At 65.0% G+C, this 56777-nt stretch carries 52 protein-coding genes (1 of these 52 only partly in view); 38 read left to right on the top strand and 14 right to left on the bottom strand.

All coding sequences use genetic code 11. From position 1 onward, the window contains the following. The 4 genes from QQZ18_RS12260 to QQZ18_RS12275 all read left to right on the top strand — a co-directional run. Window positions 1–1773 carry the 3' portion of a methyl-accepting chemotaxis protein gene (locus tag QQZ18_RS12260; protein WP_284541208.1) on the top strand. Its footprint begins 195 nt before the window's first position, so only the last 1773 of its 1968 coding nucleotides appear in the window; its start codon lies beyond the left edge, outside the window; the stop codon is at window positions 1771–1773. Between the two features lie 385 nt (window positions 1774–2158). Continuing rightward, window positions 2159–5122, top strand: coding sequence for an isoleucine--tRNA ligase (gene ileS, locus QQZ18_RS12265; RefSeq protein WP_284541209.1), 2964 nt, complete (start codon window positions 2159–2161; stop codon window positions 5120–5122). Further along, a complete protein-coding gene (lspA, locus tag QQZ18_RS12270; RefSeq protein WP_284541210.1) occupies window positions 5119–5622 on the top strand; it encodes a signal peptidase II in 504 nt (167 codons plus the stop codon). Before ileS ends, lspA begins: the two co-directional genes overlap by 4 nt. 71 nt (window positions 5623–5693) lie before the next feature. Further along, window positions 5694–6356 (top strand): hypothetical protein, encoded by a 663-nt coding sequence (locus QQZ18_RS12275; protein WP_284541211.1) that lies wholly within the window; start codon window positions 5694–5696, stop codon window positions 6354–6356. 105 nt (window positions 6357–6461) lie between these two features. Here the strand turns inward: QQZ18_RS12275 and QQZ18_RS12280 are convergent, their stop codons facing one another. Next, window positions 6462–7868 carry an EAL domain-containing protein gene (locus QQZ18_RS12280; RefSeq protein ID WP_284541213.1) on the bottom strand — a complete coding sequence of 469 codons (1407 nt, stop codon included), beginning with the start codon at window positions 7866–7868 and terminating at the stop codon, window positions 6462–6464. 243 nt (window positions 7869–8111) lie between these two features. Between QQZ18_RS12280 and QQZ18_RS12285 the strand changes: the two genes are divergently transcribed. The 7 genes from QQZ18_RS12285 to groL all read left to right on the top strand — a co-directional run bounded on the left by QQZ18_RS12285 (window position 8112) and on the right by groL (window position 14305). After that, window positions 8112–8306: a heavy-metal-associated domain-containing protein gene (locus QQZ18_RS12285; RefSeq protein WP_284541214.1), complete on the top strand. Its 195-nt coding sequence runs from the start codon at window positions 8112–8114 to the stop codon at window positions 8304–8306. A gap of 208 nt (window positions 8307–8514) precedes the next feature. Then, window positions 8515–9843, top strand: coding sequence for a sigma-54-dependent transcriptional regulator (locus tag QQZ18_RS12290; protein WP_284541215.1), 1329 nt, complete (start codon window positions 8515–8517; stop codon window positions 9841–9843). Between the two features lie 223 nt (window positions 9844–10066). After that, complete coding sequence (locus QQZ18_RS12295; RefSeq protein WP_284541216.1) at window positions 10067–10651, top strand: hypothetical protein; 585 nt, start codon at window positions 10067–10069, stop codon at window positions 10649–10651. A gap of 6 nt (window positions 10652–10657) precedes the next feature. Next, window positions 10658–11146, top strand: a complete 489-nt coding sequence (locus QQZ18_RS12300; protein ID WP_284541217.1) for a GNAT family N-acetyltransferase — start codon at window positions 10658–10660, stop codon at window positions 11144–11146. 136 nt (window positions 11147–11282) lie between these two features. After that, window positions 11283–12176 (top strand): DMT family transporter, encoded by an 894-nt coding sequence (locus tag QQZ18_RS12305; protein WP_284541218.1) that lies wholly within the window; start codon window positions 11283–11285, stop codon window positions 12174–12176. 156 nt (window positions 12177–12332) lie between these two features. Then, window positions 12333–12620 (top strand): co-chaperone GroES, encoded by a 288-nt coding sequence (gene groES, locus QQZ18_RS12310; protein ID WP_026782155.1) that lies wholly within the window; start codon window positions 12333–12335, stop codon window positions 12618–12620. Between the two features lie 53 nt (window positions 12621–12673). Continuing rightward, window positions 12674–14305: a chaperonin GroEL gene (gene groL, locus QQZ18_RS12315; protein ID WP_284541219.1), complete on the top strand. Its 1632-nt coding sequence runs from the start codon at window positions 12674–12676 to the stop codon at window positions 14303–14305. 87 nt (window positions 14306–14392) lie between these two features. Here the strand turns inward: groL and QQZ18_RS12320 are convergent, their stop codons facing one another. Further along, window positions 14393–14554, bottom strand: coding sequence for a hypothetical protein (locus tag QQZ18_RS12320; protein WP_284541220.1), 162 nt, complete (start codon window positions 14552–14554; stop codon window positions 14393–14395). On the opposite strand from QQZ18_RS12320, the gene QQZ18_RS12325 reads away from it, so the two are divergent. From QQZ18_RS12325 to hisG, 5 genes are all read left to right on the top strand, one after another. Then, complete coding sequence (locus QQZ18_RS12325; protein ID WP_284541221.1) at window positions 14555–16363, top strand: ABC transporter ATP-binding protein/permease; 1809 nt, start codon at window positions 14555–14557, stop codon at window positions 16361–16363. It begins immediately after the preceding gene. A 170-nt stretch (window positions 16364–16533) separates the two neighbouring features. Then, window positions 16534–16950, top strand: a complete 417-nt coding sequence (locus tag QQZ18_RS12330) for a DoxX family protein (RefSeq protein ID WP_284541222.1) — start codon at window positions 16534–16536, stop codon at window positions 16948–16950. A gap of 158 nt (window positions 16951–17108) precedes the next feature. Next, window positions 17109–18602 carry a histidine--tRNA ligase gene (hisS, locus tag QQZ18_RS12335; RefSeq protein WP_284541223.1) on the top strand — a complete coding sequence of 498 codons (1494 nt, stop codon included), beginning with the start codon at window positions 17109–17111 and terminating at the stop codon, window positions 18600–18602. Then, window positions 18599–19735, top strand: a complete 1137-nt coding sequence (locus QQZ18_RS12340; protein WP_284541224.1) for an ATP phosphoribosyltransferase regulatory subunit — start codon at window positions 18599–18601, stop codon at window positions 19733–19735. Before hisS ends, QQZ18_RS12340 begins: the two co-directional genes overlap by 4 nt. Beyond that, window positions 19732–20724 (top strand): ATP phosphoribosyltransferase, encoded by a 993-nt coding sequence (hisG, locus tag QQZ18_RS12345; protein ID WP_284541225.1) that lies wholly within the window; start codon window positions 19732–19734, stop codon window positions 20722–20724. The genes QQZ18_RS12340 and hisG overlap by 4 nt, the downstream gene beginning before the upstream one ends. 41 nt (window positions 20725–20765) lie before the next feature. Here hisG and QQZ18_RS12350 read toward each other — a convergent pair whose 3' ends face one another. After that, window positions 20766–21386 carry a DNA-3-methyladenine glycosylase I gene (locus QQZ18_RS12350; protein ID WP_284541226.1) on the bottom strand — a complete coding sequence of 207 codons (621 nt, stop codon included), beginning with the start codon at window positions 21384–21386 and terminating at the stop codon, window positions 20766–20768. A gap of 124 nt (window positions 21387–21510) precedes the next feature. Further along, window positions 21511–22428, bottom strand: coding sequence for a protein phosphatase CheZ (locus tag QQZ18_RS12355; RefSeq protein WP_284541227.1), 918 nt, complete (start codon window positions 22426–22428; stop codon window positions 21511–21513). Between the two features lie 100 nt (window positions 22429–22528). Between QQZ18_RS12355 and QQZ18_RS12360 the strand changes: the two genes are divergently transcribed. Continuing rightward, complete coding sequence (locus QQZ18_RS12360) at window positions 22529–23236, top strand: L,D-transpeptidase (protein WP_284541228.1); 708 nt, start codon at window positions 22529–22531, stop codon at window positions 23234–23236. 160 nt (window positions 23237–23396) lie between these two features. Next, entirely contained in the window at window positions 23397–24068 is a 672-nt protein-coding gene (locus tag QQZ18_RS12365) for a L,D-transpeptidase (RefSeq protein WP_284541229.1), read from the top strand. A 9-nt stretch (window positions 24069–24077) separates the two neighbouring features. Here the strand turns inward: QQZ18_RS12365 and QQZ18_RS12370 are convergent, their stop codons facing one another. After that, window positions 24078–24410: a lysozyme inhibitor LprI family protein gene (locus QQZ18_RS12370; RefSeq protein ID WP_284541230.1), complete on the bottom strand. Its 333-nt coding sequence runs from the start codon at window positions 24408–24410 to the stop codon at window positions 24078–24080. Between the two features lie 311 nt (window positions 24411–24721). On the opposite strand from QQZ18_RS12370, the gene QQZ18_RS12375 reads away from it, so the two are divergent. The 4 genes from QQZ18_RS12375 to QQZ18_RS12390 are packed head-to-tail and all read left to right on the top strand — an operon-like array spanning window position 24722 to window position 28199. Beyond that, window positions 24722–25489 (top strand): (Fe-S)-binding protein, encoded by a 768-nt coding sequence (locus QQZ18_RS12375; RefSeq protein WP_284541231.1) that lies wholly within the window; start codon window positions 24722–24724, stop codon window positions 25487–25489. Continuing rightward, window positions 25486–26910 (top strand): LutB/LldF family L-lactate oxidation iron-sulfur protein, encoded by a 1425-nt coding sequence (locus QQZ18_RS12380; protein WP_284541232.1) that lies wholly within the window; start codon window positions 25486–25488, stop codon window positions 26908–26910. The genes QQZ18_RS12375 and QQZ18_RS12380 overlap by 4 nt, the downstream gene beginning before the upstream one ends. Next, a complete protein-coding gene (locus QQZ18_RS12385) occupies window positions 26910–27581 on the top strand; it encodes a LutC/YkgG family protein (protein ID WP_284541233.1) in 672 nt (223 codons plus the stop codon). Before QQZ18_RS12380 ends, QQZ18_RS12385 begins: the two co-directional genes overlap by 1 nt. A 3-nt stretch (window positions 27582–27584) precedes the next feature. After that, complete coding sequence (locus tag QQZ18_RS12390) at window positions 27585–28199, top strand: LysE family translocator (RefSeq protein WP_284541234.1); 615 nt, start codon at window positions 27585–27587, stop codon at window positions 28197–28199. A gap of 21 nt (window positions 28200–28220) precedes the next feature. Here the strand turns inward: QQZ18_RS12390 and QQZ18_RS12395 are convergent, their stop codons facing one another. Then, on the bottom strand, window positions 28221–29114 hold the full coding sequence (locus QQZ18_RS12395) for a LysR substrate-binding domain-containing protein (RefSeq protein ID WP_284541235.1): 894 nt from the start codon (window positions 29112–29114) through the stop codon (window positions 28221–28223). A 272-nt stretch (window positions 29115–29386) separates the two neighbouring features. Here QQZ18_RS12395 and QQZ18_RS12400 point away from each other — a divergent pair, with 272 nt between their 5' ends. The 6 genes from QQZ18_RS12400 to xseA all read left to right on the top strand — a co-directional run bounded on the left by QQZ18_RS12400 (window position 29387) and on the right by xseA (window position 34433). Beyond that, window positions 29387–29710, top strand: coding sequence for a DUF1127 domain-containing protein (locus tag QQZ18_RS12400; RefSeq protein WP_284541236.1), 324 nt, complete (start codon window positions 29387–29389; stop codon window positions 29708–29710). A gap of 182 nt (window positions 29711–29892) precedes the next feature. Further along, the gene (locus tag QQZ18_RS12405) at window positions 29893–30231 is read left to right on the top strand and encodes a DUF1127 domain-containing protein (protein WP_284541237.1); all 339 of its coding nucleotides are present in this window, start codon (window positions 29893–29895) and stop codon (window positions 30229–30231) included. After that, window positions 30228–30467 (top strand): glutathione S-transferase, encoded by a 240-nt coding sequence (locus tag QQZ18_RS12410; protein WP_251755280.1) that lies wholly within the window; start codon window positions 30228–30230, stop codon window positions 30465–30467. The genes QQZ18_RS12405 and QQZ18_RS12410 overlap by 4 nt, the downstream gene beginning before the upstream one ends. Before the next feature lie 165 nt (window positions 30468–30632). Further along, window positions 30633–31376, top strand: coding sequence for a 16S rRNA (uracil(1498)-N(3))-methyltransferase (locus QQZ18_RS12415; RefSeq protein WP_284541238.1), 744 nt, complete (start codon window positions 30633–30635; stop codon window positions 31374–31376). A 122-nt stretch (window positions 31377–31498) separates the two neighbouring features. Further along, the gene (locus QQZ18_RS12420; protein WP_284541239.1) at window positions 31499–32887 is read left to right on the top strand and encodes a glutamate--cysteine ligase; all 1389 of its coding nucleotides are present in this window, start codon (window positions 31499–31501) and stop codon (window positions 32885–32887) included. Between the two features lie 112 nt (window positions 32888–32999). Further along, window positions 33000–34433, top strand: coding sequence for an exodeoxyribonuclease VII large subunit (gene xseA / locus QQZ18_RS12425; RefSeq protein WP_284541240.1), 1434 nt, complete (start codon window positions 33000–33002; stop codon window positions 34431–34433). Window positions 34434–34442: 9 nt separating this feature from the next. Here the strand turns inward: xseA and QQZ18_RS12430 are convergent, their stop codons facing one another. Further along, window positions 34443–36071 (bottom strand): histidine kinase N-terminal 7TM domain-containing diguanylate cyclase, encoded by a 1629-nt coding sequence (locus tag QQZ18_RS12430; protein ID WP_284541241.1) that lies wholly within the window; start codon window positions 36069–36071, stop codon window positions 34443–34445. Between the two features lie 210 nt (window positions 36072–36281). Here QQZ18_RS12430 and QQZ18_RS12435 point away from each other — a divergent pair, with 210 nt between their 5' ends. The 3 genes from QQZ18_RS12435 (at window position 36282) to QQZ18_RS12445 (ending at window position 42191) form a co-directional block, all read left to right on the top strand. Further along, entirely contained in the window at window positions 36282–38450 is a 2169-nt protein-coding gene (locus QQZ18_RS12435; RefSeq protein ID WP_284541242.1) for a malate synthase G, read from the top strand. Between the two features lie 126 nt (window positions 38451–38576). Beyond that, window positions 38577–39407: a universal stress protein gene (locus tag QQZ18_RS12440; protein ID WP_284541243.1), complete on the top strand. Its 831-nt coding sequence runs from the start codon at window positions 38577–38579 to the stop codon at window positions 39405–39407. A 66-nt stretch (window positions 39408–39473) separates the two neighbouring features. Next, the gene (locus tag QQZ18_RS12445) at window positions 39474–42191 is read left to right on the top strand and encodes a bifunctional acetate--CoA ligase family protein/GNAT family N-acetyltransferase (RefSeq protein ID WP_284541244.1); all 2718 of its coding nucleotides are present in this window, start codon (window positions 39474–39476) and stop codon (window positions 42189–42191) included. A gap of 75 nt (window positions 42192–42266) precedes the next feature. Here QQZ18_RS12445 and QQZ18_RS12450 read toward each other — a convergent pair whose 3' ends face one another. Further along, window positions 42267–42479, bottom strand: a complete 213-nt coding sequence (locus QQZ18_RS12450; RefSeq protein ID WP_284541245.1) for a hypothetical protein — start codon at window positions 42477–42479, stop codon at window positions 42267–42269. On the opposite strand from QQZ18_RS12450, the gene QQZ18_RS12455 reads away from it, so the two are divergent. The 5 genes from QQZ18_RS12455 (at window position 42469) to QQZ18_RS12475 (ending at window position 48112) form a co-directional block, all read left to right on the top strand. Further along, a complete protein-coding gene (locus QQZ18_RS12455; protein WP_284541246.1) occupies window positions 42469–44856 on the top strand; it encodes a methyl-accepting chemotaxis protein in 2388 nt (795 codons plus the stop codon). The genes QQZ18_RS12450 and QQZ18_RS12455 overlap by 11 nt on opposite strands. 188 nt (window positions 44857–45044) lie before the next feature. Next, the gene (gene tal, locus QQZ18_RS12460) at window positions 45045–46004 is read left to right on the top strand and encodes a transaldolase (RefSeq protein WP_284541247.1); all 960 of its coding nucleotides are present in this window, start codon (window positions 45045–45047) and stop codon (window positions 46002–46004) included. Window positions 46005–46129: 125 nt separating this feature from the next. Next, a complete protein-coding gene (locus QQZ18_RS12465; RefSeq protein WP_284541248.1) occupies window positions 46130–47083 on the top strand; it encodes a sugar-binding transcriptional regulator in 954 nt (317 codons plus the stop codon). A gap of 54 nt (window positions 47084–47137) precedes the next feature. Further along, the gene (locus QQZ18_RS12470) at window positions 47138–47527 is read left to right on the top strand and encodes a YybH family protein (RefSeq protein WP_284541249.1); all 390 of its coding nucleotides are present in this window, start codon (window positions 47138–47140) and stop codon (window positions 47525–47527) included. A gap of 186 nt (window positions 47528–47713) precedes the next feature. Then, the gene (locus tag QQZ18_RS12475) at window positions 47714–48112 is read left to right on the top strand and encodes a diacylglycerol kinase (protein ID WP_284541250.1); all 399 of its coding nucleotides are present in this window, start codon (window positions 47714–47716) and stop codon (window positions 48110–48112) included. 112 nt (window positions 48113–48224) lie between these two features. Here QQZ18_RS12475 and QQZ18_RS12480 read toward each other — a convergent pair whose 3' ends face one another. Both QQZ18_RS12480 and QQZ18_RS12485 read right to left on the bottom strand, forming a co-directional pair. Beyond that, complete coding sequence (locus QQZ18_RS12480; RefSeq protein ID WP_284541251.1) at window positions 48225–48923, bottom strand: D-allulose-6-phosphate 3-epimerase; 699 nt, start codon at window positions 48921–48923, stop codon at window positions 48225–48227. 382 nt (window positions 48924–49305) lie between these two features. Continuing rightward, entirely contained in the window at window positions 49306–49851 is a 546-nt protein-coding gene (locus QQZ18_RS12485; RefSeq protein ID WP_284541252.1) for a hypothetical protein, read from the bottom strand. A 200-nt stretch (window positions 49852–50051) separates the two neighbouring features. Here QQZ18_RS12485 and QQZ18_RS12490 point away from each other — a divergent pair, with 200 nt between their 5' ends. Both QQZ18_RS12490 and QQZ18_RS12495 read left to right on the top strand, forming a co-directional pair. Further along, complete coding sequence (locus QQZ18_RS12490) at window positions 50052–50765, top strand: response regulator (protein ID WP_284541253.1); 714 nt, start codon at window positions 50052–50054, stop codon at window positions 50763–50765. Next, window positions 50762–52075: an ATP-binding protein gene (locus QQZ18_RS12495; RefSeq protein WP_284541254.1), complete on the top strand. Its 1314-nt coding sequence runs from the start codon at window positions 50762–50764 to the stop codon at window positions 52073–52075. Before QQZ18_RS12490 ends, QQZ18_RS12495 begins: the two co-directional genes overlap by 4 nt. 71 nt (window positions 52076–52146) lie before the next feature. Here the strand turns inward: QQZ18_RS12495 and QQZ18_RS12500 are convergent, their stop codons facing one another. Genes QQZ18_RS12500 through QQZ18_RS12515 form a run of 4 tightly spaced genes read right to left on the bottom strand, consistent with a single transcriptional unit; the run spans window position 52147 to window position 56577 of the window. Next, window positions 52147–53154 carry a DUF4340 domain-containing protein gene (locus tag QQZ18_RS12500; RefSeq protein ID WP_284541255.1) on the bottom strand — a complete coding sequence of 336 codons (1008 nt, stop codon included), beginning with the start codon at window positions 53152–53154 and terminating at the stop codon, window positions 52147–52149. Window positions 53155–53176: 22 nt separating this feature from the next. Continuing rightward, on the bottom strand, window positions 53177–55051 hold the full coding sequence (locus QQZ18_RS12505; protein WP_284541256.1) for a Gldg family protein: 1875 nt from the start codon (window positions 55049–55051) through the stop codon (window positions 53177–53179). A gap of 9 nt (window positions 55052–55060) precedes the next feature. After that, window positions 55061–55807, bottom strand: a complete 747-nt coding sequence (locus QQZ18_RS12510) for an ABC transporter permease subunit (protein WP_284541257.1) — start codon at window positions 55805–55807, stop codon at window positions 55061–55063. Window positions 55808–55836: 29 nt separating this feature from the next. Further along, entirely contained in the window at window positions 55837–56577 is a 741-nt protein-coding gene (locus QQZ18_RS12515) for an ABC transporter ATP-binding protein (protein ID WP_284541258.1), read from the bottom strand. Window positions 56578–56777: the final 200 nt, after the last annotated feature.

Consider the following 56777-nt stretch of genomic DNA (forward strand, 5'->3'; position numbering starts at 1 on the left):
ACGGAGAAGGATTTCCTGCTCCGGTCGGACAAGACTTATTCCGACCGGACGCTGGCACAGGTCGGCGAAGCGGGAAGCGCGCTTGCGGAACTGCGCGACAAGGCGGAACACCTTGGCGATCAACGGATCATGGCGACGATCGCCGACATCGAGCAACCGCTCTCCGCTTATCGGGCCGCTTTTGCCAAGATGGCCGAGACGCGCATCGCCATGGGCCTCACGCCCGATGACGGCCTTGAAGGCGACCTTCGTCAGAAGGTGCATAGCCTCGAGAAGGCTTTCAGCGCACTGAACGACAAGGATCAGACGATCCGCATGCTGCTGCTGCGCCGCCACGAGAAGGACTTCATGCTGCGGCGGGATGATGCCTCGCTCGAAAAGCATGCGCAAGTGATGGCCGAGTTCTCGGCTGCGATCGCCGCATCGTCCCTCGACGACGCCCAGAAGGCTCAACTCGCCGGACTTGCCGATGGCTACAATGCCTCCTTCAAGGCTTGGTCGGCCTCCGCGCATACGGTTCAGGCCGATCAGAACGTCGTATCCGATGCCTACGCCGCCCTTGAGCCGAAGGTGGAAGCCATCGACACGGAAGCGGCGAACCTCAGCGGCAGCCTCGATGCCACGGCCGAGGCAGCCCGGAGCACCTCGAACCGTCTCGCCTACCTGACCATTGTCCTGGCGATGGTCACCGCTGTCGGCTTCGCCTTGGTCGTCTGGCGCTATGTGTCGAAGTCTCTCGGGCGGATCGAGGGGTGGATGGGTCGGCTTTCGGCGGGCAAGTACGACAGCCGCTCATCCGACACGACGGCCCGCAACGAGATCGGATCCATGGCGCGCGCCCTCGCCGACTTCGCGGGCAAGCTCGCCGAGGCCGAACGGCTCCGCCAGGAGGCGGCCGAAGCAGAGGCCCGCCAGAGGCACGAACGTGCCGAGGAAATGCGGGCGCTGATGGCCGCCTTCGATTCTAACGTCGGCGAAATCGTCGCCACTGTATCGTCGGCGGCGCAAGAGCTGCAGGCGGCGGCCGGCACCCTGACCGACACGGCGACCAATACCTCGACCAAGTCGACAGGCGTCGCCAAGGCGACGGAAGTGATCGCCGGGCAGGTGCAGGCGGTGGCTGCCGCCTCGGAAGAGCTCTCGGCGTCGATCGGTGAAATCGGCCGGGGTATCAGCCAGTCGCACCAGATATCGGCGCAGGCGGTCGGGGAGGCGCGCGAGGCGGCTTCCACCGTCGGCGATCTCGCCACGACGGCCGAGAAGATCGGCGAGGTGATCCAGCTCATCGACAGCATCGCCTCACAGACCAATCTCCTCGCCCTCAACGCCACCATCGAGGCGGCGCGCGCCGGCGAAGCGGGGCGCGGCTTTGCCATCGTTGCAGCCGAGGTGAAGAACCTCGCCGGCCAGACCTCAGAGGCCACGTCGCAGATCAGCGATCAGGTCACCCGCATTCAGGCCGCGACGGGCAACACCGTCGAAGCCATCCGGCGGGTGTCGGAGATCATCGGCAGGGTCAACGAGATCGGCGCTTCCATCGCTTCGGCCATCGAGGAGCAAGCCGTGACGACCTGCGAGATATCGAACCGCATCCACGACGTCGCCGCTGAAACCGGCCGCACCTCGGCCAGCATCGGCGATGTTCTGATGGCGGCGGAAGAAACGTCCGGCGCCGCAACACAGGTGCTCGCCTCGTCCGGCGATCTGTCGCAACAGGCGGCGAACCTCTCCCTGCGGGTGCGCCATTTCATCTCGAACGTCACCGCAGCCTGAGGGGCTGGTTCGGCGGCGATCGACGGACTGAACGGTTCGCCGGACAGAGAAATCTGCCGGCGAACTCTTTATTTCGCCGCGCTTTGTCGCTAGAGCTTCTCGGTGAATTCAAAGGGCTTGGGCCGGCCGTTCCGGTTGGCTTCGACCCCGGCACGCCATGGCGACATGCGTCGCGCCGTCTCTCAGCCATTTCTGTCGGAACAGCCCATGTGGATCCGAGCCTTCGGCACCATAGCGTGCCGGATCAGAGAGCGAATTATCGGCCCGGCCCCGATGGACCGCCGCTGAGGCGGCGAAATCGAGGGACCGGGAGCCGAACTCTGGCCGATCGCCGACGTTACCGGGCCGGCCAGCCCTTCATCCAGCTGCACCGACGAGATACCCCATGACCGACACGCCCGCCCCGACGTCCGAAGCGACGCCGACCCGCGACTATTCTTCAACCCTCAATCTCCCGGCCACCGACTTCCCCATGCGGGCCGGCCTACCGGAGAAAGAGCCGAAGCTGATCGCGCGCTGGGATGAGATGAAGCTTTACGAAAAGCTGCGCGAGACCGCCAAGGGCCGCGAGAAGTTCGTCCTGCACGATGGCCCTCCCTATGCCAACGGCCACCTGCACATCGGCCACGCGCTCAACAAGATCCTGAAGGACATCATCACCCGTTCGCGCCAGATGATGGGCTTCGATGCGAACTACGTCCCCGGCTGGGACTGCCACGGCCTGCCGATCGAATGGAAGGTCGAGGAGGAGTATCGCGCCAAGGGCAAGAACAAGGACGAGGTGCCGATCAACGACTTCCGTGCCGAGTGCCGCCAGTATGCCGAAGGCTGGATCAGGGTGCAGGCCGAGGAGTTCCGTCGCCTCGGCGTCGAGGGCGACTTCAAGAACCCCTACACCACCATGGCCTTCGCCTCGGAAGCCGTGATCGCCACCGAGCTGTTGAAGTTCGCCGTTTCCGGCCAACTCTATCGCGGCTCCAAGCCGGTCATGTGGTCGGTCGTCGAGCGCACCGCCCTTGCCGAGGCAGAGGTCGAGTATCAGGACTACCAGTCGGACACCATCTGGGTGAAGTTCCCGGTGACGTCGGACGTTGCCGAGCTCGCGGACGCCTTCGTCGTCATCTGGACCACCACGCCCTGGACCATCCCCGGCAACCGCGCCATCAGCTTCTCGCCGAAGATCGCCTACGGCCTCTATGAGGTGACCGAGGCGCCCGAGGGCAACTGGGCCAAGACCGGCGAAAAATACGTCCTCTCCGACGCGCTCGCCGACGCCGTGTTCAAGCAGGCGAAGGTCACGAACTACCGGAAGGTCTCGGCAGTCGATGCAAAGGTTCTGACGAAGCTCGTTTGCGCCCATCCCCTCAACGGCTTCGGCGGCGGCTACCGGTTTGCCGTTCCCTTGCTACCGGGCGATCACGTGACGGACGATACCGGTACCGGCTTCGTCCATACCGCGCCGAGCCATGGCCGCGAGGACTTCGAGGCCTGGATGGAGCACAGCCGGTCGCTGTCTGAACGCGGCATCGACCCGGCCATCCCCTTCCCGGTCGATGACGGCGGCTACTACACCACCGATGCGCCCGGCTTCGAAGGTCGGCGCGTCCTCACCGACAAGGGTGAGAAGGGCGACGCCAACCAGGCGGTAATCGATGCCCTGGCGGCGGCCGGCATGATGGTGGCGCGCGGCCGCCTCAAGCACACCTATCCGCACAGCTGGCGCTCGAAGAAGCCGGTGATCTTCCGCAATACGCCGCAGTGGTTCGTCTACATGGACCGCCCCATCGGTGGCGAAGAGGCGGCCGGCTCGAACGCCACGACGCTGCGTGCCCGGGCACTGGCCGCCATCGACGAGACCGCCTTCTACCCGCCGGCCGGCCAGACGCGCCTGCGCTCGATGATCGAGAACCGGCCGGACTGGGTGCTGTCGCGCCAGCGCGCCTGGGGCGTGCCGATCGCCGTGTTCCGCAACCCTGAGAGCGGCAAGCTCATCCCCGGTCCCGACTTCGAGCATAACGATGCCTACGCCGCCCGTCTTCGCGAGGCCTTCCTTACCGAGGGCGCCGATGCCTGGTTCGCCGACGGCGCGAAGGAGCGTTTCCTCAAGGGCTTCGTCGAAGACATCTCCGCTTGGGAGCAGGTGCGCGACATCCTCGACGTCTGGTTCGACTCGGGATCGACGCACGAGTTCGTGCTGAAGGGCCGCCCCGACCTCAAATGGCCGGCGGACGTCTACCTGGAGGGGTCCGACCAGCACCGTGGGTGGTTCCACTCGTCGCTGCTGGAGTCGTGTGGCGTCAATGGCGTCGCGCCCTACAAGACGGTGGTGACGCACGGCTTCATCATGGCCGAGGACGGCCGCAAGATGTCGAAGTCGCTCGGCAACCAGGTGCTGCCGCAGGACGTCATCAAGCAGTCGGGCGCCGACATCCTCCGCCTTTGGGTCGCCTCAAGCGATTACTGGGAGGATCTCCGGATCGGAAAGACGGTCCTCAACACCAATTCCGACGCCTACCGCAAGATCCGCAACACCCTGCGCTGGATGCTCGGCACGCTTGCCCATTACGATGGGAAGGCGGTGGCCTATGCCGATCTGCCGGAGCTCGAAAGGGTGATGCTGCACAAGCTGGCCGAAGTCGGCGCCGGGGTGCAGGAAGGCTATCGCGAGTATGACTTCAAGGCGGTGTTCTCGTCGGTGCTCAACTTCATGAACATCGAGCTCAGCGCCTTCTACTTCGACGTCCGCAAGGATGCGCTCTACTGCGATCCGAAATCGAGCCTCAAGCGTCGCGCCGCGCTGCACGTGGTGGCGCTGCTCTACGACCACCTCGTCAAGTGGCTGGCGCCGCTGATCCCCTTCACGGCGGAGGAAGCCTGGCTCGAGCGTCATCCGGGCGAGACCTCCTCGATTCACCTTGAGCTGTTCCCGGCGGTGCCTGAAGAATGGACCGACGCCGCGCTCGATGCGAAGTGGGAGAAGGTGAAGCGGGTGCGGCGCGCCGTCACCGGCGCTCTAGAGATCGAGCGGCGGGAAAAGCGCATCGGCTCGTCCCTTGAGGCGGCACCGATGGTCCATGTCGAGGACAAGGACCTTCTCGCGGCCCTCGATGGCCTCGACTTCGCCGAGATCTGCATCACGTCGCAGATCGCCGTCACCGACGCCGCGGCGCCCGAAGGCGCCTTCAGGCTCGACGACGGCACGCCGGTGGCCGTGGTGCCGAAACTCGCTGAGGGGCGGAAGTGCGCCCGCTCGTGGAAGATCCTTCCCGAGGTGGGCAGCGATCCCGACTATCCCGACGTGACGCTTCGCGACGCCTGGGCGCTGCGAGAGCTGGCGGGCGGCGCATGACGGCGACGTCGAGCGATCTTCGGACACGGCGGACGCGGCTTGCCGCGCTCGCCGTCATTCTGTTGACGTTCATCGCCGACCAGACGAGCAAATACTGGGTGCTCAACCATACGGGCCTGCCGAATGGCGACCGCATCTCCATATTGCCGGTGTTCGACTTCGTGCTGACCTGGAACATGGGGATTTCCTATGGGCTGTTTCAGCAGCACGAAGCCTTGGGGCGGTGGCTGCTGATCGGCCTCACGGCCTTGGCGACAGTGCTGCTCGCAGTCTGGCTGTGGCGTTCAAGCGACCGACTGATCGCCAGCCTGGCGCTGGCGCTGATCATCGGCGGAGCGCTCGGCAATCTTGTCGACCGCGTCGTGTTCGGCGGCGTCGTCGACTTTCTCTACCTGCACTACGGCTCGTTTTCCTGGTATGTTTTCAACTTGGCCGACTGCGCCATCGTTGCAGGGGTGGGCGCACTCCTGTATGAGTCTCTGCGCCCGAGGCCACAGTGATGCCCCAAAAGTCGGCTAGTCGCTGACCGGAACAAAGGTCGGGCCATGATTGATCCGGCACGAGAGCGAGAGTGACGATATCGATGACCAATCTGCTGACCGGCAAGCGTTACGCTCTTCTCGCCGTCGCCGCCCTGAGCTTGTCCGCCTGTTCGGCGCTCGGTACCTCGGTGGCTGAGGACGATTCCGAGACGGAAGTTCCCAACGTGTCGATGGGCCGTGCCGTCATGGAAGGCCTCGGCGCCGTGCCGTCGCGCAACACCGCCATCAACTATACGCCGCGCGCCCCGCTGGTCGTGCCGCCCAACCGCATGGCCTTGGTGGCGCCCGAGGATCCCAAGCGGCTCGAAGCAAGTGGCACCTGGCCGGAAGACAACGACCTGAAGACGCGCCAGATGCTGGCGGAAGCTTCAGCTCGCGAAGCTGCGCGCGGCGAAGACAACCATCAGCTTTCGCCTTCGGAGTTGACCGCCGTCCGGCTGCCGAACAACTCCAGCCGTCCGATGACATCGCCCAACAGCATCGAAGAGGCTTCCCACCCGCTGCTTCCGAGCCAGCTCGGCAGCATGCCGCGCGAAAATGCGAGTCGCCTCTACGACAACAATGGCAAGCCGGTGCGCAAGGCGCTGGTCGAGCCGCCGGTTGCCTATCTGGAACCGGCCCCCGGCGTACCGGTGACGACCGACGATGGCTCCCCGCCCACGGCCAAGAAGTCGTGGTGGAAGCTCTGGTGACACGGCAGGGCGTGTCGCCTGCTGGATTCCTTACATATGCGAAAGCCGCGGACCATTTGGACCCCGCGGCTTTTTTTTATTGTCACGATCTTGACCGATCCACGTTCAGCGACGCGAGGCTCCTGCCCGCTCACCCCCGGCCGAAGCCGAACGCGTGGCTGGACCGGCGGCCGCCTGGGCTGCCCCAAGCACTTCCGGTCGCACCTGGCGGGGGCTTGAAAACAGGTTGCCCTGACCAAAGGCAAGGCCATAATCGAGGAGGTCGATGACCTGCGCCTCCTGCTCGACCCGATCGACGATCAGGGTCAATCCCTGGCGCTGGAGATGGCCGGCAATGTCCTCGACATGGATGTCGCCCGTCACGAGAGGTGCCCGACCGAGCAGCCGATCGGCGGCGACCTTGATGGAGCGGAAGCCGAGATCGGACCAGCGGCGGAAGTCGGTGCGCAGATCGGTGACATTGTCGATCGAGAAGTGGAAACCAAGATCCGACACGGCCCGGAGGCTCTCGATCTCAAGCGGCCCCATCTCGACAAGCGCCTCCTGACGGAACTCGAACTGCACGAGATCCGCCATGCTCCTGTTCTGGCTGAGAAAGCCCTGGAACTCGCGGAAGAAGGTGGAGGAGGCCAAGCTTTCCGCCGAAAGATTGATGTAGAGGCCGACGTCGCTGTTGCGCTGGGTGAGCCGCTTCAGGATCTGGAACGAGCGGATCACCTGATAGGTGTCGAGCTTGGCGATCAGCCGGTTCTTCTCGGCAACGGGAATGAACTCGGCGGCGGGAATCAGGCCGGAGCCCCCCTTCAACCGCGTCAGCACCTCATAGGAACGAACGAGCCGCTGCGGCAACGTCACCACGGGCTGAAGATGGAGCTCTATCTGCTCCTCGCGAATGAGGCGCTCCACCTCGCGCTCGAACACCGGATCGGTGTCGGGAACGAACAGGGCATCCTTCATGCTGGCGGAGACGCCGTCCCGCCCCTCGCTCGGTCTTCCGCGACGATCTTCACCGGGGTAGTCCTCAGCATGCCCCCTGCGCGACCGCCGTCCCGCGTCCTCGGTTTCGCGCATGTGGCGTTCAAGGGCACCAAAGCGTGCGTTGACGCCGTCGAGGCGACCATCGACGGTCGATTCCAGCTCGGCGAGCGTTTCTGTCACCTGACGGAGCAGTTCTCCCACCACCTCGACCTCGGCGGCCAGCTCTCCGGTTTGCTCTCGCACCCGGCCCGGCAGTGCCTGCTCCAATCGGTTGAGGCGCGCGGCGATTTTTTCGATCTCGGCCTCTCCGTCACCGGCAACGGCCGCGATCTCGGCAAGGCGGTTTTCGATCCAGGCCCGTTCCCGCCGTCGCTCCATCGGCTGTTGCATAGTGACCATGACGAGCATCAGGCCAATGCCGATCACCAATGCCGAACCTGCCGACAGGCCAAGCTGAAAAAACAGCACCACCGCAGCCGAGGCGGCGATCACGCCCATGGCGATCAGGATCATCGTCGATGACGACCGGTTCATTCGCCTGCCCACTCCAACACAAAACCCACGCAACGAATCACAAAGCATTGTTGCCGTTTTCGCGATCGGAAGCGAAGACGGACAATGGTTTTCCAAGGGTTTTCAGCCGATTTGGCCTTTTATGAAGCGCTTTCCGCGCTGATTGGCCCGCCTATCGCCGCCTTGACCCTTGCCGACCATCGTCCCATGTTCGACCCAGCTCGTCGGCGAACGATCGTCGACCGCAAGCAACGGAGAGGAAGCATGGTCGAACTCAACGTGAAAGGCATGATGTGCGGCGGCTGCGCCAGCTCGGTGGAGAAGGCGATCAAGCGCGTCGATGCCGACGCCGCGGTGAAGGTCGATCTGGCTTCCGGCAAGGTCAGCGTCGAGACCAAGGCCGACGCCAAGACCCTTGGCGACGCCATCGAGGCCGCCGGCTACGAAGTGGCGACGTGACGCCGATTCTCGGGAAGGCTCCTGATTCCCAGGTCTGTAGGCGGTTGGGAGCATCCGTGCCTCTTGTGAATTCTTCGCCAGAAAGCGGGCTTGAAGGACGGCTTTGACATCCTGTTAAGGGTTATCAACCGTTTGTTTACCATGATCGGGGCAGAGTTCCGCCGGTACGCAATGCAATTTGCAACTGTCTGGCAAGGAACGCTTTCCGATGTCGGTTGGCCCGCGCAGCACATCGACGGTACGTCTTCTGATCGTCGATGCCGACGTCTCGTCACGGAGAGCCGTGCGCAAGGCTCTTGAAGCGCGCATCGCCCGTCCGATGCTGATCCTGGAGACGGCCGAGCACGACGCTGCCCGCGTGATGGCGGGCAAGCAGACGTTCGACATCATCGCCATCGATCTTGAGACCATAGGCGGGTCAGCGGCCTTCCGATCCTTCTGCGAACAGCTCACGCCGACCACGATCTACGCCATGGGCGACCCCACCGACGTGCAGGCGGCCGTAGCCTGCGTGCGAGCGGGGGCTGCCGACTTCATCGAGAAGCCGGTCGACGGCAACGCCTTCGCTCGCCGCGTCGAGCGGCAGTTCGTCGAGAGCATCGCCAACACCGTCGAGGAGGCCGACGGCCTGATCGGCTCGTCGCCAGCGACCCGGGCGCTCGCCGAGCAGATCCTGCGCGTCGCGCCATCGCTCGGACCGGTGTTCATCTCCGGCGAGGCCGGCAGCGGCAAATCACTGGTGGCCCGCTCCGTCCACGCGCGTTCCCGCCGCAGGAACGGGCCGTTCGTCACGCTCGATTGCGCGCGGACCCCGGTCGATCGTCTGGTGGCGGATCTGTCGGAGTCCGATGGGGCTCTAGCAGCAGCCGACGGCGGCACGTTGTTCCTCGACGAGGTCGGACATCTTCCCGACCCCGCTCAGCTGGCGCTGATGCGCTTTCTCGACACCGGTGAAATCGCCGGCTTCGACGGCGGCCACCGCCTGTCGGTCCGCGTCATCGCCTCGTCGCGTCGCCCGCTTGACGACCTCAGCGGTCCCGCCGGTTTGCGGCAGGACCTCTACTTCCGGCTCAACGTGCTGACGCTGGCGGTACCGCCGCTGAGAGAGCGGATCGAGGACATCCCGCTGCTCGTCGACACCATGGTGCGGCAGATCAATCGCGACAACGGCTCGCGCTATACCCGCTTCACCGCAGCCGCCGTGCAATGCCTGTCAGGCCGAGCCTGGCCGGGCAACGTTGCCGAACTTCGTTCGGCGCTCGACAATCTGATGACCCTCTACCCCGGCGATCTCGTCACCGCCGACATGGTGGTGCCGGTCATCGTCGCACCGGCGGCCATTGCCGCGACGCCCAGAAAGAAGCTGCCGGCCGAGGTCAAGCCGCTCTGGGTGGAAGAGGCAAGGGTCATCGAGGAGGCGATCGCGGCGTTCGACGGCAACATCGCCAAAGCCGCGGCCGCTCTTGAAATCAGCCCCTCGACCATCTACCGAAAGCGTCGCGACATCGAAGAAGCGATGTCTGCCCGCAGTGCCTGAGTAGTTCTGCGAAGAAGCCGCCGTGACCTTGGAAAATGGTAGCGGATCAGTAAGATAGAAATGGGCCACAACTGCCTCGGTCCTGGCCGCACGGCCTCGCCTTGGAGGTCTCGGAAGAAGTCCGGCATTTGTGTATGGGTAAGAGCGTTCGCTTGAGCCGCCGTGTCTCGACGGGACCGGCTCTCGCTCGCCGGTGAATGCTCTGGGGGAAGGACAAGCGGTCATGCACGGGTTGCGTTTTCTTGCTGCTTTTTCCGCCTGCGTGATGGCGGCGTCGACGGCGATGGCAGGGCCGATTCTCGATGAGGCCAAGGCCGCCGAGGCGCTGCTCGCCGAAGGCAAACCCGTCGAGGCCCTGGCCTCGCTGGAAGCGGCCTTCAATGCCGCGTGGGATGCGGCGCCGCTCGGCTTTTCGGAAGCGACCTTCGTCACCGGCAAACCGGCTGGCTTCGGCATCTATTCCACCCGTCCCAATGCGGTTTTCCATCCCGACGAGCAGATGCTCGTCTATGCGGAGCCGTTTGGCTATGCCTTCGGCAAGGAAGGCGACCTGTTCAGGATCGACTTCTCCGCCGATTTCGAGCTTCGCACTCCGCGCGGCCAGATCCTGCACGCCCAGGAAGGCTTTGCTTCGCTCGACATGGTGTCGCGGCGGCGGAACAAGGAATTTCAGGTCTATATCGTGTATAACTTCAAGGGCCTGAAGCCCGGCGACTATGTGCTGGTGACCAAGCTCAGCGACCGCAACTCCGACAAGAAGGGCGAGTTCGAGCTGCCATTCACCATCGCCGAGACACCGGCCAACTGATCCTCGATGACGAAAGAGCCTCTCATCCGAAGCGCCGTCGATGCCGATGGCGACAGCATTGCGCGCCTGATCGCCAGCGTTTTCGACGAGTACGAAGGCTGCCCGTTCGTATTTGCCGATTTTCCCGAACTCGCGGCACCGGCAAGCCACTATGAAAAGCGAGGCGGCCGGCTGCTCGTCGCCGAGCATGACGGCATCGTCGTTGGCTCATTCGCCGTTTCCTCCCCCGATGGCGATGGCGTCTTCGAGATCAACAAGGTGTATCTTGCCCGGGATCAGCGTGGCTCGGGTCTCGCTCAACGGCTTTACGCCATGGCCCTCGACGAGGTGGCCCGGCGCGGCGGGCGGGCGCTGAAGCTCTGGAGCGACACCCGCTTTCTCTCCGGTCATCGATTTTACGAGAAACTCGGCTTCGTCCGACAGCCCGTCGTCCGGTTCGTACCGGATGCCACCGACTGCTGGGAGTACGCCTACCGGTTGGAGCTGGATCGCTGACGGACATGCATGTGTCCGAGCTCTGCTGCCATCTTTCGCCGGAGAGGTCCTCTAGGCTGGTCTGGTGACCTTGCGGACGGGACGGCTGCGGCGTAAGAGCCGCGTCCTGGCCGCCTTCCGCCCCTCCGGAGATGTCATGCAGTCGTCGATGCGCCTTTACGCAGCAGGCGCCGCCCTCCTCGCCGTCTTCCTGTTCTCGGGGCTGGACGCCTTGGTCAAGGCGACCACCTACGGCACGCCGCTCGCCATGGTCGTGTTCCTGCGCTACGCCGCCGGCCTGATCTTCTCTTCCGGATCGGCGGCCGCGCAAGGGCAACTGCGCCCCGGATGGCCGACCATTCGGCGTGCCTTCGGACGCTCGCTGGCAGGCCTTTCCTGCGCGGCCCTGTTCTTCGGCGCGCTCAAGCTGCTGCCCCTTGCCCAGACGGTCGCCCTCACCTTCACGTCACCCTTTTTCATGGTGCTGATTTCGGCGGCGATGATCGGTGACCCCGTCACCCGCCGCTCGCTGCTGGCGGCCGCCTTCGGCTTTCTGGGCGTCGTCGTCATGCTGGCGGAAAAGCTGAGCGCGGAGGCCGGAAGCCCTCTAGGCTTTGCCATGGCTCTGTCCTCGGCGGTCGCCTATGCACTGTCCATGATCATGTCGCGACGGGATACCGTTCATGACAGCGTGCCGCAGATGATCCTGGTTCAGAACTTCATCAGCGCGGTGGTGGCGCTTCCCTTCGCTGTTTACTGGTACCAGCCGATAGCGGGCGAGACGCTACTGATGTTCCTGGCCATCGGCGCGCTCGGCACGGGCGGAAACTACGCCATCACCTGGGCCTACAAGCACGCGCCTGCGACGCTGCTCGGCCCCTTCGAGTTCACGGCCCTGATCTGGGCCGTCACCTTCGGCATGGTGTTCTTTGGCGAGATTCCGAGCGTCTACACCCTCATTGGCGCCGCGATCATCATCTGCGCCTGCCTCGTGGTGGTCCAGCCGAACGCCACATCCGCCCGGCCCAAGCCGGACGATGCCTGTCCGTAAAACACCAGACCGACCCTTGACAGGCGGCTGGCATGCGCCTATTTCCGGGCGGCTTGGCACTCATGCTGAGTGAGTGCTAACAGCAAATGTTTTTCGCCGTGGTCTGCGAGGCAAAAGCGCGCAAGCCGCAGGCATTTCAAAATTGAGGAGCCGAACATGAAGTTCCGTCCCCTGCACGACCGTGTCGTCGTTCGTCGGCTGGAGTCTGAGGAGCGCACCGCTGGTGGCATCATCATCCCGGACACCGCCAAGGAAAAGCCCCAGCAGGGCGAAGTCGTCGCCGTTGGTCCGGGCGCCCGTAACGAGAAGGGCGAACTCGTCGCTCTCGACGTCAAGGCCGGCGACAAGGTGCTGTTCGGCAAGTGGTCGGGCACCGAGGTGAAGATCGACGGTCAGGACCTCCTGATCATGAAGGAATCCGACGTGATGGGCATCATCGGCTGATCCACTCAGCCTGTCTCGTCCTCCGTTAACCTCTCATTTCAAGGAAAAAATCCATGGCTGCCAAGGAAGTCAAATTCGGTTCCGACGCCCGCGAGAAGATGCTGCGCGGCGTGGACATCCTCGCCGATGCCGTCAAGGTCACGCTGGGTCCCAAGGGCCGCAACGTCGTGATCGAGAAGTCCTTCGGTGCCCCGCGCATCACCAAGGACGGCGTGTCGGTCGCCAAGGAAATCGAGCTTGCCGACAAGTTCGAGAACATGGGCGCCCAGATGGTCCGCGAAGTCGCTTCGAAGACCAACGACAAGGCTGGCGACGGCACCACCACCGCCACCGTTCTGGCCCAGGCCATCGTCCGTGAGGGCGCCAAGGCGGTTGCCGCCGGCATGAACCCGATGGATCTGAAGCGCGGCATCGACATGGCCGTCGCCGAGGCCGTCAAGGACCTGAACGCCCGTTCGAAGAAGATCTCCACCTCGGCCGAAGTCGCCCAGGTCGGCACGATCTCCGCCAACGGCGAGACCGAAATCGGCCAGATGATCGCTGACGCGATGCAGAAGGTCGGCAACGAGGGCGTCATCACCGTCGAGGAAGCCAAGACCGCCGAGACCGAACTCGAAGTCGTCGAAGGCATGCAGTTCGACCGCGGCTACCTCAGCCCCTACTTCGTGACCAACGCCGAGAAGATGGTCGCCGATCTCGACGATCCGTACATTCTCATCCACGAGAAGAAGCTGTCCAACCTGCAGGCCCTGCTGCCGGTGCTCGAGGCTGTCGTCCAGTCCTCGCGTCCGCTGCTGATCGTTGCCGAAGACGTCGAGGGCGAAGCCCTTGCCACGCTCGTCGTCAACAAGCTGCGTGGTGGCCTGAAGATCGCCGCCGTCAAGGCGCCGGGCTTCGGCGATCGCCGCAAGGCCATGCTTGAGGACATCGCCATCCTGACCGGTGGCCAGGTGATCTCGGAAGATCTCGGCATCAAGCTTGAGAACGTCACGCTCGCCATGCTCGGCCATGCCAAGCGCGTGTCGATCTCCAAGGAAAACACCACGATCGTCGACGGCGCTGGCGCCAAGGCCGACATCGAGGCTCGCGTTGCCCAGATCAAGGCGCAGATCGAGGAGACCACCTCGGACTACGACCGCGAGAAGCTGCAGGAGCGACTGGCCAAGCTCGCCGGTGGCGTTGCCGTCATCCGCGTCGGTGGCTCGACCGAAGTCGAAGTCAAGGAGAAGAAGGATCGCGTCGATGACGCGCTCAACGCCACCCGCGCCGCCGTCGAAGCCGGCATCGTCCCGGGCGGTGGTACGGCCCTTCTTCGCGCCAAGGCCGCCGTTGCCAAGCTCAAGTCGAGCAACCTCGACATCGAGCGTGGCATCAAGATCGTTCTCGCCGCCCTTGAGACGCCGATCCGTCAGATCGCCATCAACGCTGGCGTCGAAGGTTCGGTGGTTGTCTCCAAGGTGCTCGAGAAGGGTGAAACCTTCGGCTTCGACGCCCAGAACGAGACCTATGTCGACATGATCCAGGCCGGCATCATCGATCCGACCAAGGTCGTGCGCACTGCCCTGCAGGACGCCGCTTCGGTCGCCGGTCTGCTGGTCACCACCGAGGCCATGGTCGCCGAGCTTCCGAAGAAGGACTCTGCGCCTGCCATGCCCGGCGGCGGCATGGGCGGCATGGACTTCTGATCCAAAGGATCTGAACGTCCGTAAAGGACAAAGCCAAATTGGGCGTCGCGAAAGCGGCGCCCTTTCTTTTTGGAGTTATTGCTCGCCTTACGAAAGCTTCATCCGCGCCGCCGCAATGTTGCCGCGATCGGGCCGTGCTGTCGCATCGACAAAATCCAGAGATTTCATTTCGGTGGCGCCGAATTTGATTGTCACCGCGAAGGGATTCTGCGTCAGTTCGTCGACTATCCGCCGTTCCGGGGACACCACATGAAAGCACTCTTTGCGACGCTCGCGCTGGCCTGGCGCCTCGCCGTTCCGTACTTCAAGGAAAAGCGACAGGGCGAGCTGGTCTTCCGATGGTTCAAGATTCGGATGCAGGAGCGCTGGATCGGACTTGGCTTTCTGGGAACGATCCTCGCGCTCAACGTCGCCCAGGTCTATCTCAACGTCTGGTTCAACAGTTGGTACAACACCTTCTATACCGCGATGCAGGACCGGAACGGTACGGCTTTCTCGGCCCAACTGGTGTTATGGTGCGTGATCGTCGCTCCGCTCATCGCTTCGCTCGTCGTCGAGATCTACCTCACCAACTGGCTGCGCATTCGCTGGCGGGACTGGATGACGGACCACTTCGTCAATCGTTGGATGAGCAACGCCAACTATTACCGCCTGTCGCAGGTCGCCAGCGGCACCGACAACCCGGATCAGCGTATTGCCGAGGATATCCGCGATTTCATCAGCTACACGCTGACCATCTTCGTCCAGATCTTCAACACGGTACTGACGCTTTACGCCTTCACCATGGTGTTGTGGTCGATCTCGGCCGAGTTCCCCTATTCGATCGGCGGCTTCGACCTGTCCCTCATTCCGGGTTATCTCGTCTGGGCGGCGGTGATCTACTCGATCATCGGCACCTACTTCACCCATATGACGGGTCGCAAGCTCATCACCCTGCGCTTCCGCCAGCAGCACGTCGAAGCCGACTTCCGCTTTGCCATGATGCGCCTGCGCGAAAACGCCGAAGAGGTGGCCCTGCTGAAGGGCGAGGAGCCCGAGAAGCGAGTCTTCAAGGGGGCATTCGAACGCTTGAAGGTGAACTTCTACGAAATCATGGACGTGACGCGTAATCTCAACATCGTCACAGGGTTCTACGGCAACCTCTCCGTCATCTTTCCGCTTGTGATGTTGGCACCGGCCTATTTTGCGGCCGGTTCCACCATGCAGCTCGGCGTGATGATGCAAGCCTCTCAGGCCTTTGATAAAGTGCAGACCAACTTTTCCGTCTTCGTCTCCCTGTACGACACCATCGCCAACTGGAAGGCGGTCCTCGACCGTCTCACCACGTTCGAGCGGGCGATGTCGGCGGCCGAGGCAAGTGCGGCCAAGCCGGGCGTAGCGTTGAAGCCGACCGGTTGCGACACGATCAGCGCCGATGGAGCTGTCGTCTCCCTGCCCAACGGCTCGCCGCTGGTTCGCCTGGACGATGCCGCTTTCGAAAAGGGCAAGTCGGTGCTGATCTCCGGCCCTTCCGGAGCAGGCAAGACGTCGGTGTTCCGGGCGCTCGCCGGTATCTGGCCGTTTGGCAGCGGCGAGCTCGGCATCCCCGAGAACGCAAAGGTAATGGTGCTGCCCCAAACAGCTTATCTGCCGCTCGGTACGTTGCGAGAAGCGCTGGCCTATCCGAATCCGGCCGAAACGCAGGACGACGCCAAGGTTCGCGACGTGCTCGCCGCCGTTGGTCTGGGCGCATTCGCCGACCGGCTTGACGACCTCTCGGAAGGTCCGAATCTCGCGTCGCGTCTTTCCGGAGGGGAACAGCAACGTGTGGCCATCGCGCGGGCGATCCTCGCCGAGCCCGATTTCCTGCTGCTCGACGAGGCAACCGCCTCGCTGGACGAGATTTCGGAATCGACTCTCTATCACCTGCTTCGGGAGCGCCTTCCGAGAACAGCTATCGTTTCCATCGGTCATCGCACCTCGTTGAAGTCGCTGCACGACGAACTCGTCGAGTTGCGAAAGCCCGAGAACGACGGGCCTTACGTACTCGGAGCAGCGAAACCTATCACCGCCGCCTGATGGCTGAGTGACCACTCCACGACCAGAGAGCAACCGCATGGGGCGCATTGTTTCCTTGACGGGAACAATGCGTCGCTCTTTTCATGGCTATGCCGCCAGCGTCTCCGTAGCTATACGGATAGCAACGGCGTCAGGCGATGCCGCCCTCTCTCGAACGCGGAGTTTCCGACATGGACAGCATCAAGGCCCCGGCTCTGCTCGCCGGACGTATTCTTCTCTCGATCATCTTCATCACCTCCGGCTGGGGCAAGATCACCGGCTATGCCGGGACCGCTGGCTACATGGAAGCCATGGGCGTGCCGTCCATCCTGCTGCCGCTGGTCATCCTGACCGAGCTCGGCGGCGGTCTCGCCATTCTCGTCGGCTTCCAGACGCGTATCGCCGCCTTCCTGCTGGCCGGCTTCTGCGTCGTCTCCGGCTACCTGTTCCACTACAAGGGGATCACCGGAACTGCCGGCCAGGAAATGATGGACATGATGAACTGGCTGGCCTTCATGAAGAACGTCACCATCGCCGGTGGCTTCCTCGCGCTGCTGGGTGCCGGTGCTGGCGCGCTGTCGGTCGACGCCAAGCTCGGCAAGGCCTGACCCCCACAACACAACCCGAAGGGGCAGGCACACGTGCCGAACGGCCGGTTCGCCTTGCCCTTTCGCCGCTTATCGATTACTTGAAAACCCGCGCGCCCCGCTCGCGGGTTTTCGCGCGTTTTGGCCAGTTATGGCCGCTATTTCAGGGCACAGGACTGATGTCGGATTATCTGAAGGCGCGCCTGCCGCGCGGTCTCGTCGATCGTACCCCCGCCGAACTCAAGGCGACCGAGGCCATGATCGAGACCATCCGACATACGTACGAAATCTACGGCTTCGAGCCGGTGGAAACGCCGCTGATCGAGTATACCGACGCGCTCGGCAAGTTCCTGCCCGATCAGGACCGGCCGAACGAAGGCGTGTTTTCGTTCCAGGACGACGACGAACAGTGGCTGTCGCTGCGTTACGATCTCACCGCGCCGCTCGCCCGCTTCTATGCCGAGAACCATGAGAAGCTGCCCAAGCCCTATCGCAGCTATCGCAACGGTTGGGTGTTTCGCAACGAGAAGCCCGGCCCCGGCCGCTTCCGCCAGTTCATGCAGTTCGACGCCGACACGGTTGGTGCGCCGTCGGTCGCCGCCGACGCCGAAATCTGCATGATGATGGCCGACACGATGGAAGCCCTTGGCCTCAAGGGGCAGTTCATCGTCCGCGTCAACAATCGCAAGGTGCTTGATGGCGTGATGGAAGTGATCGGCCTTGCCGGAGACGACAAGGCGGGGACCCGCCTCACCGTGCTGCGCGCCATCGACAAGCTCGACAAGATCGGCCCGTCCGGCGTGCGCGACCTTCTGGGCGCCGGCCGCTGGGAGAACCCCGAGGAGAAATCTGGCGACTTCACCAAGGGAGCCGGTCTTTCGCCCGAGGCGGCCGATGTCGTGCTGGCCTTTGTGGCCAGTGGCGCCGACAGCGCGGCGGATACCGTCGCCAATCTCGGCAAGCTTGTCGCCGGCAGCCCGCGCGGCAGCGAGGGCGTCGAGGAGCTGAAGCTGATCGCCAGCCTAGTCGACGCCGCCGGCTACGCCGACAAGGTGAAAATCGACCCGTCGGTGGTGCGCGGCCTCGAGTACTACACCGGCCCGGTGTTCGAGGCGGAACTCACCTTCGAGGTGACCGGCGACGACGGTCGCCCGGTGCGTTTCGGCTCGGTGGGCGGCGGCGGCCGTTACGACGGCCTCGTCGGCCGCTTCCTGAAGGAACCGGTGCCGGCCACCGGCTTCTCTATCGGCGTTTCTCGCCTGATGGCGGCGCTTCGGACGCTCGGCAAGGTCGGCGTCGACAAGGTCAACGGTCCCGTCTGCGTCCTGGTGATGGACAAGACGACCGAGGCGCTCGCCGGCTATCAGAAGATGGTGGCCGAGTTGCGCGCCGCCGGCATCGCCGCCGAGATGTATCTCGGCGCCTCCGGCATGAAGGCGCAGATGAAATATGCCGACCGGCGCAACGCTCCCTGCGTCATCATCGAAGGCTCCAACGAGCGCGACGCCGGCATCGTTCAGATCAAGGATCTGGCGCTCGGCAAGGAACTGTCGGCGGGCATCACCGACAATGCCGAGTGGCGCGCCTCGCGTCCGGCCCAGAAGGAAGTCGCTCGTGCCGACCTGATTGCCGAAGTCAGATCGATCGTCGAGGCGGCGGGGGGCTCGGCATGACCGACGCCGTCCAGATCGCGCTCGACAGCTTCAAGGCGGGCGGCTTCACCGCCGTCGACGTGCCCGTTCTCCTGCCGATGGAGGACTTCGTCCGCATTTCCGGCGAGGAGTTCCGCCGGCGCATCTTCGTGACCTCGTCGAACAACGGCCACGACTGGTGTCTGCGTCCGGAGTTCACCATTCCCGTGGTGCGCACCATGCTGGCCGCCGAGCCGGCCGGCGGTCGCTTCTGCTATTCCGGTCGCGTCTTCCGGAACGGCCGTCCCGGCGAGGCCGACGAGGTTTGGCAGGTGGGCGGCGAGATTCTCGGCGACCATGACCCTGTGGCAACCGATGCGGCCGCCCTCGCCCACGCCGTGGCGATCACTGCGGCCTGTGGCGCCACCCGCCAGCGGATCATCGTCGGCGACGTGGCCCTGTTCTCGGCCCTGCTTGCCGCCCTCGACATCCCGCCGGCCTGGAGGGCGCGCCTCACAGCCCTGTTCGGGGAGCCCGAGAAGATCGCCGACACGTTGGCGCGTCTTGAACAGCGCCGCTTCGGCTTTCCGGGCTTTGCCGCCCACACCGAGATCATCGAGGCGCTCTCCGCCTTCCCGGCCGAGAAGGTCGGCCAGCTTTTCGCCGATATCCTGTCGATTGCCGGCGTGAAGACGGTCGGTGGGCGGACCACCGGCGAGATTGCCGAGCGGGTGCTCGAGCAGGCGATGCTTGCAGCCTCGGACGGGGTGCCGGCCGAGACCATCGCCGCGATCACCGAATTCATGTCGATGCAGGACGAGAACGGTGGCGATCTGGCGATTGCCGATGGCGTCATTCGTCTGGAGGCCCTGTCGGCCCGGATTGGCGACCGGGTGCCGTTCCGTGCCGCCGTCGATCGCTTCAAGGCGCGCGTCGCGGCTATTGCCGCGCTCGGCGTCGACCTTTCGACGCTGCATTACGCCGCCGGCTTCGGCCGCCGGCTCGGCTATTACGACGGCTTCGTGTTCGACATTCACGACGCCACCCGCATCGAGGTGGGACAAGTCAGCGGCGGCGGCCGCTACGATGGACTGGTGCGTCACTTCAAGGCCGCCGAGGCGGTCAAGGCGGTCGGCTTCGCCGTCTGGCCCGAGCGTTTCCGGAGGGCGTCATGACCGAGCCGCTGATCGTTGCCGTACCGTCCAAGGGGCGACTGCAGGAGCAGACCCTCGCCTTCTTCGAACGCGCGGGTTTGCCGATCCGGCAGGCACGCGGCGCCCGCGACTATTTCGGCACCATCGATGGGCTGAAAGGCGTCGAAGTGCAGTTCCGCTCGGCCTCCGAGATCGCCCGCGAGATCGGCGCCGGCAACGTGCATCTCGCCGTCACGGGAATCGACCTGTTGCACGAAACGCTGGGCGGCGACGACGGCGCCCGCGTGGTGGCCGAGGAAGCGCCCCATCCGGCCCACATCGTGACGCGGCTTGGCTTCGGCCGCGCCGACGTGGTGGTGGCCGTGCCGCAAGCCTGGCTCGACGTGCACAGCATGGCCGACCTTGCCGACGTGGCCGCCCGCTTCCGCCTGAAGCACTACAGGCCGATGCGAGTCGCCACCAAGTATGTCGCCCTGACGCGCCGCTTCCTGACCGCCCACGGCGTCCACGATTATCTGATCGTCGAAAGCCCGGGCGCCACCGAGGGAGCGCCGGCCGCCGGTACGGCCGAGCTGATCGTCGACATCACCTCCACCGGTCAGACGCTGGTCGAAAACGGCCTCAAGATCGTTGATGACGGCGTCATCATGCGCTCCGAGGCGGCTCTCGCCGCTTCGCTCGCCGCCCGCTGGACGGAAGCGGCCCGCACCGCCTGCCGGGGAATGCTCACCCGCATCGCCGCCGACGACCGGGCACGGTCGGTTCGACGCATCGATGCCGTCATGCAACCGTCGTCGGTGCTGCCCGAGGAACTCAGGGCGCGCACCGACCTGACCCTCCTGTCGATGCATGACGAGGGGCTCAGCCTCCTGGCGCCGAAGGCGCGCGCCCAGGCCGAAGCCGAGGCATTGATCGCGCGTGGCGCGACGACCACGATCGTCTCATCGGTGGAGTATGTCTTCGAGGCGAAGAACGCGCTCTACGAAAAGCTTGAAGCCAAGTTGGCCTGACACGCTGCCGGCGCGAGACCTTGTCTCGCGCCACCGACCGCTCATTTCGGCCGGATGAAAGCGGCCCGGTCCTTCTCGACGGCATCGCGGACGTCGCAGCCGGTGAGATGGTCGTTGACCAGCCCCATGGCCTGCATGAAGGCATAGACGGTGGTCGGGCCGACAAAGCTCCAGCCGCGCTTGCGAAGCTCCTTGGAAAGGGCGGTGGATTCCGCCGTTTTCGGCTGGATATCCTTCACGGTGAAGACGGCCGGCTGGCTCGCCGGATCCGGTTCGAAGCGCCAGATGAAGGCGGCCAGCGAGCCGGCCTCGGCCTGAAGGTCGAGGGCGCGCCTGGCGTTGTTGATCGTCGAGACGATCTTGCCCCGATGACGCACGATGCCGGCATCGCCGACCAACCTGTCGACATCCGCGTCGGTGAAGGCGGCAACCGTCGGAATGTCGAAGCCGGCGAAGGCGGCACGGAAGTTCTCGCGCTTCCTCAGGATGGTGATCCAGGCAAGGCCGGACTGAAAGCCCTCGAGGCAGAGCTTTTCGAACAGGCGGGTGTCGTCGGCAACCGGCCTGCCCCACTCCTCGTCGTGATAGCGACGATAAATCGGATCGGGCCCTGCCCAGAAGCAGCGGTTGACGCCGTCTTCGCTCGTGATGATGCCGTCCATGCCACCCGCCCTTCGTTCGATTGTGGAGTCCAGCGAACCCTAGTGGCGGCAATTGCCATGAACTGGCAGCAGCAAAAACGGCGGCCGTCGCCGGCCGCCGCGAAATAATCGCCTCAGGAGACGATCAGGCAAACAGCGCGTCGATGTCGTCCTGCGTGGCGCGATCGGCGGTCGGCAGGGCCGGCCCGTTGAGCAGCGCGGCGTCGCCGACACGGCGAAGCGACTCGTCGGCCTCGATCGAGTTGAAGGCCTCCATGCCGCCCCAGATCTCCATCATGCGGTTGACGCGATCTTCGATGAAACGAAGGACGTTGACCACCTTGGTGATGCGCTGTCCGGTAAGGTCCTGGAAGTTGCATGCCTCATAGATGGCCAGCACGCGCTCCTGGATATCTGCGGCCATCGCCTGCTTGTCGCCCTTGAGATGAGCCACGAGATTATTGGCGTCATCGTCGATCTTTTCGACGGCCGCCAGAATGCTCTCGGTGGCGTGCTCGGTGCCTTTCACTACGGCATCGAGTTCGTCGGTGACGCGGCTCATGTCCTCGCCCTTGAAGCCGGAAACGTGAAGGCTGGCGATTTCCTGCTTGGTGCGGGAAATGGCCTCCTGGATTGTTTCCATCTCGGACTTCAGCTTGTAGGCCTCGGTGAACTGCTTCTGATAATCGGCAATGATGTCCTTGCTGATTTCCTGATGCGGTTTGACCAGCTTTTTGATCTCATTGAGCTCTTGGAGGATAGTGTCGGCGCGGATGTCGCTTGTCGGCCCGGGCACCGCGCCGACGCCAAGCATAGCTTCGATACGATAAGCTTTGCGAGCCAACGCCATATTCCACTCCTCGCATCCGCGGTCGAAATGGCCGCCACCCACAGGCGGCACCGCCGAGTGAGCGAATTTTAGGGTCAGGCGGTTAACAACGTGTATGCCGGAAACAATACCCCGCAAAATTTCCGGCGGAGTTTCAGATAGTTGGGAGGGTAGGCGATACGATTCCTTAACCATGGCGACAATTCGGTCGATTTGAATGGAAAAGGGTCGCACTCCATTCACCATTCCTAGACCGCCCGCCCCTAGCCTCGGTTCCAGCGAATGGCCGGCGGACCGCCGGACACGCGGATGTTTTCCAATCGAGGTTCCAACGATGAGAACTGCCGCCTTGTTCCTCGCCGGGGTTGCTGCCGTCGTGGTCACGACGGGTTCGGCCGTCGCCCAGGCCGGTCGCTATCTCGCGCCACCGCCGGTCGTGCTGTCGCCCAATCTCACCGATCCCTGGGTGATGCAACTCCAGCCGGGCAACGTTCCGATCTACGCGGTGCCCGAGGCACGCACCCCACGTGCCTGGTCGGCACCAACGGGAGCGGAGGCGAAGGCGGCCCGCAAACCGGATCCGCGCAGCTTGCAGCTTGCGCCGGAACTGTTGCCGCAAGAGGTGACCTATGACGGCCCCGGCGTGCCCGGGTCCATCGTCATCGATACCGTCAATCGCTTCCTGTACCTCATCGACAACGGCGGCACGGCGCGCCGCTACGGCATTGGTGTCGGCCGGCCGGGATTTACCTGGGCGGGAGAACACCGGATTACTCGCAAGGCCGAATGGCCGGACTGGCATCCACCGGTCGAAATGCGGCGGCGGCAACCCGGACTGCCGGTCATGATGCCGGGCGGGCCGAAAAATCCCCTCGGCGCCCGCGCCATGTATCTCGGCTCGACGCTCTACCGCATCCACGGCACGGCCGAACCGTGGACCATCGGCCACGCCGTTTCCTCAGGCTGCATCCGCATGCGCAACGAAGACGTCACCGACCTTTACGAGCGGGTGAAGGTCGGAACGCGCGTGATCGTGTTGTAGTCGCCTCACCCTCGGTCTTTTTCGCCCAAGGCTCGGTCACGCGTACCGTTTTGGATGGCGGCGGTCTCGACAATCGAGACCGCTGCCGCCTAGTTTCCGGGAATTGTTGTGATTCGCCTTTGGCGCGCCGCTTCCCGGCGCCAGTCTTTCAGGTCTCTCCATGATGCAACTGTCCGCCGTTCCGGTGCGTCCGCTGATGCTGGCGCTTGCCGCCGGTCTCGTCCTTTCCGCGTGTGTCTCCTCCAAACCGGTGGAGCCACCCAAGCCGCCCGTCGTCGAGAAGCCCGTCAAGCCGCTGTCCTATCTGCCCGACGACACCGCCGATGACGCGCGCGACCTCAATCTTGTCGGCGACCAGTTGCCTCCCGAGCCGTTCCGCCGCGCCGAGATCGATTTTCCGACCGAAGAACCGGCGGGAACGGTCATCATCGACACCTCGGAAAAGCATCTCTATCTCGTGGAGGAGGGCGGCAAGGCGCTTCGCTACGGCGTCGGCGTGGGACGCCAAGGCTTTTCCTGGAAGGGCACCGTGGAGATCGGCAGCCGGCAGAAGTGGCCCCGCTGGTTCCCGCCCAAGGAAATGATCGCCCGCGAGGCAGCGCGCGGCCACAACATTCCCGACATGATGGAAGGCCAGATCGGCAACCCGCTCGGCGCCCGCGCCCTTTACCTCTACGACGGCCCCAAGGATACGCTGTTCCGCATCCACGGCACGTTCGATCCGAAGAGCATCGGGACCAACGCCTCCTCCGGCTGCATCCGCATGGCCAATGCAGACGTGATGGACCTCTACGAGCGGGTCAAGGTCGGCGCGCGCGTTGTGGTCCGCTGAGGCATCCCCTCAAAACTCGGCGATCCGCTTGGTGTAGGCTTCGAGCACGCAGCCTCGCGGGTCGCCGGTGCGGGCACATTTCAACATCTGCGCCCGCCATGTGCGTTGAGAGGCCCTGAGTTCGGGAACCTGGTCGGCGCTGGCGCGGGAGAGCGCCCGCGCGAAATCCCTGGCAAGGCGCAGATCGAGATCGGCGAGCGCGTCGTCGCCGCAGATCATCTTCTCGACTTCGGACCTGGCGCCATCGCAATCGAAGCTGGGTTGCGCCGCCGTGGCCGGCAGCGTCAACATCGCCATCAGGACGATGACAACGATGCCCGAGCCTGCCACCAACCCATTCATGCCGTTTCCTTTCGTAGAACGACGTCTTTCGGCCGAAACCGTCCGTCGCCCAGAAGCGCCGCGCCAGTTGCGCAAGACTAGCGCATGACCACGTTGCCCGTCCATGGCCGCCTTACGGTGGCGGTGCCGCCGTTCGCGTGAAAAGACCCCATAAAGGCGACGTTTTTGGGGGCGAAAGCGGACATTTGGTAGTCGATTTCAGTTTCCGCCTCGTTACTGGCAGAGGCCGGTCTCAATCCCGCCCTTCTGATTGCGAAGATCGATCGTTGCGCGTATCACCTTGGCCGCGAAATAAATAGAATGGAGCCACCATGATCGCGCCGAAACCGCGGGTCGCGCTCTTCGTGACTTGTCTCGTCGACTTCTTCCGCCCGACGGTCGGCTTTTCGGCCGTCAAGCTGCTGGAAGATGCCGGCTGCGACGTGTCCGTACCGGCCGGTCAAACCTGCTGCGGCCAGCCCGCCTACAACTCCGGCGACCGGGCGGGGGCGCGAGCGCTGGCCGAACGGGTGATCGGCCTGTTCGAAAGCTTCGATCACGTGGTGATCCCATCCGGCTCCTGTGCCGGCATGATCAAGACGCACTATCCGGACCTGTTTTCCGGCGAACCCGGCTGGCAGCTCCGCGCCGAGGCGCTTGCTGCCAAGACGCATGAACTCACCTCGTTCCTGGTCGACGTGCTGGGTGTCGCCCCATTGCCCGCCACCTGGGAGGGCACGGCGACTTATCACGACTCCTGTTCGGGCCTCCGGGAACTCGGCCTCAAGGAACAGCCGCGCCGGTTGCTGTCGGCGGTCGATGGTCTCGCCATCAAGGAAATGCGCGATCCGGAAGCCTGCTGTGGTTTCGGCGGCACCTTCTGCGTCAAGTATGACGAGATCTCCAACGCCATCGTCGAGCGCAAGGTCGCCGACGTCAGGGCCACCGGCGCCGACCTGTTGCTGGCGGGCGACCTTGGCTGCCTCCTCAACATCGCCGGCAAGCTGAAGCGCGAGGGCTCCAGGGTCGAGGTCCGCCATGTCGCCGAGGTCCTGGCCGGCATGGCGTCCGGACCCGCCATCGGGGAGACGAGAAAATGAGCGGTGGTCTCTCCCCACGATCCTTTCCGAACAACGCCCGCGCGGCGCTCGCCAATCCGCCCCTGCTCAAGGCCATAGCCCATATCGAGGAGACGCTGGTCAGCGGTCGTCGGCGCGCTGCCGAGGCGCTGCCCGAGTTCGACGCGCTGCGCGATGCGGGGCGCGACATCAAGGCGCACGCGTTGAAACATCTCGACCTCTACCTCGAGGCTTTCGAGAGGAAGGTGGTAGAGGCCGGCGGCTTCGTGCACTGGGCGGCCGATGCCGCCGATGCCAATCGCATCATCCTCGGCATCTGTCAGGAAGTTGGCGCCCGTCGGGTGACCAAGGGCAAGTCGATGATCACCGAGGAGGTCGGCCTCAACGCCTTCCTTCAGGCCAACGGCATCGCGCCCGTGGAGACCGACCTCGGCGAGTACATCATCCAGCTCCGGGGCGAGACGCCAAGCCACATCATCGCTCCGGCCGTCCACGTCAACAAGGAGCAGGTGGCCGCAGATTTCCGCCGGGCGCATGCCGATCTCGACCCAAAGCGCAACCTCGATGAACCGACCTCGCTTCTTGCCGAGGCGCGGGGCGTGCTGCGCGAACGCTTCCTCTCGGCGGACGTCGGCATCACTGGCGCCAACTTCCTGGTCGCGGAGACGGGATCGACGGTGATCGTCACCAACGAAGGCAACGGCGACCTCACGCAGATCCTGCCGAAGACCCATATCGTACTCGCCTCTATCGAGAAGGTGGTGCCGACGCTCGAAGACGTCGCCACCATCATGCGGCTGCTTGCCCGCTCGGCCACCGGGCAGGAGATGAGCGTCTACACCACCTTCTCCACCGGCCCGCGCCGCGCCGGCGATCCCGACGGCCCCGAGGCGTTCCACGTGGTCCTGCTCGACAATGGTCGCTCGGCCATGCTCGGCAGCGAGTTCGAGGACATGCTGCGCTGCATCCGCTGCGGCGCCTGCATCAACCATTGTCCGGTCTATCGCTCGATCGGCGGGCACGCCTACGGCTCGGTCTATCCCGGGCCGATGGGCTCGGTGCTGACGCCGTCGTTGCAGGGCCTCGACGCATCGGCCCATCTTGCCAACGCCTCGACGCTTTGCGGCCGCTGCGAAAGCGTCTGCCCGATGCGCATTCCCCTGCCGAAAATGCTGCGCCACTGGCGGGAGAAGGAGTTCGAACGTCACCTGACACCCAGGAAGGCCCGCTTCGGTCTCGCCATGTGGCGCTTCCTCGCCACACGGCCGAGTCTTTATGGTCTCGCAACTCGCCTTGGCGCCTGGGGGCTGGCGCGCCTCGCCGGCCGGGATGGCTCGCTCCGCCAGGTACCGTTGGCCGGAGGCTGGACACGCTGGCGCGATCTGCCGGCGCCGGAGGGCGGCACCTTCCGCACCGAATGGGCCAAGCGGGGGAGGACGTGATGTCGAACCGTGACGCCATCCTCGGACGCATTCGCCGATCGCTCGGCGTGTCCGGCTCCGACGCCACCCGGCTCGCCGCCGTCCGCCACCGCTTGGCCGAGACGCCGGTGAATGTCGTGCCGGCACGCGGCCAGTTGCCGAGCGCCGAGAGGGTCGAACTGTTCGTTCGCAAGGCAGGCGAGATATTCGCCAGCGTCTCCCGCCTCGGCAGCCGCGACGACATCCCGACCGCCGTCGCCAACGATCTGCGCGAGCGCAATCTGCCGCAGGCGGTCCGGCGCGGTGACGATCCGCGCCTTGCGACTTTGCCCTGGGACCGGGAAGCGCAACTGGCGGTGACGATCGGTCCGAGCGACGGCAGGGATCTTGTCGGCATCAGCCATGCCGACGCCGGCGTCGCCGAAACGGGCACGGTGGTCCTGACATCCGGTCCGGACAATCCGACGACGCTCAACTTCCTGCCCGATCACCATATCGTGGTGGTCGACGCCTCGACGGTGGCCGGCGACTATGAGACGGTGTGGGCCGATCTTCGCCGACGCTTCGGTGCAGGGGCAATGCCGCGCACCGTCAACCTGGTGACCGGTCCGTCGCGGTCGGCCGACATCGAGGAAACATTGCTGCTCGGCGCCCACGGCCCGCGCAGCCTGCACATTCTGGTGGTGGGGTAACCGATGCCGATCCTGACGCTCGTCTTCTACACCGGCGCCCTCGCCGTCGCGGCGGCTTCTCCCGGTCCCGGCATGACGGCCGTGGTGGCACGCGCGCTCGGCGGCGGCTTCCGGGCCGGCATGACATTCATCGTCGGCATCGTCTTCGGCGACCTGTTCTACCTGACGCTCGCCATCTTCGGCCTCGCCTCACTGGCCCAGGAGTTCAACCTCGCCTTCCTGGTGATCCGCTACGTCGGCGCGGCCTATCTGCTCTATCTCGCCTACAAGCTTTGGACCTCGCGCGCCGATCCGGCCGAGGTGGCCGCGAAAGCGCGCTCCGAGAGCGCGTGGCGGACGGTGCTGGGCGGCTTCACGCTGACGCTGGGCAATCCGAAGACCATCGTCTTCTACATGGCTCTCCTGCCGTCGCTGATGCCGATCGAAAGCATAACGCTGACCGGATACTTCGAGCTGATCGGCATCTCGATCGTGACGCTGATGGCCGTCGGCGTGGTCTATGCGGCGGCGGCGGCCGGAGCACGGGAATTCTTCCGCAGTCCGAAAGCGTTGCGGCGGCTTAATCGCGCAGCCAGTACGATGATGGCCGGCGCTGCGGCCGCGGTGGTGGCGCGGTAGGCGGCATCGGCTCTTTCGAGCCTACTCCGCCGCCAGATTCATCACCTGATCGGTGGCGCCGAGGTTGCCGAGCGACGTGACGATGTGCTTGGCGAGCGCGTCGTGGATCGGGCTCTTGGCGTGTTCGGCACGCAGGAGGCCGATCTCGGCCGGTTCAAGCTCGGGGAACCCCTCGCGCAGACCGAGAATACGCATGTTGGCCTTGAGAGCGCTTTCCGGCAGCACCGAGACCGCGAGACCGGCCAGCACCGCACCCGACAGCGCCAGCGCCGCGCTGGAAATATAGGCGACGCGGAAGCGCCGGCCCTCGCGGTCGAGGGCGCGGACGACATTGGCGCGCCAGCAGCAGTCGTCCGGACCAAGGGCGAGCGGCACCGGATCAAGTTCGTGGACGCTGTGATCGCGCGAGCCGACCCAGAACAGCGGCTCGCGCCGGATCACCTCGCCGCGCAGCGAGCCGTAGTAGCCGTGATTGATGATGCCGAGATCGAGACGGCCGTCGCGGATCATGTCGGAGACGGTGACCGAGCGTTGGCATTCGACTGTGATCTCGATCATCGGATTGATGCGAGAGAAGCCGGCCAGCACCGGCGGCAACAGTCGATCGGCGTAGTCGTCGGGAATGCCGAGGCGAACCGAGCCCGTCAGGCCAGGATCTTCGAAGGCGGCGAGCGTCTCGTCGTTGAGGCGGATGAGACGGCGCGCGTATTCGAGCAGCCGCCGACCATCCTCGGTGAGGCGGCTCTGGCGGCCGTCGCGGGAGAAGATCGGCTTGCCGACCCGATCCTCAAGACGTCGCATCTGCATGGAAACGGCAGACTGCGTCTTGTGAACGACGTCAGCGGCTGCCGTGAACGAGCCCACCTCGGCGATGGCGACAAAGGTTCTGAGTTGATCAAGGTCGAGAACGTTCATCTTCAACAATCCTGATGAATAGCCGAACGGCAGCCTATCCAGCGATGACCGTCGGTTTTCGGGTGGCTTCCCATCGCCCCGAGTGGTCTCATGCAGTCAGACCCGTGATATCAAATTTCGTCATGAAAAGCATCAAAAACATGCGTTGGACTGATTGATAGCCCCATGAGATAAATCCACTATCGAAACACCGTAGCGGCATATCCACATCAGAGATGCAAGGCCGCAATGTTCTGCTCGGCGAGCAGAGCAAATACGCAGGAGCCAAGAGAATGACCCTGATCCTTGATCATGCATCCTCGCACCGCGTCTCCTCCCTTCGCCCGATTCACGAGGCGACTCGTCTCGCGGGTGCGCTGTTCCGCCGTATTGGCGCCCTGATTGCAGCGGAAATCGACCGCCGGCAAACCATGCAACTGTTGGAGTTCGATGCACGGGCGCTGAAGGACATGGGCATTTCCCATGCCGATGTCGAAGGCGCGCTGCTCGTCCCCATCGACCGCAAGCCGAGCTACACGCTGGCCTCCCGCCGTGCGGAAGCCCGCCGCGCCGAACGGGAACAAGCTCTGGAAGCCGCTGCTGCGCTTCGTGATTAACACGTACGTGTTTCATAAGAGATACGCATAAGTCCGATAGGAAACATTCATCGGAGTTATGAAGTGGTAAACGAAATCTCAACGGGGCTTCCAAGTGAAGCCCCGTTGGCGCCTCAACTCAAACCTCAACCCCTGACCCAACGCAACGCCGAACCATCCAAAGCCCCTTGATGGAGCCGATCATGTCCACGACCCTCGCGTCCACCACCTTCGCCGCCGCTTTCGTCACGACGTTCACCTCGCTGGTGCGCGCCGCAGCCGAGCGCACGGGGTTCGTCGCGAAGATTATGGTCAATCGCTGGATGGCCAAACAACTCTGCGACTTCACCGATCACGAGCTGGCCGATATCGGTCTCAGCCGATCCGACGTACGCGAAGCCCTCGACGGTCCGCTTCATGCCGATCCGTCGCTCAGGCTCGCCGCGATCGCTCGTGGCAATTCGATGAACATGAACAGTGTTGTCGCGCGCCGCGCAGAGAGCGTGGAGTTCACGCCCTTGGTCAGGGGGAGGGAAGAATGATCGCACCCAGACTGGAAGACTGCGTCAACGATCTTTGCCCCATCACCCGCCGTCCCGTCAGCCCCGATGCTCTGACCTACTATAAGGGCAAGGTGGTCGGCTTTGCCGACCGACAGGCGCGCGACACCTTCCTCGCCGCGATGCTGGCTTTCGAAACGGCCATCCAGCCGCCGCCGGAGGTTCGTTACTCGATGCCGCTCAAGAAGCAGCGCCAGAAAGAGCTGGAAGCGGCCTGAGGTATTTCCGCGAGCGCACCTCCACCCCGGTGCGCCCGTACGGGGTCCGGGCCATCCGCCTCCCTTCCGGACCCTTCCTATCCCGGCCCCCTGCCGGAACAACTGGCGGCGTCGCAAGGCGCCGCCTCTTTTTTTGTCCCGTGGCGGCGTGCTATTGGCTTGCCCATGGCCCATTCCGATTTCCGAACGCCGCGCGTCTTTGTTTCAACGCCGCTCGATGGCATGCCGGTATCCTTCGACCGCGACCAGAGCAATTACCTGCTCAACGTGCTGCGCCTCAAGGAAGGCGATGGCGTGCTGGTGTTCGACGGTCAGAATGGAGAGTGGCGGGGCAGGCTTGGACTTGCCGGGAAGAAGTCCGCCGAACTCCTGGACCTGCGACCAAGCCGACCTCAGCCGGCAGTTCCTGATCTTCTCTATCTCTTCGCGCCGCTCAAGCACGCCAGGCTCGACTACATGGTGCAGAAGGCGGTGGAAATGGGTGTCGGCCGGATACGTCCCGTGCTGACGCAGCATACCCAGGCCAGCCGGGTGAACACCGAGCGGATGCGAGCCAACGTGATCGAGGCGGCCGAGCAATGCGGCGTGCTCCACGTGCCCGCCGTCGAAGACGAGGAAAAGCTCGATCGGTTACTTGGCCGGTTCGAACGCGACGAACCGCTCCGCCGGCTGATCTTCTGTGACGAGGGGGAAGAGACGACCAACCCGCTCGCCACATTGGCGGCGCTGCCTCGCGGGCCGCTTGCCGTACTGATCGGACCGGAGGGCGGCTTTTCGGAAGACGAGCGGCGGACCCTCAGGGCCCTGCCCTTCGTCACCGCGATTCCCCTGGGCCCGCGCATTCTGCGCGCCGACACGGCAGCGGTGGCGGCCCTCGCCGTCGTCCAGACGACGCTCGGCGACTGGTAGATCCGGTTCCTGACACGATCGTGAGCGGATGAGGAGCAAAACGTTTCTCCCCGACCACCTGGCGACAATTGAACAAACCTCACCGTGCGGCTAGGTTGCCGCCCAATCCGAGGGGGCCTCTCATGGCGCGCGACACGTCCGACACTACGCCGATCACTTCCGTCGCCGATCTCGTCGAGAGGATCGCCGGCGGCTGCAAACCCAGGGAACGCTGGCGGATCGGCACCGAGCACGAAAAGGTGGGCTTCCGCAAGTTCAGTCATGCGCCGGTTCCCTATGAGGGGCCGGGCGGAATCCGGCAACTGCTAGAAGGCATGGAAGGGCTCCTCGGCTGGGAGCCGATTGCCGACCGGGGCCAACCGATCGGCCTGCTCGATCCGACTCACGGCGGCGCCATCAGCCTCGAACCGGGCGGTCAGTTCGAGCTCAGCGGCGCGCCGCTCGTCAACTTGCACCAGACGGCGACCGAGCTGCAGGCGCATATGATGCAGGTTCTGGAAATCGCCACGCCGCTCAAAATCGGCTTCCTCGCCCTCGGCGCCAGTCCGATTTGGACGTTGCCCGAAACGCCGGTGATGCCGAAGTCGCGCTATGCCATCATGTCCGACTACATGCCGACGGTCGGCACGCGCGGCCTCGACATGATGTTCCGCACCGCCACGGTACAGGTGAATCTCGATTTCGCCTCCGAAGCCGACATGCGACGGAAGATGCAGGTGTCGATCGCGCTGCAGCCGATCGCCACGGCGCTGTTCGCCAATTCGCCCTATCTCGACGGCCGGGCCACCGGACGCCTGTCCGAGCGTTCCGAGATCTGGCGCGACACCGACAATGCGCGAGCCGGCATGATTCCCTTCGTGTTCGAGACGGGATTCGGCTTCGAACGTTACGTCGAGTGGGCGCTCGACGTGCCGATGTACTTCATCAAGCGCGGCGACACCTACCACCGTGCCACCGACATCACCTTCCGGCAGTTCATGGCCGGTGGCTTCCGCGACCGGTTGCCGGGTGTCGAACCGACCATCGGCGACTGGGACAATCACTTGGGCACGCTGTTCCCGGAAGTGCGGCTCAAGCGTTATCTTGAAATGCGCGGCGCCGATTCAGGCTCTACCGACCACATCCTGGCGCTGCCGGCCTTCTGGGTCGGCCTTCTCTACGATCAGGCGTCGCTCGATGCCGCCTGGGACCTCGTCAAGACCTGGACCGCCGAGGAGCGGCAGCGCCTGCGCGACGACGTGCCGGCGATCGCTCTTAAGGCGGAGATCGGCGGGCGAACGGTACGCGACATCGGCCGCGAGGTGGTGGCGCTGTCGCGGGCAGGCCTCACCCGGCGCGCCCGGCTCAACCGCTGCGGCCAGGACGAGACGAGCTATCTGAAGCCGCTCGACATCATCCTCGATCGCGGCAAGACAGAAGCCGAAGTGCTGCTTGAGAAATTCGGCAACAATCTCGACGGCATCTTCTGCGCACTCGACATGCAACCGATGGGCGACCTCGGCTGCCTCTGACGGCGCTTTCCGGTGACCGGCGGCGTTTGACGCCCCGGCCTCCGGCCTCCATGATCGCCGTTCTTGCGAGTCGTCGCGCGCGGCTCACCTCAGCTTTGCCGGATGATCCTCGGTGACCGACGCCCTTTCCAATGCCGCAGAATTTACAGTTTCCGAGATTTCCTTCGCGCTCAAGCGCAGCGTCGAGGACCAGTTCGGATTCGTGCGCGTACGGGGAGAAATCTCCGGCTATCGAGGACCGCACTCCTCAGGCCATGCCTATTTTGCCCTGAAGGACGAGGGCGCCCGCATCGAGGCCGTGGTCTGGCGCGGCGTGATGGGCAAGCTGCGTTTCAAGCCAGAGGAAGGCATGGAGGTGATCGCCACCGGGCGCCTCACCACCTACCCCAACTCGTCCAAGTACCAGATCGTCATCGATGCGTTGGAACCGGCCGGGGCCGGCGCGCTGATGGCACTGCTCGAAGAGCGCAAGCGCAAGCTGGGCGCCGAAGGACTGTTCGACCCGGGCCGGAAACAGCTTCTGCCCTACCTGCCGCGCGTCGTCGGCGTCGTCACGTCGCCGACCGGCGCCGTCATCCGCGACATCCTGCATCGCCTCGCCGATCGCTTTCCGGTGCATGTGCTGGTCTGGCCGGTGAAGGTGCAGGGTGAGAACTGCGGGCCAGAGGTGGCCGCAGGCATCGCCGGCTTCAATGCACTGCCCGAGAATGGGCCCATTCCGCGACCCGACGTCATCATCGTGGCGCGTGGCGGCGGCAGCCTCGAAGACCTCTGGGGATTCAACGACGAGGTCGTGGTCCGGGCGGCAGCGGCGAGCGAGATTCCCCTGGTTTCCGCGGTCGGCCACGAGACCGACTGGACGTTGATCGACCTCGCCTCGGACGTGCGAGCCCCGACACCGACCGGTGCGGCCGAAATGGTGGTGCCCGTGAGGCGCGAACTGATGGACCGCGTGGACGACCTTGGCCGGCGCCTCACCGGCGCCAGCCTCAGGGCGGTCGACCTCAGGCGAACGCGGCTCGTTGCCGCCGCGCGCGCCCTGCCGCGCGCCGCGGATATCCTCGCCCTGCCCCGCCAGCGCTTCGACAGCGCCGCCAACGCCCTGCCGAAAGCCCTCAGCGCCAACACCACCTGGCACGCCCGGCAGTTCGAGCGGGTCACGGCCCGCCTGACGCCGGCAAGCCTTCTGAGAACCCAGGCGCAACTTGCCGAGCGGCTGTCCGTCCTGTCGGCGCGCGGCGGCCGCGCCATCGGCGAGCTGATCGCCCGACGGCGGGGACGTCTCGAACAGGTGACCTCGGTCTTCGACGCGGTCAACCACATGGCGACGCTGAGGCGAGGCTATGCACTGGTGCGCGACGGCGAGGGAAAGCCGGTATTCCGTGCCGGCGGGCTTGCGGCAGGGGCGGCGGTCGAGATCGAGTTCGCCGACGGCCGGGTGCGCGGTCGGGTGGGCGACGAGCCCTCTCCGGCTGCGGAGGCAAAGCCGACGCCGCGCCGTCCCCGCACGAAGACCGGCCCCGACGATCAGGGCAATCTTTTCTGAGCGAGACGTTCAGACCGACCGCAGACGTCCGTCGCCCGCCTCGCCCATCGGGCGGGCGACGACAACGCGGTTGCGGCCGGCGCGCTTGGCGGCATAGACGGCCTTGTCGGCCTGCTGCAGCATCTGCTCGAAGGACGCCGCGGTGTCGGGATAGGCGGAGATTCCGGCCGAGAAGGTTATGTCGGCCATTCCCTGGCTGGTCGTCACCGGCAGGGAACGGATCACCGCCCGCCATGCCTCGGCGCGGGCGCGGGCCTCCTCGATGTCGGCGTGAGGCATCAGCACCAGGAACTCCTCGCCCCCCATGCGTACCGCCACTTCGCCGGGACGAAGCGACCGGCTGAGAACGCCCGCCATCGCCACCAGGGCATCATCGCCGGCCTTGTGGCCGAAGGTGTCGTTGAGGCGCTTGAAGTGATCGAGATCGAGCGAGACGGCAACCAACGACCGCCCGACGGCGTCGGCACCATCGATCAACCGGTGGGAAATGCTTTCGAGAATGCGCCGGTTGTTGAGACCGGTGAGGCTGTCGCGGTGCGCCATCTCGTGCAGCTGTTCCTGAAGGCTCAGGTTGGCTTCAAGGCGCTCTTCCATCAGCCGCGTCGACACCTGGAGCCTCTCCTGGGCGCGGAGATAGTCGGTGATGTCGCGCAGCACATAGGCGAAGCTCTCGGAGTGGCGCACACCGCCGACGACGACGGTCCGAACCTCATAGGTGCGATCGCCGCGCTGCCAGCGTCGAACCAGATCGCCATCATCGAACAGGCTGGCTCGACCGGCCGGTCCCAAGGTGACACCGAGGCTGGAGAAGGGATGACCAACGAGTGGCTTGCCATCGAAGATCGCCTGCATCGCGGCGTTGGCCTCGGCGATCAGACCGTTTCCCGATACCACCAGAATGCCGTCGGGATGGGCAGCGACCACCGCGCTGAGAGCGACGGGCGCCAACGACAGGAACTGGTTGCGGCTGACCAGGAAGCTGTAGATCACCGGCACCACGACATAGGCGAGCGGGGTCGGGTCGAAGCCGAAGACGCGCACGCCGGCAAGGTTGTAGGCGATATTGGCCGCCCAGGGGACCATGGCCGAGACGAGGAGGCCGGCGAACTGGGCGCGATGGACCGGCGGGGCGTGAACCGCCGCCCAGAGGGTCCGGACCGTCGTCAGCGCCATGAAGAAGTAGATGGCGATCATCGCCGCGAAGAAGACCGAGCCGTGTTCGTAATACAGTTGGTCCGGATAGGCCGGCGTGGGATCGGGCCTCACGGCCACGTAGATGAGGTGGTGCAGTTCGTTGGTGGTGGCGATGACCAGCATCGCGAGACCGGCGGCGATCGAAAGGCCGGTATAGAGCGAAGCGTTCGGCAGATCGCCACCCCGCACATAGGCGCTCATGAACAGCATCCACGAGATCGGCGTGGTGACGATGCCGTACCAGGCGAGCTCCGAGTAGAACAGCTTGAGTTCCGGCGTATCGGAGCTGACGTCCAGAATGGCGCAGATCGCCCACCAGCAGCCCGATGCCATCAGCATGAGATAGTCGGTGCGCCCCGGAAAGCTGCCGATGCGCAACGTGTGCCAGGTGGTCGCAGCCGTCCCGACTACGACGAGTGCCAAAATGACGGCGGCCGGCTGCAACTGAATGGCTCCGCAGAAATTGATTACAAAAAATGATTCGTCGGCATATATCCTGCGGAGCCTTTCCATTTGGTTTCAATTTTATGCGTTCGCCACCCGTGAGCGTGGCAAAGAGCATGTTCGGGACTGGACAGAGCGGAGCGCAACGGCTTTTGTGTGGCACCGAACCATGCGGGGTTTTCCGGAGCCCCTAGGAATCAGGATGCCGAAATGACCGCCTATCGCACGCTGAACGGCCTGAAGGTAGCCGAAGAGCTCGCTAGCTTCGTCGAACAGGAGGCGCTGCCCGGCACTGGCCTCGAACCCGATCGCTTCTGGGTGGCGCTCGCCGATATCGTCGGCCGCTTCGGCCCCGAGAATCGGCGCCTTCTCGACCGGCGCGATGCGTTGCAGCAACAGATCGATGCCTGGCACACCGCCCACCCGGGCGCCGTGGATCCCGCGGCCTACAAGACGTTCCTCACGGAGATCGGATACATCGTTCCCGAGCCGGCGCCGTTTTCCATCGAGACGACCGGCGTCGATCCGGAAATCGCCGAGGTCGCCGGCCCGCAACTCGTCGTTCCCGTGATGAACGCCCGATATGCCCTCAACGCCGCCAATGCCCGCTGGGGCTCTCTCTACGACGCCTTCTACGGCACCGACGCCCTTGGCACGCCGCCTTCGAAGGGCGGCTTCGACGCAGAACGCGCGAAGGCGGTGGTGGCGCGGGCAAAGGCGGTGCTCGACGGGGCGGCCCCGCTCGAGTCCCGAGGCCACGCCGACGTCGTCGCCTATGTCGTCGTCGACGGCAAGCTCAGGGTCCGCTTTTCCGATGGCAACGAAGAGGAGCTCGCCGACCCCGAGGCGTTCGTCGGCTATCGCGGCGATCCCGAAGAACCGGCCGGCATCATCCTGAAGCGAAACGGCCTTCACATCGACCTACACTTCGACCGTGGGCAACCGACCGGCGCCAGCGATCCGGCCGGCATCGCCGATATCCTCATCGAGAGCGCGCTGACCACCATCATGGACTGCGAGGACTCGGTCGCCGCCGTCGACGCCGAAGACAAGGTGGCCGTCTATCGCAACTGGCTCGGGCTGATGCGCGGCGATCTCGAGGCGAGCTTCGACAAGGCGGGCGTCAGCACGACGCGTCGGCTGGCCGCCGACCGCAGCTTCATCCGGCCCGACGATTCGGACGGCGCGCTCAAGGGGCTCAGCCTGATGCTGGTGCGCAACGTCGGTTCGCTTCTGACGACCGACGCGGTGCTGGACGCCGACGGCAGAGAGACGGCCGAGTGCCTTGTCGACGCTCTGGTCACCTCGGCCATCGCCCTTCACGACATCGGCCCGAACGGCCGGCATGCGAACAGCCGCTCCGGCGCCGTCTACATCGTCAAGCCGAAGATGCACGGCCCCGAGGAGGTTGCCTTCGCCGACCGGCTGTTCTCGGCGGTGGAAACGGCTCTGGGCCTCAAGCCGCTCACCCTGAAGATGGGCATCATGGACGAGGAGCAGCGCACCTCGGTCAATCTTCGCGCGTCGATCGCCGCGGCAAAGTCGCGTGTCTTCTTCATCAACACCGGTTTTCTTGATCGCACCGGCGACGAGATCCACACGTCCATGCTTGCCGGGCCGATGGTCCGCAAGGGCGACATGAAGTCGGCGGCCTGGATCGCCGCCTACGAGGCGGGCAACGTCGATGCCGGTCTGGCCCTCGGCTTTGCCGGCCACGCTCAGATCGGCAAGGGCATGTGGGCGGCGCCGGACCGGATGGCGGCAATGCTCGCCGAGAAGATCGGCCATCCGCGCGCCGGCGCCTCAACCGCCTGGGTGCCGTCGCCGACGGCAGCAACGCTGCATGCCCTTCACTATCTCGATGTCGACGTCGCCGCCCGCCAGGCCGAACTCGCGAAACGCGAGCGGGCCTCCCTCGATGCGCTCCTGACCCTGCCGATCGCCACCGACCGTGCGTGGACGGCCGCCGAGATCGCCGAGGAGCTCGACAACAATGCCCAGGGCCTTCTCGGCTACGTCGTCCGCTGGATCGACCAGGGCGTCGGATGCTCCAAGGTACCCGACATTCATGACGTCGGCCTGATGGAAGACCGGGCGACACTCCGCATCTCCAGCCAGCACATTGCCAACTGGCTGAAGCACGGCGTCGTCAGTCGCGAACAAGTGATGGAAACGCTCGGCCGGATGGCGGCGGTCGTCGACCGACAGAATGCCGGCGATCCGGCCTATCGCCCGATCGGCAACGACTTCGCGGGATCGTTGGCTTTCCAGGCGGCGGTAGAGCTCATACTTACGGGCGACCGCCAGCCGAACGGCTACACGGAGCCCGTGCTCACCGCCTTCCGGCGTAGGCGAAAGGTGGAGATGGCCATCAGGTGAATTGATCGGCGCCCAGACCTATCTAAGGATTATGGCGTCCGACGGATTTTGGCTCTCCAACAAGGCCTTGCCGTCGGCGCCGGGGTCGCAAGACCCTCGTCTTGAAGTCTTTGAGGAGGCGCTGCCATGACCGTCAGGGACATCTTCACCATCATCGACATCTACAATGAAAAGATGAACGCCTCCACGGCGGCGCTTGAACTCGCTTCGCGGCGAAAGGCCCATGTCACCGGCCTGGCGTTGGCGCTCGAACCGATCGCGCCCGGCTTCCTCGCTTCGCCGGTTCCGGCGGAATATCTGGTCGAGGCGATCACCAACGCTGAGACCTCGGCCAAGGAGGCCGCCGCCGCCTTTGCCGCAGAGGCGACGAAATACGGCGTCGACGCCGAGGCCCGTACCGCCACCGTCTATTCGGGCGGGACACCGGCCATTGTCCGGCAGGCGCAGCTTTCGGACCTGATCATCATTGGCCAGGATGACCCCGAGCATGGCGAGCCGATGCGCGCCGCCATCATCGAGACGTTGCTGTTCGAATCCGGCGTGCCGGTCATGATCATTCCGTCGGCCTGGAACAAGCCCATCACCTCCGAGAAGGTCATGATCGCCTGGGACGGTTCGTCGACGGCGGCGCGGGCCGTGCATGCCGCCTTGCCGGCATTGAGGGTGGCCACTTCGATCGAGGTGGTTATGGTGGCCGGCTCCAAGAACTGGTCCGGCGAACCGGGCGCCGACGTCGCCGCCTATCTGGCACGGCACGACCACAAGGTCACCGTCACGACGCTGCCGCGCTCGGCGTCGGAAGTATCGACGGTGCTCAACAACCATGCCGCCGAAAGCGGCGCGACCATGCTGGTCATGGGCGGCTACGGGCATAACCGCTTCCGCCAGTTCGTGCTGGGCGGCGTCACCCGCGACATGCTTGAGAAGATGACCATTCCTACTCTGATGACCCACTGATCGTCCGAACCGGAGCGCCTCTGCCCTGTTGCGCTCCGGTCCCTCCATCGCCGAGCCTTGGCCGACATGAGCCTTCAGAGCCTCGACCCCTTCTTTCGGCCGAAGCGCGTCGTGCTGATCGGCGCGACCGCCCGGCCGAACTCGGTCGGATCGGTGCTTGCCCGCAACCTTGCCGCCTTCGGTCGCGACCGGATCGCCTTCGTCAATCCTTTCGTTTCCGAGATCGACGGTGTCGCGGTTCACCCCTCGGTCGCCGATCTTGCCGTGCCGGCCGACCTCGCGGTCGTCGCCGTCCCGCCGGAGGCGATCGTCGGCGTGATGGAGGAAATTGGCGCCGCCGGCATTCGCCATGCGGTCGTCATCACCACCGGGCTTGGCCACGGGCCGGGCAGCCTTCTCGAGGCCATGACGGCGGTGGCAAGGCACAATGGCATACGGGTTCTCGGCCCCAACAGCGCCGGCCTGCAGATTCCCCCTATCGGCCTCAATGCCAGCTTCGCGCAGCGAGCTGCCGTGCCCGGAGATCTCGCCTTCGTTTCGCAATCGGGAACGCTGACCCACGCCGCGCTCGACTGGGCAGCGCGGCATGGCATCGGCTTTTCGGGCATTGCCGTGCTGGGCGATGCCGTCGACGTCGACTTCGACGAAATGCTCGACCATTTCGCCCTCGACCATCGCACCCGCGCCATTCTTCTTTATCTGGAAAGCATTCGCGACGCTCGCGCCTTCCTGTCGGCGGCGCGCGCCGCCGCGCGCTCGAAGCCGGTGGTGGTGATCAAGGCCGGCCGGCATGCCGCAGGCGCCCGCGCCGCTCGGTCGCATACCGGCGCGCTGGCCGGCGTCGACGCCGTCTATGACTGTGCGTTCCGCCGGGCCGGCCTGCTCAGGGTCGCCGATCTCGACGAGATGTTCGCCGCCGCCGAAACGCTCAGTCTCGTTCCGCGCATCCAGGGCAAGCGCATCGCCGTCATCACCAACGGCGGCGGTGCCGGCGTGCTGGCGGCTGATCGTGTCGTCGATCTTGGAGGGGAGCTCGCCACGCTTGGCGACGATACCCTCGCGAGCCTCGATCTGGCGCTACCGCCCGGCTGGTCGCGCGGCAACCCGGTGGATCTCATCGGCAATGCCGCCGCCGACCGCTACGGCGCGGCAACGCGGGCGGTGCTTGCCGATAGCGGCGTCGATGCGGTGGTGGCGATCAACTGCCCGACACCGCTGGCGCCATCCCGGCTCGCGGCCGAGGCAGTGGTCGAGGCCGTCGCCGATTACCGCCGGGGCCGCTACGACGGCAAGCCATTGATCGCCGCCTGGCTCGGCGAGGACGACGGCTGGAACTCCACCTTCGCGCGGGCTCGTATCCCGGCGCTCGAAACGCCGCACGGCGCCGTCGAGGGGTTGATGCAGCTCGTCCGCCACGCAGAAGCGCAGGCCGCCCTGACGGCAACGCCGGCCGACGTTCTGGCCGGCTTTTCTCCCGACCGGGCCCGCGCGGCGGCCGTGATCGCCACCGCGCTGGCCGACAACCGTCTCTGGCTCAAGGCGAGCGAAGTGGTCGAGCTCCTGACCGCTTACGGCATTCCCATCGTGCCGGTGCTGGCCGCCGCCGACTCCGGCGAGGCCAGGCGCCTTGCCGCGAGGCTGCTTGCCGAACACCGTTCGTTGGTGGTGAAGATCGCTTCGCCCGACATCGTTCACAAGTCCGACGTGGGCGGTGTCGAGCTGGAACTGTCGACCCCCGAGGCGGTGGGAGCGGCGACCGACGAGGTAATCGCCCGTGCGAAGGCGGCTCGGCCGGGTGTTCGCATCGATGGCGTGACGCTCCATCCGATGATCGTTGCGCCCAAGGCGGTGGAACTGATCGCCGGCGTCACCGACGACCCGATCTTCGGACCGGTGATGGTCTTCGGACGCGGCGGCACCGCCGTCGAAGTGATCAACGACCGAGCGCTGGCCTTGCCGCCGCTCGATGCCAACCTCGCCCGCGACCTGATCGCCCGGACGCGCGTCGCCCGCCAGCTTCAGGGCTATCGCGACCGTCGGCCCGTCGATGTCGATCGGCTCGCCATCATCCTGCAGCGGCTCGCTCAACTGGTTGCCGAGCATCCGGCCATCGCCGACATCGACCTCAACCCGCTGATCGCCGAGGCCGACCGGCTGACGGTCGTCGATGCGCGCGTCACGCTCGTCGCCGACTCGCCGGCATCCGGCGGCGCCGTGCATCATCCGCGCCTGTCCATCCGTCCTTATCCGACCGAGTGGGAGGAGTTCATCGCCCTCCCCAACGGCCGGTCGGTGTTCGTACGACCGGTGCGGCCGGAAGACGAGGGCCGCTATCTCGCCTTCTTCTCCAAGATGACGGCCGAGGACATGCGCCTTCGCTTCTTCCAGCGGGTCCACGACCTTGGGCATGCCTTCGTTGCCCGCCTGACGCAGATCGACTATTCGCGTGCCATGGCCTTCGTCGCGCTCGATCCGGAGAACGGCGAGATGCTCGGCGGCGTCAGGCTGCACGGCGACCCCGGCGGTGGCGACGGAGAATATGCCGTATCGGTGCGCTCCGACCTCAAGGGCGTTGGTCTTGGGAGGGCGCTGATGATGCAAATCATCCGCTACGCCCGTCGCGAGCGCTACGGACGCATTCACGGCGAGGTGCTCGCCGAAAACCGGCAGATGCTCCGAATGTGCGAGCGCCTGGGTTTCAGGTTGACGCCCGACCCCGACAGCCCCGAAATCATCAAGGTCGCGCTGGACCTCCGTTCGACTGCGGACGGAACTAAAGTCTAGTTCGGACAACCTCCAATTGTATTCACCTTTTCATATCCATGAACCGTCATGGACGATTTGGTTTTTCCGCTGTTTTCAACCGTCGATGGAACGATATCGGCAACCCCCGGCATAACGGGGATTAATCTGCAGCGCAAACGATTGTGAAGCCGACAATTTTTCGCGTAGTTCGCGTATTTCATCCACGTTTTCTTTACCGGCCCCGCCGCACATTCCGCCGATATGCGCGTGGAGCTTGCGCGCCGTCTCGTGGCGGGCGCCAATCCGGGGGGAGAACATGTCGCTCACGGCCTTCCTGTCGAACCGATCGATTTCAATGAAAATCGGCGGCGGTCTGATTTCTCTCGCGGTATTGGCCGCCATAGTTGGCGGAGCAGGGTTCCTTGGCCTCAGCCGCCTTGGCCTTGCCGTGGACATGACCTCGAAGTCGGCTTCGGTGCTGGCTACGGTCAACGATGCCGGCAATGCCGTCACCACGTTCATCCAGAACCGCGACAACGGCGCGGCTTCCCAGGCCGGCCAGTTGCTGGAGCAGGTCAACGCCAGCCTCGACGAGCTTGGCGGAAAAGCCGACCCTGCCCTTGCTCCGGCCTATGCGGCCGTCGACCAGTTCCGCGCCTCGATCGGCGTGCTGTCGGCATCCTCGGATGCCGTCGCGGCCAGCGCCGCCTCCACCATGGAACTGCTCTCCAACATGCAGAACCGGGCCAGCCAGATCGAAGCCGATGCCGCCACCAAGGCCAAGGACTTCCAGACCAAGGCGAGCGAGTCGGCGTTGGCCACCAACGCGGCGGCCAATCTGGCGGTAACCGCCTACAAGATCGAGATTTCCGCTCTCAAGGCCAACGAACTGCTGGCCAAGTTCGCCGCCAGCGGCGATAGCGCCAATGTCGAGGCGGCCTTGAAGGCCGTGATGTCGGTACGGGCGATCGTCAATCAGATCAGGGCCCTCGGAGCCGACGACGAGATCAAGGCGCAAGCCGGCTCCATCGAACAGGTGGCCAAGGATCTCGTTCCGCTGCTGGATGAAATGCGGAACAGTTCCAATCCGTTCGCCGTCGAGCAGAAGCGCCTCTTCGCCCTCGACGGTCTCGGCAAGCTCAGCAACGGGACCGAGGAAATCATCCGTCTGGCCGGGCAGCAGCGCGACCTCGCCAGCTACAACATGCAGTCTCTGCTCGAGGACGCCGGCAAAGCCCGCACCCTTTCGGATCTTGCGACCATATTCGGCGGGGAAATCGACCAACTGGCGCTGCAGACCACGACCTACCGCTACGATCCGGACGCGATCAGCACCAAGGCGATGCTCAAGGCCGCCGATGCCGCCAAGGAAACCGGCCAGAAGATCGTCGCCGCCGGAGGCGCCGACCCGTCCAAGGACATCGACCGCTTCAAGGACGCCTTCACCAAGCTGGTCGATTCCTCCAAGGCTTTCATTGGCGCGCGGGAAGACTCCCGCAGCCAATCGGCCGCGGCCATTTCCGCCATCAAGGCCGTCGTCGACGATCGCGCCGCCGCCGCCAGCCGCAACCGTGCATCGAGCACCTTCACCATGTCCGGCACGCTCGGCGCGGCGCTGGTGTTCGCGCTCATCGTCGGCATCGTGCTGTCGCGACTGATCACGCGGCCGATCACCAACCTGACCACAGCCATGCGCCGTCTGGCCACCGGTGACACCGACATGGCGCTCGACCTCGCTGGCCGCAAGGACGAGATCGGCGGCATGTTCGGCGCCGTGCGCGTCTTCCGCGACAATGCCATCGAGCGGCGCCGTCTCGCCGAGCAGACCGAGGCCGAGCAGCAGGCGCGCACTCTTCGTCAGGAAACCATCGAGGGGCTGATCAACGACTTCCGCCTGGAGATCGAGCAGCTGGTCGGCGTCGTCGCCGGCAATGCCGACCAGATGGAAGCGACCGCCCGTGCGCTGGCCGCCATTGCCGAGGAAGCTCGCGACCGCGCCGGCACTGCCGCCTCGGCGTCCGAGCTTGCGTCCGATGGCGTCCAGACCGTCGCCGCCGCGGCGGAAGAGCTGTCAGCTTCGATCGGCGAGATTTCGCGCCAGACCGAAACGGCAACCGCCGTCGCCCAGCGCGCGACCGGCGAAGCCAAGAAGACAGATGCCACCATCTCCGGCCTTGCCGACGCGGCGACGCGCATCGGCAACGTCATCACGCTGATCAAGGCGATCGCCGAGCAGACCAACCTTCTGGCCCTCAATGCCACCATCGAGGCGGCGCGAGCCGGCGAGGCGGGCAAGGGGTTTGCGGTTGTCGCCTCGGAGGTGAAGAACCTCGCCGGCCAAACCGCCAAGGCCACCGAGGAGATCGCCTCGCAGATCGCCCAGATCCAGGCTTCGACCGGCGAAGCCGTTTCGGCCATCCGCGCCATCTCCGACATCATGGGCGAGGTCGACAGGACGACCAATGTCATCGCCACGGCGGTCGGCGAGCAGGGTCATGCCACGGCCGAGATCTCGCTCAACGCCCAGAAGGCGGCCGGCGGTACCAAGTCGGTGGCCGACGAGACGCAAGCGCTGACCCGCGTCGTCGGCGAAACGTCGCAATCGGCAAGCCAGGTGCTCGCGGTGTCCAACGACATGAACGATCAGGCCACCCGCCTCCGCACGGTCGTGGAGAGCTTCATCAACCGAGTGATGGCCGCCTGACGGTTTTCGGGGGGAGAGGGAAGCGGGCGGGCTCTTTCGGAGCCCGCCCGTTCCATTTGTGATTTTAATTTGCAAATAATTTCTTTTTATCTGTTTCTTGCATTTTGAAGGTCTGAGGGCCATAGTCACTGAGGATGGAAAGCGACCGAGCATCGGAGGATGTGTCGGCCAGATATGGAGTTGAGGACATGGCTTCCAAGCTGGACCAATTGCGCGAAATGACTGTCGTGGTCGCCGATACCGGTGACATCGACGCCATCAAGAAGTTCAAGCCGGTCGATTGCACGACCAACCCAACGCTGGTGCTGAAGGCCATCGGCCTGCCGGCCTATGAGCCGATCCTGGCCGACGCCGTTGCCTGGGGCAAGAAGCAGGGTGGCACGCAGGAAGCCGCCGTCAAGGCCATCGGCGACCGCCTCGCCGTCGCCGTCGGCACCGAGCTCACCAAGCTGGTCGAGGGCCGCGTGTCCACCGAGGTCGACGCCGACCTGTCGTTCGACACCGCCGCCACCGTCGAGAAGGCGCGCGCCATCATTGCCGCCTACAAGGCCAACGGCGTCGAGCGCGAGCGGATCCTGATCAAGGTTGCCGGCACGTGGGAAGGCATCCGTGCTTCGGAAATCCTGCAGAAGGAAGGCATCGACACCAACATGACGCTGATCTTCGACATCGCCCAGGCCATTGCCTGCGCCGATGCGAAGGCCTTCCTGATCTCGCCGTTCGTCGGCCGCATCCTTGACTGGTACGTCAAGGCGGAAGGCCGCACCTTCACGCCGGACGAGGATCCGGGCGTCGTTTCGGTGCATGGCATCTACGACTACTACAAGGCCCATGGCATTCCGACCGTGGTGATGGGTGCATCCTTCCGCTCGCAGGGTGAAGTCGAAGCCCTGGCCGGCTGCGACCGCCTGACCATTTCCCCGGCTCTGCTCGACTCGCTGGCTGCCGATAACGGCACGCTGAAGCGCGCCCTGTCGCCGAACAAGCCCGGCCCGAAGCCGCCGGTGGTCAAGCTCGACGAGAAGGCCTTCCGCTGGGCCATGAACCAGAACCCGATGGCCACCGAGAAGCTGGCCGAGGGCATTCGCCTGTTCGCCAAGGACCTCGGCGAGCTGCGCAAGATCGTCGCCAAGCGCTTCGTCGCCTGACGACCTTAGGCCGGGGCGTTTTCAAGCCGATGCCCCGGCCCTCTCCCCGGGCCGGCACGTCGACGACGGACGACGTGCCGGACGCCGGTGATCGGCGGTTTCACTTTCCACCCAAGGCGTGCACCATGCCCCGGCCCCGCCGCAGCGAAGACATGATCGTCGAGATCGCCCGCCTCCGCTACGAGCAGCGCCTGCCGCAGACCGAAATCGCACGCCTCCTGGACATCTCCGAGGCGACCGTCAGCAGAGCCCTGAAATCGGCGCTGGACCTCGGCTACATCGAATTCCAGGTAACGCCCAAGGCTTTCCGCGATAGCGCCTCCGAGCAGCGGCTGAAGGCCCACCTCGGCCTCCGCCTCGCGGTCGTCGTCGAAAGCAAGGCCGGCGCCCATGCCGACACGCTGGGCAAAGCGGTCGCCCGCGTCATGGAAGACACCCTGAAGAGCGGCGACGTGCTGGGCGTATCCGATGGCGCCACGGCGGCGGCCATCGCCGCGGCCACGCGCCGGTCGCCGGCGCGCGACCTCAACGTCGTCGCCCTGGTGGGCGGCGTAGGAGCCCCGGAACACTACACCCACTCGTCGGAAGTCTGCCGGCGGTTCGCAGCCGGGCTGGGCGGTCAGGCCTGGCAGCTACCGGTACCGGCCATCGTCGACGATGCCGGGGCGGCGCGCTTGCTGCGCGACACCGGTACCGTGCGCGGCGTCTTCTCCATGATGGATCGCCTCGCCATGGCGGTGGTGGGTATCGGCGCCATTTCGGCGAACGCCACGGTCTTCCGCGAGGGGTTCATCGCTCCCGGCAAGCTGGAAGAAATCCGCGCCCATGGTGCCGTCGGCACGATTTGCGGCCGTTTCTTCGGCAAGGATGGCCGACCCGTCGGCACCGAGTTCGACGACCGCACTCTCTCCATCTCGCTCGAACGCCTCGCCCGCGTGCCGCTCGCCATCGCCGCCGCGTTGTCGCCGCTGAAGGCCGAGGCGATCCGAGCCGCCGTCTCTGGCGGCCTCGTCAATGCCGTCGCCACCGATGTCGAGACGGCCGAGGCGCTGATGGCGCTTCCTCCCTCTCACTGCTGACAGGCATCGGCACCGTTCAGGCCTAATTTCCCAATGAAGACAAGGGAGATTGCCATGACCGTCGCAGATGAAATCATTGCCCTCGAAAAGGCCGCGCTCGACCGCTGGTGTGCCGGGGACCCGGACGCCTTCCTCGAGCTGTCGGCGGACGACGTTACCTACTTCGATCCCTTCCGCGAGACGCGGCTCGATGGAAAAGCGGCGCTGACCGCCCTCTATGACGAACTGCGCGGCAAGATCTTCGCGCCGCGTCACGAGATGATCGAGCCGAAGGTGCAGGTCGCAGGCGAGGCCGCCGTGCTCACCTTCCGCTTCGTGTCTTGGAACGGCAGCGAGGGAAACCGCGTCGCCTGGAACTGTACCGAGGTTTACCGGCGCGAGCCCAAGGGATGGCGCATCATCCAGACGCATTGGTCGTTTACCGGCGCCGGACTTGCGGCCTGACAGGCGGCCGTCTCGGGCCATTCGTAGAACGGCGCCGGCGCTTGCACCCACCGGGACGAGGCCTCTTTCTCCGGCATGACGTCGCCCCTTTGCTCGCGACCCCGCTTACCCGAAAATGCCCTATTGGGTTTTCCGCTTAGGGGTTGTTATGTTCGACGGCAATCGCAACAGCAGGCGGATGAAATCATGGCGGATGTCAGGGCAATCTGCGCGATCGGTCAGCGGGGTCAGATAGGGCTCAACGGCGAATTGCCGTGGGAGGGCAATCCGGACAGGGAGTTCGTCGCCGACGTCGAACGCTTCTACGAAGTGACGCGAGGCCACGTCATGCTGGCCGGTCCGCACACCACTTCCACCCTGCCCGGCTTCATGAAATTCGATCGCACGCTTTGCCCCGTCCGGTCGAGCGATCGGCCGGAGGACGTGCTCGCCCGCTTTCCCGACCGGGTCGTATATGTCGCCGGGGGACCGGCGGTGTGGGAGGCCTATGCGCGGTTCATCCGCCACTGGGACATCAACCGGCTGCCCTACGACGGCCCTGCCGACCGCTGGTTCAAGCCGGAGTGGCTGGTGGCAGGAGGCTGACGCGCCCCCTCAACGACCAAGAAGGCGCGGGAGCAATGCCCCCACGCCTTCTTGTTTCCATAGGTCTGAAAAGCGTTTCTGAAACAGCGTTGCGGTGGCCTTTGTTTCCGCCTCAAAGGCTGTTCAGCCACGCCATGCGCTTGTCGAGATCGGGCGCATCGAACACCAGCTTGCCGGCGACGATCGCCTCGGCTCCCGCCTTGCGCAAGAGCGGCACGGTGTCCTCGCGGATGGCGCCATCGGCGACCAGCACGATGCGGTGATCGCTCGGAACCCCGGCAATGTACTTGCGCGCCTCCTCGAGGCGTTGCGTGGCGGACTGGCTGATGCCCTCGCGCTCGCCGATGCCGGCGCCGAACAAGGTCACGAGTTGCACGCGCGGCAGGTGGCGGATCAGCTTGGCGACCGGAGTGTCGACCTTCAGCACGACGCCGGCCACCAGACCGAGCTCGTTGATGCGGGCGATACCGCTGTCGGTGAGCAGCGTGTTCTCGGCGTGAATGGAGATGGCGTCGGCGCCGGCCGCCGCGAACTGGTTGATCTGGTTGATCAGCGCCGGCTCGCCCACCATGAGATGGACGTGAATGGGCTTGTCGGTGATGGACCGGATGCGAGCAACGATCTCCGGGAACATCAGCAGCGTATCTGCGAACACGCCATCGGAGGCGTCGATGTGGATGACGTTGGCATAGGGATCGATACGAGCCACTTCGTCGGCGATGCGCAGGAGATCCGACGACCACATCGAGAATTCGGTGATCAGGTGGTCGGTCGGGAGGCGGTCGATCCATCCGGCGGCGGGGCGGTTCATCAGGCGATTCTCCGGGGGTCAGAACATGCAGGACGCCCAACGGACGACGGCCCTCGCCGGCCCGCTGGCGCGCCATGATCAAGATTGCGCACAAGCACTTGGATATCACTAGTGCTTTCGTAGCGAAGAGTGCTTTTTTCGCGCGGCCGTCATGCCAGCGCGTGGCTTGTCGCCTGGGAACAAAAAAATGGCGCGGCGAAACCTCGCCGTCAGACCACCGACAAACCTCCGAGGCCTTACTGAACGTCACAGATTCAAACAAAGGACATATCGGAATCAAAAACCCCTCGATTCCGGCCGCTGCCAAAAATCGAGGGGTTTGTAGTCAATCTGAACGGCGAGGCAAAACCTCGCCGCTCCGCGCATGATCCGATGGAAGCTGTCAGGCGACCAGATCGAACAGATAGCTGGTGCTGCTCGACGAGGTCGAGGAACCGTCGGCGCTGTAGGAGGTCTGGCTGCTCTCGGCCAGCGCTTCCTGCAATTCCTTCAACATGTCGGCGATCGACGTACCGGACGAGGAACTGCTGCCAGTGGCTTCGGCGGTGTCACCGTCCTGGGGCGGCGGCCCCGGAGGCGGACCGCCGGCGCCTTGCGCCCCACCGGCACCGTGGGGCCCCTGCGAGAAGGTTTCGTCGAAGACCTTCGCCAGGTCATCGGCCTGGTCGGAGGTAAGCGTGCCGGCGTCGACCTGCTGCTGGATCAGATCGGCGATCTTCTCCTTCATCTCATCGGGCGATGGCGGCTTGCTGGAAGCCGTATCGCTCGACCGATTGCTCGACAGGGTCTCGTCGATGTTCTCAAGCGCGGATGCGAGCGCGGACTGACTGCTGGACTGGATGCTGCCGGTGCTGATGTCGGATTGGAGCGTCGACTGCAACCGTGCGAGCGGCGACTGATAGGCGTTTGTGGAGGAAATCGAGGTCATTTTCACCCTCGGGTTAGAGTCTTACGCAGTACCTCCGAGGAGCCAAGCGCCGCGTTCGTTAACGAGCGGTAACCAATTCATCCGCGCGGTAACGATGCGTTTCGGCAGTCACGAAAGGAAACATCCGGATACAAAATAACTGTCGTGGCCGGACGCCCGAATGCTAAAGCTCGCCCGTTGAATGGAGATGGCCTTTCTTCATGCAAAATCACATCCTGCTGGTTGAAGACGACAACGACATCAATACGCTGGTCTCGCGCTATCTCAAGGCGAACGACTGTCGCGTATCTGTGGCACGCGACGGCCGCGAGATGGATCGCATCCTGACGACCTCGCGCGTCGACATCGTTTTGCTCGACATCATGCTGCCCGGCGAGGACGGGCTCAGCATCTGCCGGCGCCTGCGCAACAGTTCGACCATGCCGATCATCATCCTGTCGGCGCGCGGCGAGGAAATCGATCGGGTGGTCGGTCTTGAGATCGGCGCCGACGACTATGTGGCCAAACCGTTCAGCGCCCGCGAGCTTCTGGCACGCATCCGGGCCATTCTGAGGAGAAGCAGCTTGCCGGCCGCCAAGACGACGCGCTCGGAGGCGCGCCGCCTCGGCTTTGCCGGATGGGTGATCGACACGCGCGAACGCAGCCTGACGACGCCGTCGGGCGCCAAGGCGACGCTGACCGGCGCCGAGTTCGACCTCCTGGTCGCCTTCGCCGAACGCTCCGGCATCACGCTCAGCCGCGACCAACTCCTCGAACTGACCCAGGGGCGGCTCGCCGCTCCCTTCGAGCGGTCCATCGACATTCTGGTCAGCCGCCTGAGACGCAAGCTTTCGCCGGACGACGAGAAGTCCGAGTTCATTCGGACCATCCGGTCGGAAGGCTACCTGTTCACCCCGGAAGTGACCGCCTCATGATCGGCAAGGCTCTGCGCCTGGTGTTCGATTCAGTTGCCGGCCAGGTCATCGTCCTGCTGGTGCTGTCGATCGTCGCGATGCAAGGAGGGCTGACCGCCTACTTCTTCCTGTCCAATCCGCGCTCGGTCTTCAGTACCTCCCCAGGCGAAAAGGCCGGCGAGATCGGCGCCGCCGCCCATATTCTGGACACGGCCAGACCGGACGAACGACCGCGGCTCCTGGAGCTGATGAAGGACAACCTGCCATCGCTCGCCGCCTGCGTCGGCCCCGTGCCGAAGGAGGCGGCCGAGATCAGGTTCGGCCCGCTGCCGGCTCGGCTCGGTAGAGCCGCCATCGCCCGCAAGGTGTTCGATGGCCGCCCCGCTCCCGGGGACGAGTTGATCGGTCCGCTTTTCCTCGAGCTTTCCGACGGTACCTGCTATCGGCTGGAGCTGCCCGAAGCCGAAGCGCTTCGCTTCTTCGGACCGGGTATGACCATGCTTGGCTTCCTGGCGATCACCACGATCGTGCTGGTGAGCTGGGCCATTGTGGTGATCATCGGCCCACTCCGGCGCTTCGAGGGCGCCGTGGAGCGTCTGCGCGACATGCGCTCGGACGTCTCGGTGCCCGAGATCGGGCCGCGCGAACTGCGCGCGGCCATATCGGCCTTCAACCGGATGCGTGCCCGCATCGGAAAGCTGATGGCCGAGAAAACCACCATGCTCGCCGCCGTCAGCCACGATCTTCGAACACCCATCACCCGCCTGAGATTGCGTGCCGAGTTCATCGACGACGAGACGATCCGCGAACCGATGCTGGCCGACCTCGACCACATGGCGGCGCTGGCCCAGGTCGCGCTCGTGCATCTCTCCGGCACCGATAGCCCCGAACCCTTCGACCAGACCGATCTGCCCAGCCTGTTGCAAACCATTGCCGACCAGTTCGCCGACCTCGGGCACACGGTGTCCTATGAGGGACCGAGCCGGCTGACCGCCTGCGTGCGGCGGCGCGACATTCTGCGGGCGGTTACCAATCTCGTCGACAATGCCGTGCGCTACGGCGACCAAGTGGTGGTGTCGTTGAAGAAACTGCCCGGACGCCGCCTGGCGATCTCGGTGGCGGACAACGGCCCCGGCATTCCGGCCGGAGAGCGGGAGCATCTGCTGGAGCCCTTCGTACGCGGCGACAGCGCCCGCGGTTCGGTGCCCAACTCCGGCTTCGGCCTCGGCCTGACCATCGCCCGAGACGTCGCCGAAGCGCACGGCGGGTGCATCCTGCTGGCCGACAACGCGCCGCACGGCCTTCTGGCCACCCTCGAGATCGAGGGGTAGCCCGCTCATATGCGACGGCCGGCGAGTCTCCCCGCCGGCCGCGCGCCTCACTCCGTTCCAGCCTGTTCCGGTCAGCCATCCTTGGCGAGGTTGGCCACCGTCCAGCCGAACATCTCGGTGTGGATGATGTTGACCTTGAACTCGTAGCCGGCTGCCTTGTCGTTGATCGCCTTGGCGGCGTCGGCCGCCTTGGGATCGATCGCCTCGGCGACGATACGGATCCACCCCTTGCCTGCGTCGTCGGCCGCCGGCACCGCCGTGGCGGTCACAGCCAGCCCGTCGGTGGTCTCGTAGCGCAGGCGCGTCGTATTGCCGATCGTGGCAGGCGTCTCCTTGCGGACATCGCTGAAATCGAAACCCTGCAGGAAGGCCGTGACGCGGTTGGCCTTGCCTTCGTCCGGCGCCTTGGCATCCGGCAGCGCCGCCGGCAGCAGCTTGTCGCCTGTCCGCACGAAGTCGACGGTGGCACCGCCGGCGTCGGTCAGCGTCACCTTCGACAGGGTCGCCGGCTTGATGTCGGTCAGGCGGGCATCGAACCAGTCGGCGCGGGCTGTCGGCACGTCGAGGGAGCCGCGCACCAGATAGGACTGCGGGTTGCCGTCGAGGCGCACATACTGGCCGCCCCGGCTGCCACCGACGGTGTAGTCCTTGGTGCCGGCATAAATGGCCGCGAGCGGTTTGCCCTCCTTGTCGAGCAGCGCCACCTTGGTGGACGCCCCCTCGCCGGCGGCGGGATCGGCGAGGCCGAGGTCGACGTAGCGGTCGGGCTTGTCGGTCTTGTCCTCATCGATGGTCAGTGTCGCCAAGGACGAGACGAGCTTGCGCACGGCGTCGATCTTGGCCGGATAGCCGGACACATCGACGAAGCGGTCTCCTTCGCGCGTCAGCCTGGTGGTGTCCTTGCCGACGGTCACGGCGAGGCTTTCCACCGAAGCCGACGTCTTCACGAGGTCCGGCAGAAGCGCCCGGCCACGATCGGCGACGGCGCTGTCGGCGGCGGTCCCGCCGGCGACGACCACGGCCGCGACAACGGCGGCGGCGGTGACGACGGCAAGACCGATGAGCGATTTCGGCGTCATATCAGGTAACTCCTCGCTGGACTCAGGCTTTGCGGACCGGCACCGGCCGACGCGGCCGGCGCAGGGCGAAGACGAGGGCGATAAGCGCCACCGCCGCAGGCACGACGCCGATGATCAGCACCATGATCCAGTTCTTGAGCCGGGCAACGTCGGCGCGGAGGTTGTATTGCACCTCACGCAGTTCGGCGCGGGCCGACAGGAGATCGGACTTGAAGGTCTCGATCGTCTTGGCCTGCTCGGTGGAGACCAACTCGCCATCCTTTGCCTCGCCGGTTGTCGAAGCATCCTTCAACTTCTTCTCGGTATCGGCGATACGCTGCGTCAGTTCCTGCTGCTTGGTGAGGAAGCGTTCCTCGGCGGCGCGCTCCAGCGCGTCGATACGCGTGAACGGACGCCAGGAGACGGTGCGGCTACGAAGATCGGCCAGAGCCACGCCGCCGGCCATCTGCTCGACGGCATTGAGCAGGAAGTCGCCGTTGTTGGCGAAGGCCTGCGCCACCTGCCGGCCGAGCACGTTCTGCTTCTGCAGCCAGTTGCGGTCGGACAGCATGTCGGCGTCGCCGGCCAGGATGACATTGGGGGCCGACGCGCTTTCCTTGATCGGCGCGGCTGCGGCAGCCGAGTCCTTCGGCTTGCCATCAGGGAAGGCCGTGTGAAGCTTGCCTTCGAGACGGGCGGCGACCACCGGACGGCCGCCGGACTTCTCGATCTTGGCGAGAAGCGCGCGCGGATCGCCATAGGGATCGGCCGCTTCGCCAGCGGAAAGAAGGCCCGCGTCGGCGGAGGCGTACATCAGCGGCTTCAGCGTCGCATCCTTGCCGGTGGCGGTGAAGCTGCCGGCGGTGGTCATCACCACAGCGTTGAGCTTGGAGGTGACGGCATCGCCCCGGTCGAAGCCATCGTCGTGGATGGCGAACCAGGGATAGTTCGCGACCTCGGCCTGCCGGCCGCCGATGTTGCGCACGGTGCGGATCGCCCAGTCGGGATCGCCGATCGCCTTCTTGGCATCGAAGCCGACGCCCCAGGCATCGAACATCTTCTGGAAGTCGGAGGCGTTGTTCTCCACCGGCACGCCGGGTTGCGGTCCGGCCTGGGTCTCGGCGAACGGATCGGCGAACACCAGCGTGGCGCCGCCCGACAGCACCCACTGGTCGAGCGTGTAGAGCGTGCGGTCGCTGAGCTTCTGCGGCTGCACCACCAGGACGACGCGGGTGTTGTCCGGCAGCTTGTCGATGTCGCCGCCGACGGTCTCGACGCTGTAGGTTTCCTTCAGCATCGTGAGGATCTGAGCCGGCTCCTGCCCGGTCATCGGGTTTCCGGCCATGCCGAGGCCGTCGAGAAGCGCGACGACCGGCTTCTTCGGCTGCCCCAGTTCGGCCACGAGGCGCGTCAGGTCATATTCAAGGAAGGCCTCGCGATCCGGCGTGAAAACCGGAATGTTGGCCGACCCGTTGGTCGAGTTGGTGGCGGCAAGGCCGAAGTAGATGGGATCGGAGCTGCCATCGAGGCTGATACGGTTGATGCCGAGGCCGACGGCGCGATCCTCCTCCTCCGAGTAGGGCTGGGGATCGATCACCTCAAGGGTGATCTTGCCGTGCGACAGGCTCTCGTAGGTGTCCAGCATGGCGCGGACGCGCGAGGCGTAGGCCGACAGCGCCGGCGCCGCCTCATGCAGGCCCGCCGACATGAACAGGCGCATGTGGATCGGCTCGTCGAGCTTGTCCAGCATGGCCACCGTGCCGTGGGAGAGCGAGTAGAGACCGCCGTCGGTGAGATCGATGCGGCTCGAACGGAACAGCGTCGCCGACAGCGAGTTCACGGCAAAGTAGAGGATGATCGCTAGGACGGCGCCGACGGCGACGAGGCGGGATTTCGGTATCCGGTTGAGTTTCGACATCGTGGAACCTCAGGCCGCTTTCTTGGCATCGACGACCTGGACGTTGATCCAGAGCGCGAGCACGATGGTCGACAGGAATAGGATGACGGCCGGCGCCTCGAGGACACCGCGCGTCAGCCGGTCGAAGTTGGTGATGAACGACAGCGACTGCACCAGATCGACCACGAAGGCCGGTGCCCAGCCGCGCAGGGCCGCCAGCACCAAGTTGGTGCCGGACATCACCAGCAGGAAGGAGATGATGGCGGCAAGAATGAAGGCGATCACCTGGTTCTTGGTCATTGCCGAGATGCAGGCGGAGATCGCTAGGAAGGCACCGGCCATCAGGAAGGAGCCGAGATAGCTCGCCAGGACGATGCCATTGTCGGGCGATCCCAGGTAGAGCGTCACCAGCCAGAAGCTCATGGTGAGCACCAGAGCCACCGCCGTGAAGGCCCAGCCGGCCAGAAACTTGCCGATCACCACCTCATGGGCGCGCACCGGCAGCGTCATCAGGAGTTCGATGACGCCGGAGCGGCGCTCGTCCGCCCAGAGCCGCATGCCGATCGCCGGCATCAGGATGAGGAAAAGCCAGGGGTGCCAGGCGAAGAACGGGCCAAGGTCGGCCTGTCCACGCTCGAAGAAACCGCCGGCGAAAAAGGCGAGGCCGGCCGAAAGGGCGAGGAATACCAGGAGAAAGACGGCGGCGAGCGGCGTCGCGAAATAGGCGCGGAACTCGCGGCCGAACACCAGAGAAATGGTGCGGAAAGAGGTTTTCATCTCGGATCGTCTCCGGAAGGGAAGCGGCGTCAGGCGGCCTTGCTGCCGGTGATGGAGCGGAAGACGGTTTCGAGCGTCGGTCGCTGGCCATCGACGACGGCGGCGTCGAGAAGCGCCGACGGCGTCGCATCGGCGACCACCTTGCCCTCGGCGATGATGACGACGCGGCTGCAGATCGCCTCGACCTCTTCAAGGATATGGGTCGAGATGACGATCGCCTTGCCCGGCGCGATCGCCGCGATCAACTCGCGCATGTCATGCTTCTGGTTGGGGTCGAGACCATCGGTCGGTTCGTCGAGGATCAGCACTTCCGGGTCATGGACCAGCGCCTGGGCGATGCCGACGCGACGCTTGAACCCCTTGGAAAGAGCGTCGATCGGGCGATTCCAGACGGCGGCGAGATTGACCCGTTCGACCATTTCGGCGAGACGCTCGCCGAGCACGGCGCTGGACAGGCCGCGCATGCGTCCGACGAAGGCGAGAAAATCGGCAACCGTCATGTCGCCATAGGCCGGCGCTCCCTCGGGCAGATAGCCGAGATGGCGACGGGCGGCGATGGGGTCGGTGAAGACGTCATGGCCGGCGATCGAGGCGGTGCCGGCGTCCGGCTCCAGAAAGCCGGTCAGCATCTTCATGGTCGTCGACTTGCCGGCACCGTTGGGGCCAAGGAAGCCCACGACCTCGCCACGGCTCACCTCAAGGCTGACGCCGTCTACGGCGCGCAGTCTCGAAAACGTCTTCACCAGGCCGCTGGCCTGAACGAGTTGCATGCCTTTTCCTCCAGCGTTCGAAATCGTCCATCCGGGCGCCCGGCGGCACCGAGCCTTTACGGCCGGAGCTACCACGGGCGGGCAAGCAGGGATATCGGATTCTTGGCGAAATCGTGTTCAAAAACAGACCTTACCGATTGTTCATCAAAGGCCCCTCGACCCATCGGTAGCGTTCCTCATGTGACTTTGCACGAGGCGAC

Origin of the sequence: Pleomorphomonas sp. T1.2MG-36 (assembly GCF_950100655.1) — a bacterium.
Classification (GTDB): domain Bacteria; phylum Pseudomonadota; class Alphaproteobacteria; order Rhizobiales; family Pleomorphomonadaceae; genus Pleomorphomonas.

Excerpts from the sequence above, each read along its gene's own strand:
- ileS (WP_284541209.1), top strand. The coding sequence starts at position 2,159 with ATGACCGACACGCCCGCCCCGACGTCCGAAGCGACGCCGACCCGCGAC.
- lspA (WP_284541210.1), top strand. The coding sequence starts at position 5,119 with ATGACGGCGACGTCGAGCGATCTTCGGACACGGCGGACGCGGCTTGCC.
- QQZ18_RS12280 (WP_284541213.1), bottom strand. The coding sequence starts at position 7,868 with ATGAACCGGTCGTCATCGACGATGATCCTGATCGCCATGGGCGTGATC.
- QQZ18_RS12285 (WP_284541214.1), top strand. The coding sequence starts at position 8,112 with ATGGTCGAACTCAACGTGAAAGGCATGATGTGCGGCGGCTGCGCCAGC.
- QQZ18_RS12290 (WP_284541215.1), top strand. The coding sequence starts at position 8,515 with ATGTCGGTTGGCCCGCGCAGCACATCGACGGTACGTCTTCTGATCGTC.
- QQZ18_RS12295 (WP_284541216.1), top strand. The coding sequence starts at position 10,067 with ATGCACGGGTTGCGTTTTCTTGCTGCTTTTTCCGCCTGCGTGATGGCG.
- QQZ18_RS12300 (WP_284541217.1), top strand. The coding sequence starts at position 10,658 with ATGACGAAAGAGCCTCTCATCCGAAGCGCCGTCGATGCCGATGGCGAC.
- QQZ18_RS12305 (WP_284541218.1), top strand. The coding sequence starts at position 11,283 with ATGCAGTCGTCGATGCGCCTTTACGCAGCAGGCGCCGCCCTCCTCGCC.
- groES (WP_026782155.1), top strand. The coding sequence starts at position 12,333 with ATGAAGTTCCGTCCCCTGCACGACCGTGTCGTCGTTCGTCGGCTGGAG.
- groL (WP_284541219.1), top strand. The coding sequence starts at position 12,674 with ATGGCTGCCAAGGAAGTCAAATTCGGTTCCGACGCCCGCGAGAAGATG.
- QQZ18_RS12325 (WP_284541221.1), top strand. The coding sequence starts at position 14,555 with ATGAAAGCACTCTTTGCGACGCTCGCGCTGGCCTGGCGCCTCGCCGTT.
- QQZ18_RS12330 (WP_284541222.1), top strand. The coding sequence starts at position 16,534 with ATGGACAGCATCAAGGCCCCGGCTCTGCTCGCCGGACGTATTCTTCTC.
- hisS (WP_284541223.1), top strand. The coding sequence starts at position 17,109 with ATGTCGGATTATCTGAAGGCGCGCCTGCCGCGCGGTCTCGTCGATCGT.
- QQZ18_RS12340 (WP_284541224.1), top strand. The coding sequence starts at position 18,599 with ATGACCGACGCCGTCCAGATCGCGCTCGACAGCTTCAAGGCGGGCGGC.
- hisG (WP_284541225.1), top strand. The coding sequence starts at position 19,732 with ATGACCGAGCCGCTGATCGTTGCCGTACCGTCCAAGGGGCGACTGCAG.
- QQZ18_RS12350 (WP_284541226.1), bottom strand. The coding sequence starts at position 21,386 with ATGGACGGCATCATCACGAGCGAAGACGGCGTCAACCGCTGCTTCTGG.
- QQZ18_RS12360 (WP_284541228.1), top strand. The coding sequence starts at position 22,529 with ATGAGAACTGCCGCCTTGTTCCTCGCCGGGGTTGCTGCCGTCGTGGTC.
- QQZ18_RS12365 (WP_284541229.1), top strand. The coding sequence starts at position 23,397 with ATGATGCAACTGTCCGCCGTTCCGGTGCGTCCGCTGATGCTGGCGCTT.
- QQZ18_RS12370 (WP_284541230.1), bottom strand. The coding sequence starts at position 24,410 with ATGAATGGGTTGGTGGCAGGCTCGGGCATCGTTGTCATCGTCCTGATG.
- QQZ18_RS12375 (WP_284541231.1), top strand. The coding sequence starts at position 24,722 with ATGATCGCGCCGAAACCGCGGGTCGCGCTCTTCGTGACTTGTCTCGTC.
- QQZ18_RS12380 (WP_284541232.1), top strand. The coding sequence starts at position 25,486 with ATGAGCGGTGGTCTCTCCCCACGATCCTTTCCGAACAACGCCCGCGCG.
- QQZ18_RS12385 (WP_284541233.1), top strand. The coding sequence starts at position 26,910 with ATGTCGAACCGTGACGCCATCCTCGGACGCATTCGCCGATCGCTCGGC.
- QQZ18_RS12390 (WP_284541234.1), top strand. The coding sequence starts at position 27,585 with ATGCCGATCCTGACGCTCGTCTTCTACACCGGCGCCCTCGCCGTCGCG.
- QQZ18_RS12395 (WP_284541235.1), bottom strand. The coding sequence starts at position 29,114 with ATGAACGTTCTCGACCTTGATCAACTCAGAACCTTTGTCGCCATCGCC.
- QQZ18_RS12400 (WP_284541236.1), top strand. The coding sequence starts at position 29,387 with ATGACCCTGATCCTTGATCATGCATCCTCGCACCGCGTCTCCTCCCTT.
- QQZ18_RS12405 (WP_284541237.1), top strand. The coding sequence starts at position 29,893 with ATGTCCACGACCCTCGCGTCCACCACCTTCGCCGCCGCTTTCGTCACG.
- QQZ18_RS12410 (WP_251755280.1), top strand. The coding sequence starts at position 30,228 with ATGATCGCACCCAGACTGGAAGACTGCGTCAACGATCTTTGCCCCATC.
- QQZ18_RS12415 (WP_284541238.1), top strand. The coding sequence starts at position 30,633 with ATGGCCCATTCCGATTTCCGAACGCCGCGCGTCTTTGTTTCAACGCCG.
- QQZ18_RS12420 (WP_284541239.1), top strand. The coding sequence starts at position 31,499 with ATGGCGCGCGACACGTCCGACACTACGCCGATCACTTCCGTCGCCGAT.
- QQZ18_RS12435 (WP_284541242.1), top strand. The coding sequence starts at position 36,282 with ATGACCGCCTATCGCACGCTGAACGGCCTGAAGGTAGCCGAAGAGCTC.
- QQZ18_RS12440 (WP_284541243.1), top strand. The coding sequence starts at position 38,577 with ATGACCGTCAGGGACATCTTCACCATCATCGACATCTACAATGAAAAG.
- QQZ18_RS12445 (WP_284541244.1), top strand. The coding sequence starts at position 39,474 with ATGAGCCTTCAGAGCCTCGACCCCTTCTTTCGGCCGAAGCGCGTCGTG.
- QQZ18_RS12455 (WP_284541246.1), top strand. The coding sequence starts at position 42,469 with ATGTCGCTCACGGCCTTCCTGTCGAACCGATCGATTTCAATGAAAATC.
- tal (WP_284541247.1), top strand. The coding sequence starts at position 45,045 with ATGGCTTCCAAGCTGGACCAATTGCGCGAAATGACTGTCGTGGTCGCC.
- QQZ18_RS12465 (WP_284541248.1), top strand. The coding sequence starts at position 46,130 with ATGCCCCGGCCCCGCCGCAGCGAAGACATGATCGTCGAGATCGCCCGC.
- QQZ18_RS12470 (WP_284541249.1), top strand. The coding sequence starts at position 47,138 with ATGACCGTCGCAGATGAAATCATTGCCCTCGAAAAGGCCGCGCTCGAC.
- QQZ18_RS12475 (WP_284541250.1), top strand. The coding sequence starts at position 47,714 with ATGGCGGATGTCAGGGCAATCTGCGCGATCGGTCAGCGGGGTCAGATA.
- QQZ18_RS12480 (WP_284541251.1), bottom strand. The coding sequence starts at position 48,923 with ATGAACCGCCCCGCCGCCGGATGGATCGACCGCCTCCCGACCGACCAC.
- QQZ18_RS12485 (WP_284541252.1), bottom strand. The coding sequence starts at position 49,851 with ATGACCTCGATTTCCTCCACAAACGCCTATCAGTCGCCGCTCGCACGG.
- QQZ18_RS12490 (WP_284541253.1), top strand. The coding sequence starts at position 50,052 with ATGCAAAATCACATCCTGCTGGTTGAAGACGACAACGACATCAATACG.
- QQZ18_RS12495 (WP_284541254.1), top strand. The coding sequence starts at position 50,762 with ATGATCGGCAAGGCTCTGCGCCTGGTGTTCGATTCAGTTGCCGGCCAG.
- QQZ18_RS12500 (WP_284541255.1), bottom strand. The coding sequence starts at position 53,154 with ATGACGCCGAAATCGCTCATCGGTCTTGCCGTCGTCACCGCCGCCGCC.
- QQZ18_RS12505 (WP_284541256.1), bottom strand. The coding sequence starts at position 55,051 with ATGTCGAAACTCAACCGGATACCGAAATCCCGCCTCGTCGCCGTCGGC.
- QQZ18_RS12510 (WP_284541257.1), bottom strand. The coding sequence starts at position 55,807 with ATGAAAACCTCTTTCCGCACCATTTCTCTGGTGTTCGGCCGCGAGTTC.
- QQZ18_RS12515 (WP_284541258.1), bottom strand. The coding sequence starts at position 56,577 with ATGCAACTCGTTCAGGCCAGCGGCCTGGTGAAGACGTTTTCGAGACTG.